Consider the following 46095-nt stretch of genomic DNA (forward strand, 5'->3'; position numbering starts at 1 on the left):
CTATTGCTGGACCGATGCCAACGCCGCGCAAACCTCGTTCGAACTGAGCAGCATCGCAAGCGCCGCCTGATCGTCCAAATTACAGCCCCGTTCTCAAGGCCACGTGGGGGATTTTTACCGCTTACGATCGAACTGGTGGCGATCGACCCGGCGCGCAACATCCGCCGGCGTTACAGCATCACCGCAAGCCTCGATCTTTTCGGCATGATCGTTGTAGAAACCCGCTGGGGCCGGATCGGCGCACACGGCCAAGCCCAGCGGCACGCCTTCGCCGATCGCGCGGCGGCCGACCGCCACATTGCCGCGACCCTGCGGCGGCGCGGCACGGCCGAAACCCGGATCGGGGTACCTTACGAGCCGGTGCCTACCGAGGTTTGAGCCGCCACCGTCAAGCCGGCTGCTTGAAGAAACCGGCCGGTGCTACGGCCAGCATGTTGCCGGCTCAAGCGGCGCATCCTCTCCTGGACGACAGCCCTGGCGACCATCGACCGACCGTAGCGCTCCGCATTCTAGCCGGAAATGGTTCAGCGGGACAGGATGTCGGCGGTCCCTTGCACGTCTGGCGTTCGCCTGTGAGCGCTACGGCGGCGATGGTCATGGCGCGCTCGCGTCGAAATGGACGCTCTGGAAAAGCCTCGCGCCAGATCTTCTCGGCCATCGATGCAAGCTCCTGCGACGTCGGCGGCCGAGCCTCACGAATGCACGCTATCAAGGCGCGCGGAAACAGGCGCTCCATCGTCTCTCTCCGATTGCGATATGGAAGCCCCATAGCACGCGCGCAGCCCCGATCGACCGATACGGGACGAAGCGGGCCTTGAAGCGGTCTGGCCGGCAACATCGGCGGCTCGCACCCCCTATATCGCTTGAGGGCAGGAGAGCCCTGCCCGGAGAATGAGATGCCGCCCGATGTGCCTGCCCGTGTTCCCTTGCCGATCGCCATGCCCGATGATGCGTTCGGAGCAGCGCTGATCGAGCAGGCGGCGGCGCTAAGCGCCTATGCGCGGCGACTGACTGGAGGGGGTGCCGATGCCGACGACCTTCTGCAGGACACCATGCTCAGGTGCTGGACCGCGCGCGCCAGCTTCGCGGCGGGAACAAGCCTCGCCGCCTGGGCGCGGACCGTGATGAAGAACAGCTTTCTCACCGGTCGCCGCCGCGCCCGCTTTCATGCCGACCTGCCCGAAGAGGCGCGCGACCGCATGCTACGGGTGGACGAGACCCAGAGCCTCGCCGTCTGGCTGCGGGATACGGATTGGGCGCTCAGCGAACTCCCGATCCACCAACGCGAGGCGGTGCTGCTGGCGAGCCAAGGCGTGTCCATCGAGGATGGCGCGGCGCAGCTCGGCATTGCCCCAGGCACATTCAAGAGCCGCATCGCACGCGGGCGGACTCGGCTGCGCGCCCTCATCGAGGAGCGATCGACGCCGCTGCTGGCCGACAGGACCGGCCGCGATACGCTCCCGTCAGCGGCCAAGCGGCCCATCCACCTGCGGAGACGCGGGTGGAGGCGTGGAAACCTCCTGAAACACGAGCCGGTCGAGCTTCATCGACCGGGTGGCGGGCGCGCATGTCCAAGCCACCCGGCCAAAGGCGTCCGCGCCTGACGTGTTTCAGGTTTCCAACACCCGGTTCAGTGGCCGGCACGTCTCCGAAATGGGGCGTGCCGCCGGCTGAACAGGAACACTTGGGGCGGGAATGAGCTTGGAGAACCTTTTGACCGAGTAGGACATGCGTGAATAGTCATCTGCCTGTCGGCCGCCTCGCCGATCGCCTTCATTCCCTGCCGCGTGAGCGCGCCTGGTTCGCGATCCTCCTCAGCGTCACGGCGCTGGCGCTGGCGGACGCACATTTTTCCCGGATGGGTCTCGCGCCGCTCTATATCCCGATCGTCTGCGCCGCCTGCTGGGCGTTGGGAAGCCGTGCTGGCTATCTGGTGGCGATCGTTGCGGCGGTCCTCGCCGTCGTGCCGCATCTCGCCGAACTTCCAGGGCTCTCCCCCGCCCTGCTCGGGGCAAGGATGGCCGTGCGCGCCGTCACCTATGTTTTCGTCGCCGCCATTGTTCTCAGCTTCCGCCGGTCCTTCGACCGAGAGCACCACCTGGCGGCACGCGACCGCATGACCGATGCGCTCAACAAGGAGACGTTCCGCGAGCGCGTGATCCATCGTCTCGATCTAGCGGTGCCTGCCCGACAATCCTTCCTGCTCGCGATCCTTGATCTCGACGACTTCAAGGGCCTCAATAACCGCCACGGCCATGTTGCGGGCGACGAGGTGCTGCGCACCTTCGCACAGGGCGCGCGGGGGATCATCCGGCGTGAGGATGATTTCGGCCGAATCGGCGGCGACGAGTTCGCCTTTCTGCTTCCCGTCCATTCGGCCGAGGAAGCGGTGTATTTCGCTCGCTCGCTTCACAAGCGCCTGTCATCGGTTCTGGCCGGCACGCCTCATCCGGTGACGTGCAGCATGGGCGCGCTGCTGATTCAGCCCGAGACCCCGCGTGACGAACCCTCGTTGATGCACGCGGTCGATCAGCTCATGTACGCGGTCAAGCGCGCTGGGAAGAACGCCGTGGAGATCGGTCGCGCGGCGACAGATCGAGCCCCGGACACCCCTGTTCCGTCAAGGCTCCGGGTTCCCATCGAGGCATGTCTATGACGAATGACGACACAGCCCTCTCGCTTATGAGGATGGCATTGGCCCAACTGGATCGGAGCGGCCGAGGCGCGACGGCCACCGCCGTCCATTTGCAAGCCGCGATCGACGCCGCGACCGGAGCCGGCCCGATGCAACCCGGCGAGCTGCTGGACGACGAGGGGGCGTTTCCTTTTGAGCCTCTTGCATCGCGTCAGTGAAGCAGCCCTGTTAGGCAGGGTTGAGCGCGCCAGAAAGCGCCCCGATCAGCAGCTCGCGCGAAGCGGGCTTGTGGAAGGTCGGGCGTGAGGCGTGGGCAGCCGGGATCATGCTGGCCGCACCCGTGGCGAAGATGAAGGGCACGCCGCGACGGTCCAGTTCGTCCGCGATCGGGAACGAGGTTTCGGAGCCAAGTTGCACATCGAGGCTGGCGACATGAGGCGACGAGTCCAGCGCCGCGAGGGCATCCCGCACGCAATCGACAGGGCCGACGATTTCCGCGCCGGCTTCAGATATTATCTCAACCAGCGTAGCCGCGACCCAATAATCATCTTCGACAACCAGCACGCGAAGGCCGCTGATCCCGTCTTGTTTAGTCATGCCGCACCAAGCATTTACGCAGCCGTTCCACCGATCAGCGCAGCAACGCGCCGTCTGGCTCTGTGCTCCACGCGAACGTGCAAAATGTTCGTCCTGGGCTCCCGATTGCTCTAAGTAGCCGGGTAGGGGGCACGTAGAGTTATGGTCGATACTGAAACCCGGATTCGTGAGCTTGAGCATCGGTTCAGGAACATTCTCACTGTCGTTCGTTCCCTTGTCAGCCAGAGCTTGCAGGCGGCCGATTCGATCGAAGACGCCCGATCGACCATTGACGAGCGATTGGAGGCGCTGGGCAACGCGACCGAGCAGCTTCTATCCCACAACTGGCAGGCGGCGCCCCTGCCCGCGCTGGCGGAAAATGCGCTGGGCCACTTCACCCTCTACGCGGAGCGGCTTCGCCTCGACGGCCCCACGGTCACGATCGGCCCCAGGGCGGCGATGACGTTGACCCTCGCCTTTCACGAGCTGGCGACGAACGCGATCAAATATGGGGCCCTGTCCAATGAGGCGGGCACGATCGAGCTGACATGGAAGGTGCTGGATTCGGGCACCGAAGCCGAGCTTTGGATGCAATGGGCCGAACGGGGTGGCCCGCCAGTCGTCAGGCCCGAGCGGCGGGGCTTTGGGTCGCGGCTGATATGCACGGCCGTGAGCCGCAGCTTGCGCGGCCGTGCCGAGATGGAGTTTCCCGCCTCGGGCGTCGTGTGGACCTTGCTCGCTCCTCTGGCTGCGGTCGAGCTATGATCGATCCGGATACAGGATACCCCGCCGCTAAGCCTTGGTTCATCGCGCATGCCTGTCTCTCCGGCCCACGCTCCTTGCTGGATCGGGTCCCTCTCGCCACTTTGATCGTCTCTTTTATCAGGGTCTGAAATCCGGAGCACGTCTGTATGTCCAAACCGCTCTCCCCCGAAACAATGGCTTTGGTGAAAGCTACGGCGCCTGCGCTCCAGCAGCACGGCGTGGAGATTACCACGCGCATGTATCAGCGCCTGTTCGTCGATCCGGAGATCAAGGCGCTGTTTGACATGGCCGCGCACGAATCCGGCGCGCAGCCTAAGCGGCTAGCGGCCGCGATCCTCGCCTTCGCGCAGAACGTCGACAAGCTCGACGTGCTGAAACCCGCGATCGAACGCATCGCCGCGCGCCATGTCGAGACCCATATCAAGCCCGAACATTATCCTGCGGTCGCCAATGCGCTGTTGCCGGCGATCCGCGACATATTGGGCGAGGCGGCAACCGATGAGGTTCTGAACGCCTGGGGCGAGGCCTACTGGTTCCTGGCCGATATCCTTATCAACCGTGAGGCGCAGCTCTACCAGACCGAGGCGGCATGATCGCCGCAGCGGACTGCTCCTCCCAAAAGGAGGTGAGAAGCCGATCCTAAAATTGGTGGCCGATGCGGCCAGCCAAGATGCTCATTGTTCAACGCCATTTGCGAGTTTCAGAAGCTTGGTCTCGATGCCTTTCAGGCCAGCAATGGCCTCATGGTCGGCGACTGACCAACCATCGCTTTTTGCGTCTTCTTGGTTCCGCTGCATCCTTGCGATGATCGAGGCTGCCTCATACACCTCTTTCGCCCCGCCGTGACCACCAACATCGAGTTGGTGCGCGAGCGTCGTGAGGCGATTCACAAAGTTCGTCCGGCCTGCGCACCAGTGCTGCGGGCGAGAGCCTTCGGCCCTGCTTTGAGGGCGTCTCCCAAGGTTTTCAGCGCTTCATGATGAGGGGAATCGGACACGGCAGCTCCGAGGGATCGTCATCATCGTTCATAATCACGAAAGCGGAGGACGACGGGGTTCCCCGCCGTCCCTCCGTCTCAGATGGGATAGGTCGAGCCGTAATGCCGCGGTCGATCACGGCTACGCCGCTACCTTCCACAAGGCGCAGGGCGTGACGGTCGATCGCGCCCACGTTCTCGCCACCCCCGGCATGGACCGGCACAGCGCCTATGTTGGCATGTCGCGACACCGCGACGGCGCGCAGCTCCATTACGGCCGCGACGACTTCGCCGACCAGCGCCAGCTTGTCCGCGCCCTGTCGCGCGACCGGGGCAAGGACATGGCCGGTGACTACGCCCGGCCCGAGCAGGATCAGGCGCGCGCGTTCGCCGATCGGCGCGAGATCCGGTTCCCGGAACTCGCGCGTCAGGTGGTCGAGAAGGTGCAGGCCAAGGCGCGGGGCATGTTCGCCGGGTTCCGGCCGAAACCAGCGGCGGAAAAAACGACGTCGCCGGAGCGCCTCGCGGCCGATCGGCCGCTGGCGCCCTCGCAGGCCCGCGCGATCGAACGCTATGGGCGCGCCGCAGCGGATATAAGCCGGATGCGGGACAAGGGATTGCCGGTGCTGGCGCACCAGGAACAGGCGCTGGCGAAGGCCGGCGACGCGCTCGACCAGGTGCGGCCGCATGGCGCGCGCGACCTCGCCAGCGCGATCGAGCGCGACCCCCGGCTCGCGCGCGACGCGGCCGAGGGCAACACTGGCGGGGCGGCGAAGGCGATGGAGACGGAGCGCCAGGTCCGCACCGACCCGGAGAAGCGCGCGGGCCGGTTCGTGGAGCAGTGGCAGGGCATGAAGGAAGCGCGGGCCAACATGGAGCGTGCCGGCGACCGCGCGGGCGCGGAGAAACTTGGCAAGCGGATGGAGGGCATCGCGGGCGGGTTGCACCGCGACCCACAGCTCGAATCCGTGTTGCGCCGTCGCGCCCCCGAGCTGGAGTTGAACATGGAGCGGGGCAAGTCGATCGGGCAGGAGCTGGCGCAGTCGGTCGGACAAGGCCGCGACCGTGATCGTGGCATGAGCCGGTAAGGGGGACGGGTGGCGGACGAGGACGACCAGGACGAGGCAGGCGCGGCCGAGGCGTTCGAGGCCATGCGTGGTGAGCTGGCGCTGTTGCGCCGCGCCGTGGAGGGTCTGGCGGCCGAGCGCGGCGCGATCGACGTGCCGGACTATACCGAGACGTTGGGGCGGATGCAGAAGGGCGTGGACGCCACGGCCGACCGTATCGCCGTCATCAATGACGTGATCGCGCGGAGTCCGGCGCTGGCGATGACGCCCGAGCAAATGGCACAGCGTATCGCCGCAGCCGGTAACGCCGCCCGGCGCGAGGACCAGGTGGCGCTCGCTACCGGGCGCAAGGGACTGGAGGACGTGACGCGCCAGCTTCACGGGCTTGTCGCATCGGCGCGGCATGCCGGCGAGCAGAACAGACGGCTAGCATGGTCAGCGATCGGCGGCGTCGCGATCGGCATGGTGTTATGGGCAGCCGGCGCGGGCGTCGTGGCGCGCGCCGTGCCGGAAAGCTGGCTATGGCCAGAGAAGATGGCATCGCGCAGCTTGCGCTTGGACACTTGGACCGCAAGCCGGCGACTGGCGGCTGTCAGCCAGCCCGACACTTGGAACACGATGGTTGCGGGTGCAGTGATCGCCCAAGCAAATCAGGAGACGCTTGAACAATGTCGGCGGGCAGCCAACAAGGCAGGCGAGCCAGTGCGATGCACTGTCAGGATTAAGCCGGAGGGGAGGAGGGGGGAATAATGAACCTGCGGCGTCACTCCGGACCCGAGCTGTTGCGGTTTATCGAGTGGTGGGATCAAGCACCGCGTACGATTGAGAAGCGCGGCGGAATCTCTTAGATTGATCGCTGGAGGCTTTGTTCGCGGAGACGCGCACATTGCCTTCTTTTCGTTTTAGGAAGCGCTGCCCTAAGCGACAGAAGCCAGAGCTTTGACAATGCGGCATTCCGCGATGGAGCCGACCATGTATCTTGATCCTATCGGTGCAGACACGCGATGATGGCGGTCACGACGGCGGTGGTTTCCGCGACGTCGCGCACCCTCACTGTGTCGAGGCCGATTTCAGCAGCGGGATAGTCATTCCCACCGGGGAATATCGCATCCCCGATGAACAGCATCCCGTCGAGCGGGACACCGCTCTCGGCACTCAGGCGCTTCAGGCCATAGCCCTTGTCGATCCCTGCTCTGGTCACGTCGATCGATGTCGTGCCACCGAGATTGATCGAGAGCTCCGGCAGCTTCGCGCGCAACGTGGCCTGCAACGCGGTCCTCTTCTTTCGGTCAGGATCCCACGCTTCCTTTTCCTTCAGCGGCGCTGCCTGCCCCAGGCCCGAAAAGGTGATCTGGCTGCCCCGGTCCTCGATCCGTTCGCCCCAGATACGTTCGTCGGCGAGACCGGCATCGGTCAGCGCCTGATCGAAGGCCGTGCGGATCTTCGCCTTCTCCGCGTCGTCGAACAGTTCGGCATAGACCGCGCGCCAAGCGCCATTGATGAACCGATAGAGTTTCGTGCCTGTGGTCGGCATCAACCAGAGACGGTCGAGCGCGACGCCGGCAGGAAGGCGCGAGGCGATCTGCTTTTCGAACTGCGGCCAGTCCCCGCCCGAGATCACCGCCACATCCGTGATGGCGAGCAATCGGGCGAGGATTGCGGCCATATCCTCCGATAACGGCCGCTTGCTCTCGGCAAGCGTGCCGTCGAGGTCGAAGGCGATCAGCCACTTCATGCCGCCTTCCCTGCCGGATCGCGGTAGGCGAGCAGCCTGAGCGCATTGATGACGACGAGCAGCGTCGATCCCTCATGAACCGCCACCGCTGGCCCAATGCCGAGGCCGAGGATGGTAGCAGGCACCAGGAAGGCGACGACACCCAGGCTGACGAAGACGTTCTGCCGGATGATTCCACGGGTATGGCGGCTAAGACCGACTGCGAATGGCAGGTGCGCCAGATCGTCGGCCATCAGCGCCACGTCGGCTGTCTCCAGCGCAACGTCCGACCCCGCCGCGCCCATCGCGATGCCGACCGTGGCGCTTGCCATCGCCGGCGCATCGTTCACGCCGTCGCCCACCATCGCGACCTTGTCTTCGCCGGCGAGCTTCTTGATCGCGGCAACCTTGTCTTCGGGCATGAGGTCGCCCCACGCTTCGTCGATCCCGACTTCGTCGGCGATCGCTTCGGCGACTTTCTGGTGATCGCCGGAGATCATTATCATCCGCGACACGCCCATCTCGTGCAGCCGACGCAACGCGGTCTTGGCAGCTTCGCGAGGCGTGTCCATCAGGCCGATCGCGCCCAGGTCGCGGTCCCCCTTGCGGACCACCATTGTCGTGCGGCCGTTCTCGCGCAGCTTCGCGATTGCGTCCTGCGCGCCCTGCCCCAGCGCCGGAATGCCCTCACTTCCGAACATCTCGGCCTTGCCGATCCACACCGTCTCGCCATCCACGCTCGCGGTGACGCCCCGACCGGTCAGGCTCTTGAGGTCGCCGGCAGTCGGCACGGCACGATCGTTCAGACGTTCGCGGCCGTCCTTGACGATCGCTTGGGCCAGGGGATGGTCGCTCAACGCTTCGACGGCGACAGCCAGCGCCAGCAACTCGCCTTCATCGGCGCCATCGACGGGCACGACATCAGTGATGCGCGGACGACCTTCGGTCAGCGTGCCCGTCTTGTCGAAAGCGATCGCTTTGAGCGACCCGAGGTTTTCGTGCGGTGCACCGCCCTTCACGAGCACGCCGCCCCGCGCTGCACGGGCAACGCCCGACAGGACCGCGCTCGGCGTTGCGATCGCGAGCGCGCACGGGCTTGCCGCCACCAGCACCGCCATCGCGCGATAGAAGCTGTCGCGGAACGGCTCGTCGACGACCACCCATGCGAACAGCAGGAGCACTGACAGGACCAGGACGGCGGGCACGAAGATCCGTTCGAACCGGTCGGTGAAGCGCTGCGTCGGCGACTTCTGCGTCTCCGCTTCGCTCACCATCTTCACGACCTTGGCAAGCGCGCTTTCATTGGAACGGCGTGTCACCTCGATCTCGATCGCGCCGCCGCCGTTGATCGTACCAGCAAAAACCCGGCTTTGCGCGTCGACTGCATCGGGCTTGGCGCGTGCCGCTGCGGCATCTGCGACCGGCACCTTGTCGACCGGGATGCTTTCACCCGTGACCGGGGCCTGGTTGATCGCGCTGGTGCCCTTGATGACGAAGCCGTCGGCAGGCAGGCGCTCGTTCGGGCGGACGATGGCAATGTCCCCGACGACCATCTGCTCGACCGGGATTTCGCTGGTCTGCCCGCCGCGTCGCACGGTCGCGGTTTCGGGCGCGAGCTTCGCCAGCGCCTCGATCGCCTTCTTGGCGCGGCCCATTGCATAATGCTCAAGCGCATGGCCGAGGCTGAACAGGAACAGCAGCAGCGCACCTTCGGCCCATGCGCCCAGCGCAGCGGCGCCGGCCGCAGCGACCAACATCAGCGTGTCGATCTCGAACTTCTTCATCCGGAGGTTGTCGATCGCCTCGCGCAGCGTGAAGAATCCGCCGAAGAAATAGGCTGCGATATAGCAGGCGGTCGGCAGCCATTCGGGCGCGCCAGCGACCAGCCTCTCGATCGCGTAGCCGATCCCCAGCAGCGCGCCACAGGCGAGCGCGAAGATCAGCTCGGTATTGGGGCCGAGAAATTCGGCGTGGCTATGGTCGTGGCCATCGCCGGGGCCGTGCTTCTCTTCGCCCGCGCCGTGGCCCCCGGGGCCGTGGTCGTGGCCGGCATGTTCATCGGCAGCGACCCGCTTGCCCACCCTCACCTTCAGCTTGCGAAGCGCAGCGCGCACCTCCTCTTCGGTGGTTTCGCGGCGATCATATTCGACCCGGACAGACCCGCTGGTGCTGGCGCTTGCCTGGACCACGCCGGGCAAGGCGCACAGCGCATCGCTGACCGTGCGCGCCCGACGTTCGTGGTTGATCCCCGTCACCTGCCAGATCGCATGGCCGTAGCGCTCGGTGATTTCGGCACCTGCGGCGCGCACCATTTCGCGCAACCGTGGCAGCGGCAGCTTGGCGGCATCGAAATGGATGCACAGCGCCGCTGGCGTGTTGCCGTCGAGACAGATCACATGCGCCCGCTCGACACCTTCGCGCTTTGACAGGGTTGATACGAGACGGTCCAGGCAGGCATCGGCCGCGTCAGGAAGGTCCGGCAACAACACTGGAATGTCGAGTTCGAGCTTGTCGTTCATGACGACCTCCTTTCGCTTTTCTTGGTTTCGGCGCGCGCGTCGCGCAGGATTTCGACACCGCCCTTGATGGCGATGATGGCGGTGGCGAAGCCGACCAGCAGGTCCGGCCAATTGGTACCCAACCACAGCACCAGCACGCCGGCGATCAGGATGCCGCCGTTGGAAATGAAGTCGTTGAAGCTGAAGGTGGTTGCGGCCCGGAGATTGACGTCCGGATCCTTGAGGCGCTGGAGCAGCCGCAGGCAGAGGTAATTCACGACGCCGGCGATCGCGGACATGACCATCATGGTAGGTCCGATGGGCTCGCTGCCCTGCACGTAGCGCCGTCCGACATCGATCAAGATGCCGCCCGCGAAGATCAGCAGCATGACGCCCGAAGCGACCGCGGCGCGTGTCTTCCATGTCTGGCCCCGGGTGAGCGCCACAAGGCTCAGCGCATACACAGCCGTATCGGACAGGTTGTCGACGCCGTTGGCGATCAGCGCGCTCGAGTCCGCGAAGAAGCCGGAAACGAAGAAGCCCGCAGCGATCGCCGCGTTCAGCAGCAGGACGATCCACAGTGTGCGGCGCTCCTGCCCGCCATTGTTGTCGTTGCCCGGGATCATCCCATCATCTCCTCAAGTGTCAGCAGGGCCAGGAAGCCGACGAAAAACATCGAGCTGATGAGCGGGGTGTCGGGTTTCTCGTGCGCCTCGACCAGCAACTCCTCCGTGACGAGGTAGAGCAGCGCCATCAGCCCGAAGCTGAGGAAGCCGGCGATCATCACCGGCGACAGCGCGGCGACCGGCACGGCAGCGAGCGCGCCGATCGGCAGCAGCAGGGCCAATGCCGAGACGATCACGATGATGCGCAAGCGCGAGCGATAGGTTTCCGCCAGCTCGTCGGTCAGCGTCAGTCCCAGAAATAACACTTCCAGAGTGAGCGCGATCGTCAGCAGGAGACCTGCCTTCTCGCCCGCCACGAAAGCGAGGCCGAGCACCAGGCCGTCGACCAGAATGTCGATGCCGATCGCGGCGAGTAGCGCCATCGGCCCCTTGAAGCGGGCCTCAAGAGCCTTGAGCCCCAGCATGGTCGCGACGCCCGCCGCCCCGCCGATCAACGTCGCGCTGGGCGATGCCTCATGCTTGACCTGCGGCAGGATTTCGGTCGCTGCCGCCGCGAACACGACGCCGGCAGCGAGATGCTGTAGGCCCGCCACGAGGCCAGGTTTCAACTTGGTGCGGCTCGCGACAATCGCGCCGAGCACGACCGCCAGCACAGGCGCAAGCGTATAGAGCAGTGCCTGCATTTCCTAGGACTCCTCCGGGGTTCGGTGGCAGACGCGGATCTTCCCGCGTCGCGTGAACGCGATCGATCCGCCCGCCACGACAGCCCGCGAATGGTCGCCGCGAAACTCGTCACCGGTTCGCTGCGCGCGCAGGATCTCGGTCCTGCCCTTCGGCAGCCAGGTGACGGCCATTTTCAAGCCGTCATCGATGAAGTCGACATCGGCGCGTGTGCCGTCGTCGCAGTACATGATGCGCTGCGCGATTAGTTTCGACGTCAGATGCTTTTCATGCGCCGGCTCGGTAGGCTGGGTCGGCGCTGGATTACACGCCCCTATAACCGCCCCGGAGACGAGAACGACGCCGAGGCGCGCGATCGCCAGACCGGCCCGATTCAGGCCGCACAAGGTTGTCACATTTGAAATCGACGTGTCAGACATCGGTCTCTTCCGACGAAGCGCCCTGTGGCGTTCGAAGGCAGGGCAGTTCATCGCGTGCCTTCCTGCTCGCAGATCCGGGTACGGCCATCGCCTTCCACGATGGTGAGCTGCGACCCCTTGAAGGTCGCGGTGGCTGTTTCGCCGACATATTGCAGGCCCTGCGCTGGCGCGGTCAGCATCATCGGCGGTCCCCCGTTGGAGCGCCGCAAATCGATCTGCAGGCCGTTGTCCTTGTAATCGACGAACAGCGGTTCCCCGTCGGAACAGCGATATCTATGCCGCCCCATTTCCCCGGTCGCCACGGCGCTGTCGGGCGAATGGATCTGCTGCTCCGTTGGCGGGGCTGGCGGCTTTCTTTCCGAGCACGCCGCGAGCCCGACAACGAGGATGACGGCGGGCAGCACCCGCTTACAGTGCATCATCATCGCGCCTTCCTCCTGTAGCGGAAGGGGACGCGCTGACGATTGATAGCCCGGGCAGGCTGACCTACCCGCCAGCGGAGATAGGTTGCGAGGCGATCGTCAGATTCGACCATCAGGGATCGCAGGCGGCGCAACATCATCGCCGCGAACGGCAGGGAGAGCGCCCCGCGCAGCGTGCAGCTATGCGTTAGCCTGGTGCCGCCATCGTCCCCCGCCAGCTCGTACCGCTCTTCGAGCGTGAACAGATAGGGGATGCCGCAGGACCAAGCGAAGGCGTGCGGTTTATCGAATCGATCAATCCGTGCTGGCGTCCGAATTGGCCGGGTGATGCCCTGGATCGCAAAGGTGCATTCTGTGTCGCCGAGCCGGGACGGATCATCGAGAAATACGAGCGGACTCCACGCCCGGCGATGATCCGGATCGGTGAGTGCCGACCAGATGCGCAGTGGCCCGCCGTGAAGCATCGAGCTGGTTATGGTGCGAGGCATATCCCCATCTCCCAGAGATGGGCGGGGCGATCGCGGATCGCCCCGCCCATCCATCAGGCCAAGTTGTTCACGAAGGTCTGACCGTGGTCGTCCCCTTCATGCTCCTCATTGTAGTGCTCGGGTTTCTCGATCACTTTCTGCCCGAACCGGGCATAGAGTGTCGGCAGCACGAACAGCGTAAGAAGCGTCGCCGAGATCAGACCGCCGATGACGACCGTCGCCAAAGGCTTTTGAACCTCTGCGCCGGCGCCTTCGCCCAGCGCCATCGGCACGAAGCCGAGGCTGGCGACTAGCGCGGTCATGATGACGGGTCGCAGACGCTGCATCGCGCCAACATGCGCGGCTTCCTCGCGGCTCATCCCTGATCGGATCAGATCTTGGATCGAGCTGACCATGACGAGGCCGTTGAGGACCGCGATGCCCGAGAGGGCGATGAAGCCCACTGCCGCCGAGATCGAGAAGTCCATGCCCCGCAGGAACAGCAACAGGACGCCGCCCACCAGCGCGAAAGGCACGCCGGTGAACACGATCGCGGCGTCGCGGACCGATCCCAACGCCCCGTAGAGGAGCAGCAGGATCAAGATGAAGCAAGCCGGAATGACCAGCTTCAGCCGTTCGCTTGCCGATTGGAGGTTCTCGAACTGGCCGCCCCATTCGAGATAGGTGCCGGCAGGCAGCCGGAGTTGGCTGCCGATCGCCGCCTGCGCATCCGCCACGACGGATCCGACGTCGCGGCCACGCACGTTGGCTTGCACCACCACGCGCCGCTTGCCGTTCTCGCGGCTGATCTGGTTCGGACCATCGACCACCTTGATCTCGGCGACGCTGGACAGCGGTACATAGCCGCCGCCTGCCACCGGCACCTGCACCTGTTGGAGCAGGCCGATGTCGGCACGCTGCGCCTCCGACAGGCGGATCACCACGGGGAAGCGACGGTCGCCCTCGAAGATCTGGCCCGATGTTCGCCCGCCGATCGTCGCAGTCACGGTGTCCTGCACATCCTGAGCCGTAACGCCCAACCGCGCCATCGCGTCGCGGTTGACGCGAATGTCGAGCATGGGAAGACCGGTCGTCTGCTCCACCTTCACGTCCGCTGCGCCTTGCGTTCTGCGCAGCACCGCCGCGATTTGCTCGGCCGTCCGGTTCATCTGGTTGAAGTCGTCCCCGAACACCTTCACCGCGATGTCGCCGCGCACGCCGGCGATCAGCTCGTTGAAGCGCATCTGGATGGGCTGGGTGATCTCGTAGGCATTTCCCGGAATCTTCGCGAGATTACCCTCGATCCGGCTGACCAGCTCCTCCTTGGGAAGCTCAGGATCCGGCCAATCCTTGCGCGGCTTCAGGATGACGAACATGTCGGTCGCGTTCGGCGGCATCGGGTCGGCCGCCAGCTCGGCGGTGCCCGTCTTGGAATAGACGAATTGCACCTCCGGCTGCTTCGACATCATCCGCTCGATCGGCACCTGCATCGCCTGGCTCTGCTGGACCGACGTTGCCGGAATGCGGAGCGACTGGATCAGCAAATCGCCTTCGTCGAGCTGCGGCAGGAACACCGAGCCGAGCGTAGTGAAAGCAAGCGCCGCCACCACAAGGCTTCCCACACCCGCACCGATCGTCAGCGTCGGGCGCTTCATGGCCCGGTCGAGACCGGGTTCGTAGCGCTTCTTCAGCCACGTGATGATGCGGCCGTCCTTCTCCTCGACCTTCTTCGACAGCCAGATCGCAATCATCGCCGGCACGAAGGTGAGAGAGAGGATGAAGGCGAAGGCGAGCGCGATGATGACGGTCAGCGCCATCGGTCCGAACGTTTTACCCTCCACGCCGGTCAGCGTGAGCAGCGGTACGTAGACGAGGATGATGATTGCCTGCCCGTACACAGAGGGACGGATCATCTCACGCGCAGCGGCTGCCACGGTCGCGAGCCGTTCCTTGACGCTGAGCAATCGGCCTTCATGATGCTGTTGCTCGGCAAGCCGGCGCAGCGCGTTTTCGACAATGATGACGGCGCCGTCGACGATCAGACCGAAGTCCAAAGCCCCAAGGCTCATCAGATTGGCCGAGACCCCAGCGCGCAGCATACCAAAGCCTGTCAGCATCATGGTGATCGGGATGACCAACGCCGCGATCAGGGCCGCACGGAAGTTGCCGAGCAGCAGGAAGAGCACGACGATGACCAGCACCGCGCCTTCGGACAGGTTTTTCGCGACCGTCTTGATCGTCGAATTGACCAGCTCGGTGCGGTTCAGCACCGGCTGAATTACGACGTCAGGAGGCAGCGAAGCGTTGATCGTCTTCAGTTTCTCAGCGACCGCGGTCGACACGATGCGGCTGTTCTCGCCGATCCGCATGATCGCCGTGCCGACGACGACTTCGGTACCGTTCTCCGATGCCGAACCCATGCGGATCGCCTGACCCGTCTTCACAGTCGCAACTTGTTCGACCGTGATCGGCACGCCGTTACGTGTCGCGATCACGGTCCTGGCCAACTCGCTGGCATTGCGAACGAGCGCATCCGAGCGAACAGCCAGACCTTCGCCATTGCGATTGACGAAGCCACCGCCGACGCTGGTGTTATTGCGCTCCAGCGCATTTCCCAGGTCCGTCAGCGTGATGCCGAGCGAGGCCAGCTTCTGCACGTCGGGCACGACGAGGAACTGCTTGGCGTAACCGCCAATCGAGTCGACACCGGCGAGGCCCGGTGTGGTCTTCAGAAGCGGCGTCACGATCCAGTCCTGCGCGGTGCGCAGGTAGGTCGCCTTGTCCTCTTCGGTCGTCAGTCGCTCGCCCTCTGGCGTGATGTAGCTGCCATCGGGCTGTTGGCCCGGTTCACCGGGCTTGTGCTTGTCGTCCTCGCGATGATCGAGACGAACGGTGTACATGTACACCTCGCCCAGGCCTGTCGCGATCGGACCCATTTCAGGGTTCACGCCGTCGGGCAGATTCTCTTGCACGCCCCGCAGACGCTCGCCCACCTGCTGGCGGGCGAAATAGATGTCCGTCGCGTCCGAAAAGACCGCCGTGATCTGCGCGAAGCCGTTGCGGCTCAACGAGCGCGTATATTCCAGGCCGGGGGTGCCGGCGAGCGCGGTTTCGATTGGAAACGACACCTGCTTCTCGACCAGCTCGGGCGAGAGGGCAGGCGCGCGGACGTTGATCTGGACCTGATTGTTGGTGATGTCCGGCACCGCGTCGATCGGTAGCCGGTAGAGGGAAAAGGCGCCGATGGCGGCGACGATGACGGTGAGGAGCAGGACTAGCCAGCGCTTCTCGACCGCCCAGGTTACGATACGGGCGATCATGGCTTAATCCTCGTGGCTCGCTTCGCCCTTGCCGATCTCGGCCTTGAGCGTGAAACTTCCGGTGGTGGCGATCTGTTCGTTGCCGGTCAGGCCCGACCGGACGATCACCGTGTCGCCCGACGCATCGCCGAGCTGGACCGGGGTCGCCTTGAAGCCGGTGGGCGTGCGCACGAACACGACCGACTTGCCCTCGAAACTCTGGACCGCCGTCGTCGGCACGCGGACCGCCCCGCTCCCGCCGCTGCCCGTGAGCTGCACGGCTGCCGTCACAGGCTCGCCGACCCGCCATTCGCCACCGCGATTGTCGAGGGTGGCGAGCGCAGGCACGAGCCGCGTCTGCGGATCAAGCGCCGGCGACACGAAGGTCACGCGGGCGGTCGCCTGACGGCCTGCCGCCTTCACCAGCACCGTATTGCCGGGACGCACCCGGCCCGCATCCTCGGGCTTGAGATTAAGCGCGATCGACACCTGGCTCAGGTTGGCGATGCGATAGAGTTCGGCATCCGCCGCGACCGTTTGTCCCAGCGTCACGGGGCGCGCAATGATCTGGCCCGAGATCGGCGCGGCAATGCCGAGCCGGTTGAGCCCGCCGCCGCCGACACCCGCCGCCGAAACCATGCTCTGCGCCTGCGTCAGGGCGATCCGCGCCTCCGTCGCCGCTGTGCGGGCGGCGATCAGATCCTGTTCAGGGGAGACTCTCTGCGCGAACAGCCGCTGTTCGCGCGCGAGGTTCGAATTAGCGAGCTGAAGCCGCGCCCGCGCCGCCTCGACCTCGCCCTTGATCTGCGCCGCCTCGCGGCTTTCGATGACCGCAATGGTCTGGCCGCGTCCGACCGATTGGCCGAGGTTACGGGTGAGCGCGACCACGCGTCCCGCAATTGCGGCCGAGACGACCTGCGTTCCCTGTGGGTCGCCCTCGATGATCGCGGGCAGCTCGATCGTCCCGGCCCCGCCGATGATCGGCCGTCCGACCTGGACGCCCGCTGTGGCGATCTGGTCGGCACCCAATGTGACGACGCCTTCACCGGCATGACCGCCTTCAGCACCGCCCTTTTCCGTGCCCGCTGCCGTCTCATTGGCAGCTGCGCCTTCGGCAGTTGCCTCGTTTCCGCCATCCTTGCCGCCGCAGGCAGCCAAGAGCAGGGCGAGCGACGCCGCGCCCGCGAGATAAAAGCTCTTCATCACTGATTCCCCCCATTGGGCGCACGAGCGGTCAGTCGCTCCACTTGCGCGCGGGCATTCTGGTAATTGGCAAGCGCGTCGATCGCGGCGACCCGCGTTTCGGCGAGCGTGCGTTCAGCATCGAGCAATTCGAGCTGGCCGAACTTGCCCTCGCGATAGCCGATCCGCGCGATGCGGGCGGCCTCCTGTGCAGCCGCCAGCGCCGGCCCCGACGCCGCACGAGCCGTCGTTGCGGCATTGGCCGCCTGCGCCTGCGCGTCCGTGATCGCCTGTTCGATGTCGAGCGCGGTCACGCGGCGCTGCGCATCCGCCTGGGTCCGCTGCGCGGTCGCCTGCGCAATCGCGGCGCGACCATTGTTGAACACCGGGATCGGGATCGACACGCTGAACACCGCCGCCATGTCGTTGGTCGCTTCCAGGCGGCGGATCGACGGCCCGACGTTCAGGTCAGGCACGCGATTGGCGCGCGCGAGCCGCACGCCGGCTTCGGCAATGGAGAAATCCGCGTTGGCTGCCGCCAGCGCGAGTGTGCCGGTCGTGTTGACCGGTGCCAACGGCCCATAGACGTTCACACCGGGAAGGCGATCGAGCAGCGTGTCATCGAGCAGGCCGTCGATCGGCCGTCCGATCCGACGCGCCAGATTGGCGCGGGCCGCCTCGGCCAAGCGAAGCTGCCGCTCCACATTGGCGTCGGCATTGATACGCGCGACATCCGCGCGCTGTTGCTCGAGTGGCGATGCCCGCCCTGCCTGCACGCGAACGCTCGCGGCCCGCAGCGCATCGCTGGCGATCCGGGCCTGATCGCGGGCTGTCATTACCCGGCGATCGGCCGCGACCGCTTCGACATAGAGCTGCGTTACCTGAAGCCGGACATCCGCCGCGATGATCGCGGCCTGGATCTCGGCCCGGGACAATTGCGCATTGGCGACCGCGACGCGGGCGCCGCGCTTGCCGCCTAGCTCGATCGGGATCGCAAAGCCGACCGTGGTTTCCGCGCTGCGGACCCCCCGATACGGCCCGGAGCCGATGACATTCTCGACTTGGCCTTGAACCACCGGATTGGGCCGCAAGCCGGCGACTGTGCGACCTGCACGGGCCGCGTCGATTCCAGCTGTCGCCGCTTCCGCAGCAGGGGCCGAACCGCCCGCTGCACTGACCGCTTGGTCAAGCGTGTAGACCGGCGCATCCTGCGCAACAGGCGCGGACGGTCCGACCTGCGCCTGCGCCATCGTGGCGCAAGACGCTGCGGCCAGCATGGCCGCGAGGATACGATTCATGAAAATAGGACTCCTGACGATGATCGACAGGGGCGCGCCAACGCACGCCCAAATCGGACGTCAGGCTTGGGGGGGCCTCAAATGGACCATGCCGGTGCGGCCGTCGAGCGACGCAGAGGCGGAGATTGTCGGCTTGGGCACTGTGAGGACGGGGGTATATTCCATCGTCGTGCGCGCAGGCGCGCCGACGTCGTGTCCGTGACAATAATTGTGATGATGCGGGACATTCTTGTCCGAGTCCGATGGCACCTGATCGATGTCACCGGCGGTATGGACCGTGAACTCAACGCCCGCGATGCTTCCCCCCGCCAGATCGGCGGCATGGGCCATGCCGGAGAAGCTGGTCAGGACCAGCATCAGGCATGTCAGGAAAGGCAAAAAGGCTCGCACTAGCTTGCCTCTATCACGGAAGGGTTTTCATGTCATTGCACTAATTCGAACCAAGGGTCACTGAGCCGGAACCCGAGCGGGATCGGTCGCGCCCGTTCCAGGCGAACCCGACCGCAATGGCGACCGCCATCAGGAGTTGCGCCAGCACCGATTGCCAAGTGGGAAACACGCCGAGCATCGACAGCCGTGGCACGTCCGCGAGCGGTGCGATGTTGATAAGGCCGGCTTCCTGGAGCGCGGCGACGCCTTTACCCGCCAGCACGACGGTCAGGACCGCCATGAGCCAGGAGCTATAGCGGAAGAACTGCGCGATCGGCAGCTTGCGACTGTAGCGAAGCATGGCCCAAGCGATCAGGCTGAGCAGTCCAATCGCCGACCCGGCCCCCGCGAGAAGCATCCCGTTGTCACCTTGCGCCGAAAGCGCGGCATAGAACAGGATCGTCTCGAAGACCTCGCGATAAACTACGACGAACGCCAGCCCGAACAGGAACCAGCCCGACCCGCCCGAGAGCGCCCGCGACATCTTCTCGCGAATATAGCGCTGCCACTGATCGGCCTGCGCCTTGCCGTGCATCCAAATCCCGACCGAGAGCAGCACGACCGCGGCGAACAGCGAGCCAAACCCTTCCGTCAGCTCCCGGCTCGCACCGCTGATCCCGATCGCATAGGTGGCGACCGCCCAGGTGATCCCGCCCGCGATGATCGCGCTGACCCAGCCGCCATGCACGTACCGCAGCGCCTCGCCGCGCTCGGCTTTACGCAGGAACGCGATCATGGCGACAACGATGAGCAGGGCTTCGAGCCCTTCACGCAGCAGGATCGTGAACGCGCCCAGGAACGTGGACGCTTCGGTGGCGGCATCAGGCGCGAGCGCCGCTTCCGCATCGTCGAAAAGGCCGCCCAGTACTGCGACCTTCTCCGCGAGATCATCGGGCGACGCGCCCCGGTCGATCGAGGCGCGGAACTCCCCCATCGCGCCCTCGATTCGACCCATCAGCGTCGCGTCGCGCGCGGTGAGTGTTGGCTCGATCGGCTCGAACCCATCGAGATAGGCCGACAGCGCCAGCTCTTTCGCCATGCGCGCATCGCCGCGCCGCGCAGCCGCCACGCTTTCGGCGAGTTTGGCGCGGGCGACCGCGAGCGAGCCGGGAGCCTGTTGTATCACCTGTTCGGGATGACGACGCAGGAACGCGAGCACTGGGTCAGCCTTGGCGTCGCCGATCGCCGCGCCGAGCGCGGCCGGGGTGAGCGCGACCAGGGTTTTCAGGTCCGGAATGCGCCGGCGAAGGGTCGGGTCGGATTTCCAAAGCCGCTCGCCTTCGCGCGCCTGCGCATCCGTGAAGGCGAAGCTCCCGGCTCGGAATGCTAACGCCCAGCGCTGATCGTTGGGCAGATCGGCGAAGCTCTGCATCGCGGTCCCGTCGATGCCTTGCGTCACCACCTGATAGAGCGCGAACACGCTGCGCTGGCGCGCGCGCTCGGCATCGGTGAAAGCAATCGGGGGCGTAGCGAGCTTGGCGGCGTCAGGGCCACGGCCGTTGCCCGTCATCCCGTGGCAGGACGCGCAGGATTGTCGGAACAGTGCATCGCTGGAGACGAGGTTCGGAGCCTTATCGGGCGCGAGCGGCACCGGGTAGGCGCGCAACAGATCGGCCGCGAGCCCGTGCGCCAATGTTGCCACCTGTTCAGTCGGTCCCTTTTCCGCGATCACCGCCTGGAGGTTGGCAGCCCGCTGGATGAGGGCTTGACGCTCCGGCTTCGCCGGCAGGCCCTGAAGCCGTGTCGAGACCGACGCGGCGAACTCCGTCATCTCGGCATATTCCGACGTGCTCTTGATCCGACCGTTGGCGACCGCGCCGCCATAATCGACGGCCATATAGTCGAGCAGCCGCCATGCGGTTTGCACGTCGCCGGGTTCGGCGATTGCCGCAGCAGGGATCAGCAGCGCCGCGAGCGCGGAGAGCAGCCGCAACGAGAGCATTGCCCGGATCAACGCGAGCAGACGCACTACCGCTCTCCCAATTCGCGCCGAGCGCCAGTGACGATTTCATAAGCGGAGTGGAGGAACAGGAGGGCGATGAGGCCGGCGACGGCGAGGTCCGGCCAGGCGCTTCCTGTCCACGCCACCAGACCGGCCGCGGCGATCACCGCCACGTTGGCGAGCGCGTCGTTGCGGCTGAACAGCCAGATCGCGCGAACATTGGCGTCCCCTTCCCGGAAACGCGCAAGCACCAAGGCGGACACGACATTGATCGCGAGCGCGACAACGCCGATTGTGCCCATCAGTTCGGCATCGGGCGCGGTTGCGTTCAGGGCGCGCCAAATCGCGAAACCGATTACGCCCACGCCAAGCGCACCGAGAAACAACCCCTGCGTCAGCGCGACCTTTGCCCTCGCCCGTGCGGACCAGGCAAGCGCGAGAAGACCGATAAGGCTGATCGACCCGTCCCCGAGAAAATCGAGGGAATCCGCTTTCAGCGCTTGGCTATCGGCGATGAACCCGCCGAACAGCTCGGCGACTCCGAAGCCGAGGTTGAGCACCACGACGGTCAGCAGCGCACGGCGATAGGCCGGATCGGTTTGCGCGCGCGCGGGCTCCCCGTGGCACCCGCAGCTTTCGGTAGAAGCATTCATGCGGCCTTCCTTACCACCTCCAGTCGCTGTAGAAGCAAGCGAAATGTGCGACACGTTCGCATAAGCAAGGATGGCATGATGAAGCCGGTGATGATTGGGCAGCTCGCCAGCGAGACCTCGACGAAGGTGACGACGATCCGCTTTTATGAGTCGATCGGGTTGCTCCGATCCGCCCCTCGCACGGCGTCGGGTCGCAGAACCTACGATGCCAGTGACATTGAGCGTTTGCACTTCATCCGCAACGGTCGCCGGCTTGGCTTCTCCGTCGACGAGATCCGTTCGTTGATGGGGCTGGCGCAGAACCCGGACCAGGATTGTGGTGCCGCCTCAGCTATCGCTGCTCAGCACCTCAAGGATGTGGAGGAGAGACTGGCGCAACTCGCGGTGTTGCGGGATGAGTTGGCAATGCTCAGCCAGAGCTGCACCAAGGCGCGCATGGCCGATTGTCGGATCATGAAGGCGATCGGCAAAGGCCACCCTCAAGCCGATCAATAATAATCGGCCAGCCTGAGCTCGCGCACATCACCCGAGGCCATCGTCAGCTTTACGAGGGTGCCAGCAGGCCGGGAGCGCACTTGCCAGAGCTCCCCACGCGTATAGTTCGCATCGATCGAATGGCCGTTCACCGCCACGATCCGGTCGCCGACCGCCCAGCCAGCCTTTTCCGCGGGACTGTTCGCCGCCACATGAACAACGGTGAGCGCCGTTGGTGAGGCTGCGAGGCCAAGGCCGCTACGGTCCTTCAGCATCGGCAGGCGACGACGAGGACCGAGTGGCCGGAGCCACACGAATCCGGCGGTCACGTCGAACACCACGTCGAATTGAGCGATCAGCGGTAGGCCGACATTGCCAACCGTGCTGGTGGAGAGCCAAGCTCTCATCCCGAGTGTGGGGACGTTCGAGACGCCAAGCCCTTCGATGTTGATGTTCTGGATCGTGAAAGCATCGTTGATACGCACACCATCGACGCCGCCGATCGCCGCGGTCGAGACGAGCTTCCCGTTCAACAGCCCTTGATCGCGGGCATAGGCCGACGAGAGCATCAGCGCGGCCGAGCTGCCAAGATCGATCATCAAGGGCACGGGAGGCAAACCCGAGACGGAAGCTCGAATGAACAGCTCCTGCTTGGCACCGCGCCCGAGCGCGACAGCGCGCCAGTCGGGACCGGCGAGAAACGTGCCTGACTTGACGACCGCCATACGCCTTTTCGCGAAATCGAGCGCGATGCAGCTACCCGTGAACATATCGGCACCGAGGAGGATATCGATCGGTCGTCCGAAGGCCGCCGACACTGAACTCAGATCACCAACGACGGCAAAGGGTAAGCGACGGGTTTCGCGGGCGAGCTGTACGTCGATGTCGCGGACCAGCAGCACCGGGGCCTTGGCGCTCAGCCCGCTAATCATGCGCCGCTCACCATCGTTCAAGCCGAGCTTCGCCGCGAGCGCCGTGCTCATGATCGACGCGCCGCTGCCACTGTCGAGCACCGCCCGCACCGGCACTCCGCGCACTTGTGCCGAAACAAGGAGGGTATCACCCGTGCCGACTTCCAGCGGCTCCCATTCGAGGTGAGCCGCACCGAAGTTCCACGAGCCCGCAGACCGGGAAGTCTGTCGCGCGAGCGTTGGAGAACCGAGCACCAAGCCGGTTCCACAGGCCACCAGCCGCGCCACTAATGAGCGTCGAGACATACCGATTGCTTCAACACGGGCCGTCAAAAAGCCACCTCCAGCCCCCCGTCCGCAGGAGAGCAAATTGCGGTTACATGCTCCAGCCACTGGAGGAGCAAGTGCTTTTGGTGCGCCCGAAAATCCTCAGAAGCGCTTGGAGAACTTTAGATGAAGGATGGTGCAGACCGCTTAGATGCCTTCCCGATAACGAACGGTTCCGGGGGACGCTGGGCCGATCGGGACCGCGAACGGTGTAAACGCTCGCGCTAAGTGGCGGCATTCTGATCGCGCTATTTGTCGGCGAGCGTCGCTACGCGGCTACCGGCTTGGTCTCGGCCGATCGCACATAGGCGTAGAGTGTTGGCTTGGAGATGCCGAGCATCGAGCAAATCTTGGCGATCGGCATCGTGTTCTCGTGGTAGAGCCTGACGGCCAGGTCGCGCTTGTCCTTGCCGAGTGCGGCCGGCCGGCCACCCTTCTTGCCGCGAGCGCGGGCTGCGGTGAGACCGGCCTGGGTCCGCTCGCGGATCAGGTTGCGCTCGAACTCCGCCAATGCCCCGAACAGGTGGAAGGTAAGCTTGCCCGACGTGGTGGTCGTGTCGATCGCCTCGTGCAGGCTCAGCAGCCCGACCTTTTCCTCGTCGAGGTAGGTCATCCATCCGATCAGATCACGGAGCGAGCGGCCGAGCCTGTCGAGGCGCCAGACCACCAGTGTGTCGCCGGCGCGAAGCAGCTCCTTCACCTTTTCCAATCCAGGGCGAGCGGCAGTCGCCCCGGAGGCCTTGTCGGTGATGACCTTCTCGCAGCCGGCAGCCTTCAGCGCATCACGCTGGAGGTCCAGGTTCTGCTCGGCGGTCGATACGCGGGCGTAACCGATTTTCATGCGTAGGGCCGGTGGCGCCCCGATCGGGCGCGGTTTGGGAAGAAAGTCGTCATCGGCAGGTCTATGTTGCCCTAGTTTTCTTTACCGGGTAGATTTACGTCGAACAGGCCGGTTTGGCAACGCGAGCGGACTCGCATGGCGATGGGCAGGCAAATCTCCGTTTTCCTTACCTGCGACACGGACCGTCGGCGGTGACGCATCCGGCGCTTGTCCCGCCGCTGGCGATCGAGCGCTACCGCGTCCTTGAACCGCACCTCGCCGATGGCATCCCGCTCGCGGACCTCGCCCGCACCGGCACGCTGAGCGAGCGGACGTTGCAGCGCTGGCTCGGGCGCTACCGTGCCGAAGGACTTGCCGGTCTCGCGCGTCTGCCGCGCAACGATCGGGGCAGGCTGCACCTGCCGGAACATCTGGTCGAACTGACCCGCACTCTCGCCACCAAGCGCCCGCGACCCCCGGTCGCCGCCATTCACCGAAAGGTGCAGGAACTCGCCATCGCGCATGGACACCGAACCCCCAGCTATGCGGCCGTCGCGCGTGTCGTCAGGGCGATACCGGCAAGCCAGATCGCCGCAGCCTCCGATCCGGCCGTCTACCGCGACCAGCACGAGCTAGTGCATCGGCGCGAAGCCGCGACCTCGAACGAGATGTGGCAGGCCGATCATACCGTTCTCGACATTCTCGTGCTCGATGATGCCGGAACCCCGGTGCGTCCTTGGCTGACCGTCATCGTTGACGATCACAGCCGAGCCATCGCCGGTTACTTCCTCAGCCTCGATGCCCCCAGTGCCCTCAACACGGCGCTCGCCTTGCGGCAGGCGATCTGGCGCAAGCCCAATCCCGAATGGATCGTCAGCGGCATTCCCGAACAGCTTTACGTCGACAACGGCTCGGATTTCATCTCCGAGCATATCGAGCAGGCGTGCATCGCCCTCAAAATCCGCCTCATCCATTCGCTGCCGGGGCGTCCTCGCGGGCGCGGCAAGATCGAGCGGCTGTTCCGCACCATCAACGACATGTTCCTGCCCGACCTGCCCGGCCACCTGATCGCGGGCAAGCCGCTGTCGGCGCCAGTGCTCACGCCCGACGAGCTGCGCGCCCGCTTCGAGGCGTTCGTGTGCGGCGTCTATCATCGTCGCCCGCATGGCAGCACCGGCGAACCGCCGATCACGCGCTGGCAGAAGGGCGGGTTCCTGCCCGCAATGCCCGACAGCCTTGAACAGCTCGACATGCTGCTCGTGCACGTGCCCAAGCCCCGTAAAGTGCTGCGCGACGGCATCCGTCTGATGGGCAGGCGCTATGTCGAACCCACGCTCGCGGCCTTCGTCGGCGAGCAGGTCGAGGCGGTCTATGACCCCCGCGACCTGACCGAGATCCACGTCTACCACCAGGGCCGGTTCGTCTGCCGTGCGCTCAGCTCCGAGCACGCTGGGCACCCGTCGTTGCGCGCGATCCAGCGCGCCCGGCGCGGCGCGAAGGAGCGCGACAAGCAGGTGCCTGCCCCCACGGAGACCTTCGATGGCGACCAAGAGGATACGGCTTCCCGGCCCACCACCTACCGAGGGCTCCGGCTCTACGCCGCTGACGATTGAGTTCCTGGTCGAGCAGCCGTTCCTGGCGACCCGCGAACATGCCCGGTTCGTCGAGTTTGCCGAAGCCTGCGCGCACTACCGCTATATCGGCGTGTGTCATGGCCGGCCGGGCGTCGGAAAGACGCGATCGGCGCGCGAGTTTTCCAGCTTCCCCGACCTGGGGGAATATGCCGCGCTCCGTCCCATTGCCGCGCTCCTTGGCGAAAAGGTCGCTCGCTGCCGCGCCGTCTTCTACACCGTGTCGGTCAGCAACACGCCCAAGACGATCGACGCGGTGTTGGGCCTCAACCTCATTAAGCTGGGCTATGCCCGGCTGACGGTCGCGGGCGGCTCGCAGGACGAAATCACCCATGACGCCGCCCGCATCGCCTGCCCCCTCGTCATCGTCGACGAGGCCGACCGCCTGACCATAAAGTCGCTCGAACATCTCCGCGACATGGCCGATCGCCACGGCTTCGGGCTGATCCTGATGGGTATGCCGGGCTTGGAGAAGCGCCTCGCCCGCTATGCCCAGCTCTACTCGCGGATCGGCTTCGTCCACGAGTTCAAACCGCTTACCGAGACCGAAATGCGGCTGCTGCTCGCGACCCACGCCGGCGATTTCGGGATCAGCTTCGACCCGGCCCAACTCGACGCGATCGAAGCGCAGGCAGCCGTGATCCGCATCACGCGCGGCAACTTCCGGCTCATGGAGCGCCTGTTCGCGCAGATGCGGCGGATCATGACCCTCAACCGCGTCGAGGAGGTCACCGCTGACATCGTTCAGGCCGCGCGCGATTGCCTCGTCATCGGACCCGGCAACTGACAAATAGCGCGATCAGAACGCCGCCATTTAGCGTCACGCTTTGGGAGCAACCCCTCCGACTTCAGTCGGATACTGGCTTCAGCCATAGACTCGCATAATAGCAGGTATCCTCGGGAAAGTGAGACCGCCTGAAAGGCGTGAAGTCTCACTTTCCCGAGGATACCTGCTATGGGCTATTCGAGTGGTTGCCACACGACCTTTCATCATCGCTATCATATCGTCTGGGCGCCCAAATACCGTTTCAAGGTGTTGCACGGCGAGGTCCGCCTCAGGGTGCGCGAGATCATCAAGCAGGTCTGTGTCGAAATGGGCGTGACGATCGTCAATGGCGCGCTTTCACGCGATCACGTCCATATGTTCGTTGAAATCCCACCGCATATCTCGGTCAGCGACTTCGTGCGCCGGGTCAAGGGGCGGTCCTCGCGCAAGATCCAGCAGGAGTTCGAGCATATCCGCAAGCGCTACTGGGGCCAGCGCTTCTGGCAGCGTGGCTACTTCTCAACCACGTCCGGAAACATCACCGACGATATCATCATGCGCTATCTCGACCGCCATACCCACAAGCAAGGCTTCAGCCCTTCGCCATGAACCTACCGGCGTCAGCCGGTCAGTCATTCAGCGCGAGCGTTTACATCCGCGCCCTTCCCTGATGCAAAAATCTGATGCAGAATCGCGGCATGATTTACGGCTATGCGCGCGTCTCGACCAACGGCCAGGACCTGGCCCAGCAGCTCGCCCAGCTTGAGGCGGCCGGCTGCACGAAGATCTACCGCGAGAAGATCAGCGGCGCGTCGGCCGAGCGGCCTCAGCTCAAGCGCGCGATCGGCGCGCTCGATCCCGGCGACGTGCTGATGGTGACGGCGACCGATCGCCTCGCCCGCAACACGCGTGACCTGCTCAACATCCTGCACGCGGTCAAGGAGACCGGCGCCGGCTTCCGCTCGATCGCCGAGCCGATGCTGGACACGACATCGCAGCTCGCCGAGGTCGTGATCGCGGTGCTGGGCGTCGCGGCGAGCTGGGAGCGCCAGCGGATCGTCGAGCGCACCAGCGCCGGCCGCGCCCAGGCCAAGGCGCGCGGGGTCAAGTTCGGCCGCAAAAGCGCCCTCACCCCCCACCAGCAGGCCGAGGCACGGCGCAAGCTCGACGCCGGCGACACTCAGCGTTCCGTCGCGGCGCTGTTCAACGTCAGCCAGGCGACGATTTCGCGGTTACAGGAACGGCCATGATGACGGGGCTGCAATGGCCTGGTGCCGCCATCGTCGTCAGTCTGGCCATCAGTCTCGCAGGATGTAGTCCGGCGAAAGAACCGGCGGTGGCGGAGGGACCACCCCAACGAGCAAGTTCGTCGGAATTGCCGCCGCCCCCTCCCCCGCCAGTGCCCGGCCCCAATTATCATGGTAACGGGAGTGCCATCGCGGTTCCTGGCGCTCCCGACATTAGCGGCCTCGATGATGCGCAGATCGACGTGATGTTCGACGAGGCGGTCGCGCGGGCGCGACCGGGGGAAGGCAAGCAAGCGATTTGTGTCGGGCTGCAGGGCCTCGCCGATGGCGCTGTTAAGGATGCCCCGGAAAGAACGATCAGGCGATTGGCCGAGCTACTGCGCTTGCCCGCCTTCCCCGCCTCCCAATGCAGGGCCGATGCCACTCCGTTCGTCACCGCGACCAAGGCCGAAGCGATCCTCTACACGGTGAGGGTCGAATCTCGCGATCGGAAAGGTGTGCTGACTTTTTGGGCGACAGCCGTATTCGGCAATCTCGGAGCGCATGGAATGCAATTCCGCCTTATCCGCCAAGCTGGACGCTGGGTGCCTGAGCCTACCGGATTATCGGTGTTGTCATGAGGCGATCAGTGCGCCGGTATAGCACGTTCTTGCCATCTTTGCTTTTAACCGCGATGGGACTTGAGGGCTGCGCTACGACGAGCGAGCCTCCCATGTCAGGAATCGCGCTACCAACACTATCGTTCGATCCCGAGATAGCATTGACGGCGCTAGCGTCCGGCCGGCTCGTTGCCCGTGATGGCTGTCTGCGGCTTGTCGGCAGAGCGGGCAAAACGAGGGCGCTTGTCATTTGGCCCAAGGGCTCCCGGATCGTGACCGAGGGACGCGGAGCTGCCGTTATATTGGGCAACAGCGGGCAGCGCGTGCCGATCGGCCCACGCATTCAACTTGGCGGGGGCGTCGGCGAGAGCATACCTCCCGAGGCCCTTTCCACTCCCCTGCCCTCGCAATGTGCCGGCCCCTATTTCAGCGCCAACTGACTATCGCGCCTTACCGGGCACGACGGGGTTATGAAATACCGAAGGCGTGATCCCGACCAGCAGGAACAGGGGCCGTCCGCAAAATTCGGCCAGTTCTTCGCTGAATCCACGTCGCACCTTGGAGAGAGGGCCGCCGAGCAATTGAAGCGGGGCGGAGGGCTTCGCGGTTGCAGATTGCAGGGTAGCGTCAAAGGTCGCTGGCGTGCGGAATACCGGCGAATATTCTTGGCCGCTGTAGTCCACGACAAGGCACGATCCTTGCCGCCGCACGAAGCCATGCCGTTCAATCGCGTCAGACACGACCAGGCCGTCTTCTGATTCCTGCACATCGTTTCGGACGAGCGCGGTGACGCCATCCTGGGTCTGTTCGACCACCGATGGCGAGGTCTCTCCCAGGCCGCACGCGCTCACCAGCAGGAACAGGCACAGTGCGGCCACCCTCACATCACTCTCCTGGCAAAATGCCGTTAACCGCGAAGGTCGGGAATGTGCGGCAGTCGGAGGGAATGGCATGTTGTCGTGCAAATGCAGGCGAGACGGTGTTTCCGCCGGTGCCTGTCAGCGCGACCGGCGCGCCGATCGCGGCGGACGCGCCCAACTGCTCGATGCGATATCCATCCTGCGTCTGCGTAATTTGCGCGGGCTGTCGCCAGACCAACAGGCGTGAACCATTGGCTTCGCGGAGCACGACACATCCCCTCTCCACCGCGAGCATTCCGCGCGCTTCCTGCATAGCCGATGGCGGGAAGGTCGCGGCATCGTAGGTCACGATAAATGGCCGTGCTTTGGAATATTTCGCCGGAATTGTCTGGCAATCCCGCTCATCGATCAGGGGAACAGTGGTCGCAAGATCGCGCGGGGGTAACGGTCGCAGCGCCGCGCACGAAAAATCCGGTGCTGCCGTGGTCAGTTCGTAAGCGGTGCTGATGACGATCGCGCCGCGCCTGGCATCGATGACTATTCCTAGTGGCCCGTAGAGATCGCGCGGCAAGGCGGATCGGCTATTCGTAAAAGCGCGCTCTAGCTCGGCGGCCGAGTATGGATGCGCCCCAACATGGCTGTTGGTAGGAGGCTCCGGCGTGTTGGCGCAGGAGGCCAGCAGGATCGCCGCCAAGAGAGGGGTTATGCGTCGAGTGCCAGTGAACATTCCCAGCGATCCTCAGTCCACCTGAACCCGATCCTTTCCGCGTTGCCGATCGCGGGCGGCTCGCCCTTGCGCCAGAACGCTCGCATCTTGGCGCGGTCATCCATATGGGCATCGGCGACGATCGCGCGCGCGGCCTGGATGAACTGCCCATGCCCGAACACATAGGCCAGCGAGTCCGTGGGCATGGCGGCGAGGCGGTCTAGCGCCGTCTCGCAGCGCCGGAGCAGCGTGGCGAAGCTCTCTGCCCCCTCCCCGTCGCAATAGTCCGGGTCCGCGTCCTGCCAATAGCGTTCGAGGTGCGGCATCCTCTCGGCGCTGCGCGTGCCGTTCCAGCGCGCCGGTTGCAGATAGGTGAACTCTTCGATCGGCCACACTTCGACCGGCACACCGGGAAAGCGCGCGATCGTCGGCGCGGCCGTCTGCTGCGTGCGGGTATAGGGGGACGTGACGATGAGCGCGGGCGCTTGCGTCCAGCTCGCCGCGACCGCCCTCGCCTGTTCGTGGCCGCGCTCCGTCAGCTCGATCGTCGCGAGATCGTGGCACGGCACGCCGGCATTGCCGGTGGATTCGCCGTGACGGATGAAGATTACGCGCATGGCTATTCAAACAGTTCCGCATGAGTGCCGGCGCGCACGAAGTTCACCAGATTCCCCTCAATCGTATAGATCAGCAGGAAATCGCCGCCGATATGGCACTCGCGATGATCGCTCCAATCGCCTTTCAGCGGATGATCCAGCCATTCCGGGCCTAACGGCGCGTCGTTGGCGATGAGCATCATCATCGCCTCCTTGAGCTGTTTCATGTTGTAGCGCCCGCTGCGCGACAGTCGCTCCCAATCCTTGACGAACCTTTTTTCGTAGGACGCCTCTCTTGGGAACGAAGCCCGCTTACTGCTGGTGGGCTTCTTGGTCGAGGGCATCGAACATTTCCTGGGCATCGGTGAAACGGGCGCGGTGGGCCTTCATCGTCGCGCGGGACGCCTCGATCGCGGCGCGCGTCTCGGCGTTCGGCACCTTCAGCTCGAACGGCAACGCATGATCCTTGGCAACCCGCGTGAGGGTCATGCGGACCACATCCGAGACGGTCAGCCCCAGCTCGGCCAGCACGGCGGCGGCTTCATCCTTCAATGTTTCGTCGATGCGCGCGCGCACGAAAGCGGTAGCGGCCATTGGAACCTCCTTGGTCAAGCCGACAATGTAGCTCATTTGAGCAACAATTTCAATCCAGGCAGGGGACATGCGCCTGCCGCTGGCGCGGCACCGTGGCCCTACTCGCTTCGCTCCCCAAGCCCGCAAGCGGTCTTGGCCCAAGGTGACGACCCACATGGCGGGGGCGAGATCGCAAGCGGATCTCGCTTCATGGTGCCGGCGTGCGCCGGCGTCGATGTTCGTTCAAGGGGGAAAGGCGGTCCCGGCCGTCTCTCCCCCGCAACGGGATTAGATGGGGCCGTGCCTCGCTGCGCTGCGGCCGCACCACCCCCATCGAATCCCGCTGCCCCCCTCTCTCGCCGGCGTTCTTGGGCGTCCGTGTTCCGGCCGATGGCATGGCCATCGCCGGACAGGCGATTTGAAGGGAGGAGTAAGGACGATGACCCACCAAACCCGCGAAAGCTGGCTCAATGCCGTGGCGCTGGGCATGGCTCCGCTGTTCGAGGCGCTGGACGCCCCCCTGCCCGACCGCGTGCGCGTGGCGATCGGCTTCACCAGCAGAGGCGCGAAGGGCAAGGCGATCGGCGAGTGCTGGGATAATCGGTTGAGCGCGGACGGGCATTTTGAAATCTTCATCCGGCCCGACCTGGCGCACGCGCCCGATGCGATGCCGGCGCAGATCGCGGCCATTCTCGCGCATGAACTGGTCCATGCCGCCGTTGGCATCCCGGCAGGGCATGGGAAGGCGTTTAAACGGGTCGCCCTTGGGCTGGGCCTAGTCGGGCCGATGCGCGCCACCACCCCCGGCGAGGCGTTCCTTGCGGCCATCGCGCCGATCTTGGAGAGCGTCGGCCCCCTCCCCCATGCCCGCCTTGATACGGACGGAGAGTCGACCGCGCCCAAGAAGCAGAAAGCCCGGATGCTCAAATGCGAGTGCGCGACGTGCGGCTATACCGTGAGGACCGCGCGCAAATGGCTTGAGCAGGCCGGAGCGCCGCTTTGCCCGATCGAGGATCACGGCCAGATGAGCCATGAGCCGCTGGACGATGACGATCCCGAACCGGAGGAATGAGGGCGTTATCGTCATTTCGGATTCAAGACCCGTCCTATCGCCATTTCAATGACGCTCCGATGGCTTAACACCAATAGGTAAGCATCATCTGTATATCATAGCGATAGACAGTTCATGGCAAATCGACTAACGATAGCTCGCAGAGTGAGGGCATTATGATATTGGCAGTCGGAAACACGAAAGGCGGCGTTGGCAAGACCACCCTCGCCGTCAATCTCGCGGTCGCGCTGGCGCTCGCCGGCCGCGACCTCTTGCTGGTGGACGGGGACGAGCAGGGCACCGCCCTCACCTTCACCCAGCTTCGCGCCGAGCGGCTTGGGGAGGCCGGCTATACCGCCGTCGCCCTCACCGGCGCGGCGCTGCGCAGCCAGGTCCGCCAGCTCGCCAGCAAATATGACGATATCATCATCGACGTGGGCGGACGCGATACCGGATCGCTGCGCGCCGCGCTCACCGTCGCCGACACGCTCCTGGTGCCGGTGCAGCCGCGCAGCTTCGACGTGTGGGCGCTCGATCAGGTTTCGGCGCTGGTCGCCGAGGCGCGCGAGATCAACGAGGGCTTGCGCGCCGTGGCCGTGCTGAACGGCGCGGACGCGCAGGGGGCCGACAATGAGGCCGCCTTGGAGATGATCGGCGATATCGACGGTATCGAAGTGCTGCCCACGTCGATCGTGCGGCGCAAGGCGTTCCCGAACGCGGCGGCCGAGGGCAGGGCGGTTATCGAGCAAAGCCCGCGCGACCCCAAGGCGATAGACGAATTGACGGCGCTGATCGGCGCGGTTTGTATATCAAGATAATATCGGAGTGCGTGTTAATGGCTATCGCTCGTAAACCGAACAGCAAGCCCAAGCCGGCGATTGACGAGGCGGCCGCCGATGCCTTCATTGCCGGCGCGGCGAAGCCGGATGCCGCGCCGATCGCGGTCGAGGCCGACGAGGCGGGGCAGGGGGCCGAGCCGCGCAAGTCGCCGGTGATGCTGCGTTTCGATCGCGCGCTTCTCGCCAAGGTCGATGCGGCAGCCAAGCGGCGCGGGATCAGCCGGAGCGCGTGGATTCAGTTCACGGTGAGCCGCGCGCTCGATGCCGGCGAGGGTTAGGGCGGCGCGGGCTGAGCTGGCGAAGGCTAGGCGGTCCTAGCGCGCGAAAGGTGAGTTTTGGGGTAGGCCCTCACCGTTCGGCCGCTGGCGCGCTGAAATCCACCAGCACCGGCATTTCGGGTATGTCGCCGCGCAGCTTGGCGCGCCGCACGATGCTATGCTGGTCGATCAGGTTTTGCGCGTCGCGCCGGCCGCTCATGGTTTTCGGGAGCCACATCATCGAAACCCGCTCGACCTTGCGGCCTTTCTTGATCGGGGTGAACTCGACCCAGAAGGGGCAGAGCTTGTTGATTTCGTCCTGCGCGACCTTGAGGCAGTATTTGTTGAAATCGGCGAAGCGTTCCAACTTACCTTCCGGCACGTTGAGCAGCCCGCGCAGCTCCGCAATCGTGAACTCTTCGCTTTGCTTGTATTCGAGGCCGATCCGCCGTTCGATCATTTCATAGAGGCACAGCGCGTATTTCGACTCGAAGCAATACATCACTTGCGTCTTGAGGCGGGCATAGACCTCGCTGTTACGCAATATCTCGATCAGCTCTTCGGGAATCCGGTAATGGAGGAAGCCGTCTTTTTCGAGGCTTTCGTCGCTGGGGCCGAGAAGCTGGACGCGGCGCTTGTAGCTCTTGCCGGCCTTGCGGATGGTGACGATCGCGATCGTGCCCATCAGACGCAGCAGCGAGCTTTCTATGCGCTCGTTGCCCTGGTGCGTGCCCTTGAGCGCGGATTTGGCGATGCGGTGAATGACCGGCTCGCCGATCCGGTCCCAGGCGTTCGCGATCAGCAGATTGTAGATTCGCCGATCGGCGAGGGTGAGGGGCGACAGCTCGACAATATCGACCAGCTCGCCGGGTTTGACGATTTCCCCGTAATTGGCGGGATCGAACGGGTTTCCGCGTCCCTTTTGGGCGAGGGTGAGGGCGGTTTCGTCGCCCGAGGCAGTCTTTGCCTTCGCGTCCTTCACTGGTGAGTTTGCTAAAGCCATGCCCTCACCTTAACAGCAGCGGTGAGCTAGGCAAATCCTAAAGCTCGCCGATCGCGATCAGGGGAGGATACCCCAAAACTCACCGTCGATTTGGCGGATACCCCAAAGCTCACCGGACTCGACCCCAATACTCACTTTTACCGACCCCAAAACTCACCGAAGGCTACCCCAAAGCTCACGCGACTCGACCCCAAAACTCACTTTTTGAGGTCATTTTTCCAAGTTTTCTGCGGGTTTGAGGCACCCTGAATCTTGAATCTAAGAAGAATCTTTGAATCAGAAGGCGAACGGTGAGTTTTAGGGTAGCCTTGCCTGTGGATAACTCTGCGCCGGCGGCACCGACATGCCCAAAGGAGAAGAAAAGCACCGCCTCTTGGGGCTTCGCCCCGCCGGCTCGCGGCCTTCGGCCGCCCCGGATCGCTACGCGATCCTCCCACCCGGCATCCCCACAATGAGCCGGCTTCGCCGGCACGCTTTTGTTGATTTGGAATATCGCCCAACCGTCACGCCCTATCGCCAGCACACTGCCTAGACCAGCCGTGGAAAATGGCTTTCCAGAAAAGCCAAGCGGATATGTGGGCGCTCCGATCGAGAGGGCAGGGAGGGTGGAAACGTCCCGGCAGGGGCGTTTTCCGGGCCACCCAGCGCGATTCCGTCTCCTGGACAGGGTTTCGGGCGTCGCAACTGCCCACGGTGCTCTAAGGGCTTCCCGGACGGCCGATTTTTCCGGCGCGAGATCCACGACCCTTAGGAGTATCACCTACCGCCGCGCGAAAGGCGAACGGTGAGCTGATACCCCAAAACTCACCTTTCGCACGCCAAAGCGCGATTTTCCGCGCTTTTGGGCGATTTCGACGCGGCATAATGTGCGGCGGAACGCCGTTACTTCGATATTGCCTGTATATCGGAACGATGGCGCTTTGACAGGCATGCCGTTTAAACGACCTCACGCTTTGTCGAAGCGGCCGGCGAACTCGCGATCTGCGTAATATTTGAGCTTGGCGGCGACGATCGGCCGTTGCCCCGCGAGGAACACGAGTTGCAAATCCTCGCGCAGCGTGCGGACCTCATCGGGGGTGAGCAGCGGGCGGCCGACATGCTGCGCGCCGAACGAGATGCCGGTTTCCTCCGCGTCGATTGCGCGGCTCATGGTCTCGAACACTACCGTCTCCTGGCCGAGCAGATCGGAGACGAGCTTGGCGCTGTCGTGATCGTTGACCCCGAACACCTGCAGGACGCCGGCGTTGGACAGGAAGGTGCCGGCGCGGCGCTCGTAGAGCGCGCGGAGCTGGTGAACGTCCTGCAGGATCGGCCAGAGCTGGATGCCGTAGCCGGCCATCAGGCCCATGGCGCGCTCGACGGGTTCGAGGCGGCCGAGGGCGGCGAACTCATCGAGCAGGAACAGGACAGAGCGGGTAGGGGAGGCCGGTGCGCGCGCCAGATCGGTCAGCCCTTGGGCAAGCATCAGGCGCAGCCAGCGGGCATAAGTGGCGAGCCTATCGGGCGGCAGCACCAGGTAGACGCTGGTAGGCTGCGCCTTCACATCGGCGAACGTAAAATCGGAATGCCCCAGCACCGCTGTCATGCGTGGGCTGTCGAGAAAATGGGTGTGGCGCTGGGCGGCCGACAGGACGCCGGCGCCTTCGCGATCGGACTTGCCGAGGTGCCGGTTGGCGGCGCGGGCAGCGAGGCCGCCTTGCGCCTGCATCGCTTCGAGCATGGCAGCGAAGGCTTGCGGCGCAAGGGTGAGGCGATCGCGTAGCGTGGCAAGGGTGCGGGTCGCCGGCGGCTCGCTGGTGACGATCGCGAGGATGATGCCGGCGATTAGCGCCTTGGCTTCCTCGTTCCAGTGCGCCTCGCCGGCTTCGCCGGGGGCGTCATAGACCAGCGCATCGGCCAGCGTCATGCAGTCGTCGGCGAGATCGAGGCCAGCAGGGTCGATGCGATCGAGCGGGTTGAAGGCCGCGCCGGGAAGGCCCGTCACCCCGAACGGATCGAGGACATGGACCGGGCCGAAGTTGCCGCGATGGCGGGCGGTGATGCGGGCATTTTCGCCCTTGGGGTCGATGCAGACGACCGGGCCGGCATAGTCGAGCAGATTGGGGATGATCGTGCCCACGCCCTTGCCGGTGCGCGTCGGCGCGATCGTCAGCAGATGGGCTGGACCGGCATAGCGCAGCGGCCTGCCCGTCTTGCGATCGCGGCCGATCAGCAGGCCGCTATCACCGGCATAGGCGCGGTTTTCGGCGTCGGTGGCGAAGCGGGCCGAGCCGTGGGTGTCGTCGGCGGCAGGGCCGCCATAAGCAAGGATCAGGGGCTGGAAGAGCGCGCGCAGGCCAATGAGGATGACGACGATCACCGTCAGCATCATGATGATTTGATAGAGGTTGGAATCATGCGGGAGGCCGAGCAGTTTGCCCAGGATGAGCGGCATCCCAAGGCCCAGCACGATGCCGGCGGCCAGAAACAGGATCAGGACGGCGAACAGATGGCGGATCAGCCGGATTGGGCTGACCACCAGCGCGGTGATCGCCCATATGGGATTCTGGCGCGCGATGCGGGACAGGTTGCGGATCGCGCGGCCGAGCTGGCGGAACCACTCCATCGTCAACTCGCCTGGAACATGGTCATGCGGATGATGCCGGGGGTGGATTGGATTTCGGCTTCGATCGCCGAGACCTCCTCCATCTTGTCGCTGGGCCAGTCCCGTGAGACGCTGACGCCGCCCTGATCGGTTTCGATTTCGATTAGCCGGGTTTGCGGCGAGAGATCGAGCAGGCGCACAAGCCGGTCGCAAAGATCGGGCGAGATCCGATGTACGCCTGACCCGACCATCAGGAGCTGCCATGAGCGGGGAACGCGGTCAGTCATCTACCCTCCACATCCGTGCGCGCACAAAGCGCACTCTTTCAGCAACCGGGGCGAGAGGCAGGGACACAAGCTCATAGCCGAGATCGGCATAGACCGTGACCATCGCCTCATAGGTCGCTTGCGCCTCTGCAAAATCCTGCTTCCTCTCCGTGTCCTGCCCGAAAATCTCGCGCCAGGGCGGGGCGATGAATACCCGGCGCTGGTAGCGGAACATCTCGGCCGCGCGCTCGACATGGGAAGGAACGGGCAAGCCGCACAGGCGCAGATAGCCCGACACATCAGGAACGCCGCGATCGAAGATCACCGGGCCTTTTCGGTCATGCGCTTCATGCCAGGATCGTAATTCCCAGCTCAGCATCAGTTCAGCGAAGGCCCCGCGATCGGCCCATGGCAGGGCGCCGCCGCCAATGGCGATCTGATCGCGAATGATGGCGCGACCGGCTTCGGGCATATGGTGGAAGCCTTGCGCCGCCAGGGCGTCGATCAATGTGGTTTTACCCGAACCGGGACCACCAGTGATGATATGAAAATCGGGCCGGTCAGCCATCGTCAGCTTCCGCGTCGAACGCGCGTTTGCCGCGCCGCTTCCAGAGCGAGAGCGCGTTGCCATCCTCACGCGCCTTCGCGGCAAGTTCGAGCAGCGCGCCGTAGAGGGTGGCGCGATCGTCGTCGGCCAGTTCGACCAGGCCGGCTTTCTGAACCAGGCCGCCCAGCTCTATGAGATGGCGGGTGCGCTCGCGTCGGGCCACGACCCATCCTCTCGTATCGATGCGGCGCGCGGCGGCATCAAGCCTGTGCCTCGCCTGCGCCAGCTTCGCTTCCGCCTTCCGCGCTGCCGCCAGCACGTCGGCCAGTCTTGCGCCCGCGCCCTTGAAAGAAAGCCGCGCCATCGGAGCGCCACGCCTCCCGGTTTCCTTCAGCCTGTGCTTCGGCGACGATATGGAGCAGCGCACCGGCCAACACGTCGGCATCAAGCGTATCGGCCCCGGTGGACGTGACCAGTTCGCCTAGCTGCTGGACCTTCTTCGCCTTGAGCGCGCGGGCCTTGTCGCCCAGCGCCTTCAACTCGGCGTCATAGTCGCGGACCTTGCGCATATTCTCTCCCTCGCGCCCATGATCGGGAGAGGCAGCGTAGCACGATCACGGATGCAGGACAGCGGTTGCGAACAAAAATGCGGCGAAGTCAATCATGCGAACGGCAGAGAGTGTGAGTGCGCGCTTATACGTCGTTGCCGACGTGCGCTAAGAAGGGCAGTATAGCGGTTGTCATGGCGATCTACCATTTCTCGGCCAAGGTTATCAGCCGTGCCAACGGATCGAGCGCCGTTGCCAGTGCGGCCTATCGTGCGGCGGAACGGCTGCACGATGACCGGCTGGGGCGCGACCATGACTTCTCGAACAAGGCCGGCGTCGTCCATTCGGAAATCTTGGCTCCCGAAGGTGCGCCGGAGCGTTTAAACGATCGCGCGACCCTGTGGAACGAGGTGGAGGCCGGGGAGAAACGCAAGGACGCGCAGCTCGCGCGCGAGGTGGAGTTCTCGATCCCGCGCGAGATGAGCGAGAAACAGGGCGTTAGCCTCGCCCGCGATTTTGTGGACAAGCAGTTCGTCGAACGCGGGATGGTCGCGGACCTTAATGTGCATTGGGACAAGGCAAAGGACGGCACCCCGAAGCCGCACGCGCATGTCATGTTGTCGATGCGTGAGGTTGGACCTGAGGGGTTCGGCAAGAAGGTCCGCGCCTGGAACTCAACCGAGCTGTTGAAGGAGTGGCGAGAGGCATGGGCCGCCCACGTCAACGAACGCATGGCGGAGCTGGGGCTGGAAGGGCGGATCGACCATCGCTCCTACGAGGCGCAGGGGATCGAGCTTGAGCCCCAGCACAAGATCGGGCCGATGGGGAAACGGCACGAGCTTGAGGGACAGCCGCACCGCAACGCCGACGATCATGTGCGGATCGCGCGCGAGAACGGCGAGAAGATTATCGCCAAGCCGGAAATCGCGTTGGATGCGATCACGCGGCAACAGGCGACGTTCACCACCCGCGACCTGGCGATGTTCGTCCACCGGCACAGCGACGGCAAGGAGCAGTTCGACCAGGCCATGAGCGCGGTGCGGTCCTCGCCCGAGCTGGTGGCGCTGGGGAAGGACGGACGCGACCAGGAGCGGTTCACGAGCCGCGAGATGATCGCGGTGGAGGAGCGGCTAGAGCGCGCTGCCGGTCGGCTTGCCGACAGGGTGGGGCATGGTCTCCCGGCGGCGTCGCTACAAGGGGGGCTGAACGCCGCCGGGAGTGGCGGGCTGACACTCGGTGAAGATCAGCGGGCCGCTTTGGAGCATATAGGGACGAGTGGCGATCTTGCCATCGTCGTCGGCTATGCGGGCACCGGCAAGTCGGCCATGCTGGGGGTCGCGCGCGAGGCGTGGGAGCGCGAAGGCTATCAGGTGCGCGGCGCGGCCCTGTCGGGCATTGCCGCCGAAAATCTTGAGGGTGGTTCCGGCATCGCCTCGAGGACGATCGCCAGTCTCGAGCACGCATGGGGGCAGGGGCGCGAGCAGCTAGGCCCGCGTGATGTGCTCGTTATCGACGAGGCGGGCATGATCGGCTCGCGCCAGATGGAGCGGGTGCTGTCGGAGGCCGAACGTGCCGGCGCGAAGGTCGTTCTTGTCGGCGATCCCGAGCAGTTGCAGGCGATCGAGGCCGGGGCGGCGTTCCGCAGCCTTGCCGAGCGTCATGGCGCGGCCGAGATCACCGAAATTCGCCGGCAGCATGAGGACTGGCAGAAGGACGCGACGCGCGCGCTCGCCACAGGCCGGACCGGAGAGGCGCTGCACGCCTATGAGAGGCAAGGCATGGTGCGCGCTGCCGACACGCGCGAGGCGGCGCGGGTCGAACTGATGAACGGATGGGAGAGCGACCGGCAGGCCGATCCGGACAAGAGCCGCATCATCCTCACCCATACCAATGCCGAGGTGCAGGAGCTGAACAGCGAAGCCCGCAGCCGTATGCGCGCCGCCGGCGAGCTGGGTGAGGAGGTGGGGCTATCGGTGGAGCGCGGCAGGCGCGATTTCGCGACCGGTGATCGGATCATGTTCTTCCGCAACGATCGCGGCCTTGGCGTGAAGAACGGATCGCTGGGCACGCTGGAGCGCGTCAGCGCCGAGGGCATGGCGGTGAAGATGGACGATGGCCGGAAGGTCGCGTTCGACCTCAAGGACTATGCCCATGTCGATCACGGCTATGCCGCCACCTTCCACAAGTCGCAGGGCGTGACGGTCGATCAGGCGCATGTGCTGGCGACACCGGGCATGGATCGGCACTCGGCCTATGTCGGCCTGTCGCGGCACCGCGACAGCGTGCAGCTCCACTATGGTCGCGACGATTTCACAGATCAGCGCCAGCTCACCCGCACCCTGTCGCGCGACCGGGGCAAGGACATGGCGGGCGATTATGCCGCCGCCCGTGACGGGCAGGCCCAGGCCCGCGCGTTCGCCGAGCGGCGCGAGATCCGCTTCCCGGAACTCGCGCGCGAGATCGCCGGGAAGGTGCGTGACAAGGCGAGGGGTATGTTCGCCGGGTTCAAGCCGAAATCGTCCTCGCCCGAGCTGGCGCGCGACGGCAAAGGGGGTCCGATTAACACCACCCCCGAGCGGGCACCGGCAGCGCCGAGCCAGGCCAGGGCGATCGAGCGCTATGCGCGCGCGCAGGCCGATATGGACCGAATGCGGGAGAAGGGCTTGCCCGTGCTCCCGCATCAGAAGCAGGCGCTGGCGAAGGCGGGCGACGCGCTCGACCAGGTGCGGCCCCATGCCGCCCGCGATTTGGCGTCCGCGTTCGAGCGCAACCCGGTGCTGGTGCGCGAAGCGGCCGAGGGCAAGGCCGGCGGCGCGGCGCGGGCGATGGCGCACGAGGCCCAGGTCCGCACCAATCCCGAGCTTCGCGCCGATCGGTTCGTGGAGCGCTGGCAGGGCATGGCGCGCGAGCGGGCCGAGCTTACGCGCAGCGGCGATCGTGAGGCCGCGCAGCGCACCGGCAAGAAGATGGAGAGCCTGGCCGGAACGCTGCACCGCGATCCCCAACTCGAATCCGTGCTGCGGCGGCGCGCGCCCGAGCTGGGGCTGGAGATGCGTCGGGATCGTCCGATCAGCCAGGAATTGACCCGTTCGCTGGAAATTGGCCGCGACCGAGGATTGAGCCGATAAGGAGAGACAATGGCGGACGAGGAATGGGAGGAAGGCGGCGACGCGGCAACGGAGGCGTTCGAGCAGGTGCGCGTTGCGGTCGAGCAGCAGCGCGGCGAACTAGCGTTGATGCGCCGCGCCATCGAGGGACTGGCGGCCGAGCGCACCAGCATCGACGTGCCGGATTATTCCGAGACGCTGGGGCATGTCGTCCAAGGGCTGGACGGCATCAACGGACGCCTGGACCAGGTTACGACGGCCATCGTGAAGTCGCCGGCGCTGGCGATGACGCCTGCGCAGGTTTCGACGCAGATCAATCGAGCGGCGGCCGACCTTCGCAGCGCCGATCATGCCGCCCTCGCCACCGCCACCAACGAGATGAAACAGCAGGGGCGCGAGCTGCGCACCGTCGTTCAATCGGCGCTGACGGCGCGGGATCAAAAGAACCGTCAACTATGGTTCGGGTTGAGCGGGTTGCTTATCGGCATCCTCCTCTGGTCCTTCCTTCCCGGTATGGTCGCGCGCGAGATCGCGCCGGCGAGCTGGCAATGGCCCGAACGCATGGCGACGCGGGCTCTTGCCGAGGCGACACCGTGGGATGCCGGGCAGCATTTGATGGCGAGCGCGTCACCGGCGAGCTGGGAGGCGATCGTCGCGGCCGACAGGTTGCTGCGCGACAATCGTGAAAAGATCGAAGGATGCCGGCAAGCGGCAAGGAAGGCGGATCAGCCGGTGCGATGCACGATCCAGGTGGGAGTGAAGAGATAATGGTGATTCCCTACCGCTCGACGCCCATATTCGATGAGGCGACATTGCCCGCTGCCCTGCGCTCCGAACATCGCACCAAGGCCGGTGTGTGGGGCGTGATCCGGGTCATCGAAGGGAGATTGAAGCTCACCTATCTCGACCCGGCCTCGGAGGTGGTCCTTACACCTGACCGGCCAGGGCTGATCTTGCCCGAACAGCCGCATTTCGTGGAACCGCTCGGAGCCATGCGGATGCAGGTCGATTTCTACGATCAGCAGCCAAGCCTTTAGGGAGAGCCATGCCTAAAACAGCCTTGTCATACCCGCTTCTTGCCATCCTCGCGCTTGGTGGCTGTGCGACGCGCGACCCGGCACCGAGTCCCGGCTCGCTTCCTACAAGCCTGTCCCGGCCCGACGCCGAGGCTTTGCCGCATGACCTGACCTATGGCGCGGCGTTAATGACCGTCAAGGTCTACCCGCACCTGGCAGCGAAGGCCGATGCAAACGCCAATCTGTTCATCTCCCCGGTCAGCTTGTCGCAGGGCCTGGGGCTCGCCTACCTTGGCGCGCGGGGCGCCACGCGCGAGGAGATTGGCCGCGTGCTTGGTTGGGATTCGTCCCGCAACGTCCCTGCGCTCATCAAATCCTACAATGCCCAGCTTAACGACACCGGCGATGCCGATACCGCGCTCGGCATCGCGAACGCGCTGTGGCTGGCGAAGGGATTGCCGGTCCGGGACGAGTATGTCGCCGAGGCGCATGCCGGCTTCGGAGCGGCTCCGGAAACCGTCGATTATGCTGGTGATCCCACCGGAGCGGCCGAGCGGATCAATGGCTGGGTTTCGCGCGAGACGAAGGGCAGGATTTCGGAGATCGTCTCTCCGAGCGGCTTCGGGGATGACACCGCCGCTGTGCTGACCAACGCGCTTTACTTCAAGGCGAAGTGGCAGGTGCCGTTCGAGGAGACGGAAACGCGGTCCTTCACGCGTGGCGACGGCACGCGCATCCCGATCACGATGATGAAGCGGATTGGCTGGTTCGACTATCGCGAGACCCGGGAAGGGCAGGCGATCGCGCTGCCTTATCGCGGCGATGGCAGCTTCGTGATGGAAATCTTCCTGCCGCGTGACGCGGCGACCCTGCGCCGCTGGGAGCGCGAGCTGAAGGGTGTCGATTTCTTCGCCGGCGAGCAGGGCGGCAATGATCGTTTCGACCTGTCAGCGGAGCAGGAACGCGCGGTGCGGATCGTTCTGCCCCGCTTTGAAGCCAGGTTCGATGAGAGCGTGAAGGCAGCGCTCATCGCAGCGGGTATGCCGAGCGCCTTCGACCACCAGCGCGCGGACCTGTCGGGGATTGCCCGTGGTGCGCGCTTGGCGATCGATGATGTGGCGCACGCGACCTTCCTGCGCGTCGATGAGGAGGGCACCGAGGCAGCGGCGGCAACTGCGATCAAGGTCGTCGTCACCAGTGCGCGGATAGCGCCTCAGGTACCGGAGATGGTGGTCGATCGTCCTTTCCTTGCCACCCTGCGAGACCGAAAGAGCGGCGCGGTGCTGTTTTTCGGGCGCATCGCCGATCCAACCTCGATCAGCAACTAGGTAGCATGAAGTGCGTGGCGAGGGGCAACCGCCAGATCAGCCCTTCGACAACCCGATTGGGTTCGGTCTAAGCGAGTTGCTCGCGATGAGGTGGCTTCGCGGGAGCTGTCCAGCACCGGCCGATCTCAATCTTGTTCGGGGGTGCCGGCGGGGGAACCGATGGCTCGCGGAGATGCGGATACTGGGTCAAGAAGCGCTCGCTCGCTTCGGGCGAACCGACGACATATAGCTCGCCGGGTCCGCATGCATCTTGCAAGGCTTGTGCGGTTTCCTTGTCGATGTCCGCAGTCGCGGGGCCGCCCCAGTTCATATCCTCGCCCAAGCGGGCGAGCGTTTTTCCGCCGACCCTTTCGCGCAGAATGAAGTAGCCGGACTGGTCAATGTCGAGCCCCATTTCCGAGTGGAACCATGCCAACTTGTCGACAGGCTGGCCCGAGAGGCCGACGAAAAAGCAGCCGTCACGTAGTTCGACCCGGCCGTGGTAAAGTGCCTGATGTTGAAGGCCCGTCCGCGCCTTGGAAGCGGGCCAGACGCGGATCGCGCCTTTCGCGGCCTCACTCACCGGAGGAATGCTCATCTTAGGTACAAAGCTCCAGCTGATGTGGCCAGGCACGCGCCAACCGTTCTCCTTTGCCCAATTGTCGAATTCCTGCTGGGTCAACCCCGTGTCGATCATCTCGACCGGGCCGGCGGAACCCTTTCCCGCGAGGCCGTAGCCGAGTAACGCTCCCCGCTTTTTGAGACGGGCGATCCAGGCATCGCCGATGGCCTTGGCATCGCGCGGGAGAGGCGACGTCGCTTCCTGTCGCAACGCCCCGTGTCCGCCCGCTGCCGGCTGATTGAGTAGTATACGATAGTTAGGGGAGGGCGCTTTCGTCTGGGTTCTGAAGGTGCTTGTTGATTGCGGGCCACCCTCGTCCCCATGCTCAACTGCGGGCGAACATGCCATGCAAAGGGCAAATAGGGATAGAATCATCCTCACAATGAATTTAGTCTCTTCCGGATATCCTTGCATTGGGATGAACGGCCATATGCGGACCAGCTTGCGAACATCGCTGCTACTGCGAGTGATCGTCTGCACGGCGGCGTGCGAGCTATTGTTGGGCTGTTCAACACCCCAACCCGGTTCGGCGCTTCCCGCGCCGCCCACGCCTGAGGCCCAATCGGCGCAATCGACACCGCTCGCAATTCTTGTTTCGGCGATCAACGGGCTTGCAGCGGGCGACCCTTCCTATGCTGGAAGCTTCGTCGACGGCGGCGCGGTGATCGTGCAGTTCACTGACAACGCTGAGGCCCGCCTGCGCCGCCTGTCCGGCGACCCGCGCTATGTCGCTCGACAGGTCCGCTACTCCTTGAGGGAATTACAGGCCACGGAGCAGGCGGTTGCGGAATTGTTGTCGAGCCGGAAGTGGCGCTTCAACATTCTGACGATCGACATTCCACGCAATCGCGTGACCTTGAGCGGGGTTGATCGGCGGCAGTTTGGTGAGACAGCCCAGACCCTGATCGCTCATGATCCTCGGGTAATGATCCAATGACTGTATAGGCGCGCAGGCCATGTTTCGTTCAGCCGTGCGGCCATAGTCTCTTGGGATGACGATGCTGTCATCATCGCGGACGACCGCCGCCGCCCTCGCTGGTGCGGCATTTAGCGCGTCCACGCCCGCCCTGGCGTGCTCATGCATCCTGCCCGACAATATCGAGGCAGCGGCGCGCGCGGCGTTCGCGAAAGCCGACCTTGTTGGTGAGTTGGAGATAGGGCGCGCGCCGGTGGCAGCGGCGCGCAGTTTCTGGTGCGGGTCGGACGGACGAGCGCGACTATGGTTCAGGCCTGGGCAGAAGATCGAGCAGAGCCGCCCCGCGCGCGTTATCAGCGCTACGAAGGGCCGCGTCTCGGGACCAATCAGCATCCGCACCAGTCCGGTGATGAACATAGGTGGCCGGTGCGGGATGACCGGGAATAGCTGCCAGGTTTCTCTCAGCCGAAGCGCCGTTCGGACCGGCCCCATGCTGTTTCGGCGTGTTGCGCCGGGCACCTATGAACCCTTGGACGTTTGCACCCAGTCGGCGTTCACCCCCTGGCTCGAACAGCGCCAGAAGCATCGCGCAAGCCCGCAGACGCGGTAACGCTTCGAGGAACCATCGATTTCCTGAATCACCGGCTTGCCATTGATTCAGGAAAGTCGCCTGACTTGGAGAGGCTTATTTCGTAGGCTCCGCGCCATGAATGGCGCGAACCTGTCCCTGCCCGAGCCGATCGAACGTAAGCGGTCAAAATCCCCCACATTCTCATGATTTCGCGATTTGGTAGGTGTTGAGCCTTGCATTTGCGAGGTGGTGATGAGTGGTGATTTCGAAACCAGTTTCGAAACTGAAAGGGGTGGGAGGGC

51 protein-coding genes are annotated in these 46095 nt (G+C 64.8%); 22 read left to right on the forward strand and 29 right to left on the reverse strand.

The window, feature by feature from the left end; translation table 11 throughout:
* Window positions 1-135: 135 nt before the first annotated feature.
* The 4 genes from GR702_RS18765 (at window position 136) to GR702_RS18780 (ending at window position 2853) form a co-directional block, all read left to right on the forward strand.
* Entirely contained in the window at window positions 136-378 is a 243-nt protein-coding gene (locus GR702_RS18765; RefSeq protein ID WP_160987243.1) for a WGR domain-containing protein, read from the forward strand.
* 518 nt (window positions 379-896) lie between these two features.
* Window positions 897-1604: an RNA polymerase sigma factor gene (locus tag GR702_RS18770; RefSeq protein WP_160987244.1), complete on the forward strand. Its 708-nt coding sequence runs from the start codon at window positions 897-899 to the stop codon at window positions 1602-1604.
* 128 nt (window positions 1605-1732) lie between these two features.
* On the forward strand, window positions 1733-2656 hold the full coding sequence (locus GR702_RS18775; RefSeq protein ID WP_042490938.1) for a GGDEF domain-containing protein: 924 nt from the start codon (window positions 1733-1735) through the stop codon (window positions 2654-2656).
* A complete protein-coding gene (locus GR702_RS18780; protein ID WP_042490936.1) occupies window positions 2653-2853 on the forward strand; it encodes a hypothetical protein in 201 nt (66 codons plus the stop codon). The genes GR702_RS18775 and GR702_RS18780 overlap by 4 nt, the downstream gene beginning before the upstream one ends.
* Before the next feature lie 10 nt (window positions 2854-2863).
* Here the strand turns inward: GR702_RS18780 and GR702_RS18785 are convergent, their stop codons facing one another.
* Window positions 2864-3232, reverse strand: a complete 369-nt coding sequence (locus GR702_RS18785) for a response regulator (RefSeq protein ID WP_042490934.1) — start codon at window positions 3230-3232, stop codon at window positions 2864-2866.
* Window positions 3233-3373: 141 nt separating this feature from the next.
* Between GR702_RS18785 and GR702_RS18790 the strand changes: the two genes are divergently transcribed.
* Together GR702_RS18790 and GR702_RS18795 are read left to right on the forward strand one after the other, a co-directional pair.
* Entirely contained in the window at window positions 3374-3976 is a 603-nt protein-coding gene (locus GR702_RS18790) for a sensor histidine kinase (protein WP_052811617.1), read from the forward strand.
* 146 nt (window positions 3977-4122) lie between these two features.
* On the forward strand, window positions 4123-4569 hold the full coding sequence (locus GR702_RS18795; protein WP_042490932.1) for a globin domain-containing protein: 447 nt from the start codon (window positions 4123-4125) through the stop codon (window positions 4567-4569).
* Window positions 4570-4650: 81 nt separating this feature from the next.
* Here the strand turns inward: GR702_RS18795 and GR702_RS18800 are convergent, their stop codons facing one another.
* Window positions 4651-4866: a hypothetical protein gene (locus GR702_RS18800; RefSeq protein WP_125458961.1), complete on the reverse strand. Its 216-nt coding sequence runs from the start codon at window positions 4864-4866 to the stop codon at window positions 4651-4653.
* A 259-nt stretch (window positions 4867-5125) separates the two neighbouring features.
* On the opposite strand from GR702_RS18800, the gene GR702_RS18805 reads away from it, so the two are divergent.
* Together GR702_RS18805 and GR702_RS18810 are read left to right on the forward strand one after the other, a co-directional pair.
* Window positions 5126-6040 (forward strand): hypothetical protein, encoded by a 915-nt coding sequence (locus tag GR702_RS18805; RefSeq protein ID WP_010337031.1) that lies wholly within the window; start codon window positions 5126-5128, stop codon window positions 6038-6040.
* A gap of 9 nt (window positions 6041-6049) precedes the next feature.
* On the forward strand, window positions 6050-6769 hold the full coding sequence (locus GR702_RS18810) for a DUF6118 family protein (protein ID WP_029547630.1): 720 nt from the start codon (window positions 6050-6052) through the stop codon (window positions 6767-6769).
* Window positions 6770-7004: 235 nt separating this feature from the next.
* Here GR702_RS18810 and GR702_RS18815 read toward each other — a convergent pair whose 3' ends face one another.
* The 13 genes from GR702_RS18815 to GR702_RS18875 all read right to left on the reverse strand — a co-directional run bounded on the left by GR702_RS18815 (window position 7005) and on the right by GR702_RS18875 (window position 21649).
* Window positions 7005-7754, reverse strand: coding sequence for an HAD-IIB family hydrolase (locus tag GR702_RS18815; protein ID WP_004212890.1), 750 nt, complete (start codon window positions 7752-7754; stop codon window positions 7005-7007).
* The gene (locus GR702_RS18820) at window positions 7751-10252 is read right to left on the reverse strand and encodes a heavy metal translocating P-type ATPase (RefSeq protein WP_160987245.1); all 2502 of its coding nucleotides are present in this window, start codon (window positions 10250-10252) and stop codon (window positions 7751-7753) included. The genes GR702_RS18815 and GR702_RS18820 overlap by 4 nt, the downstream gene beginning before the upstream one ends.
* Window positions 10249-10857 carry a cation efflux transmembrane domain-containing protein gene (locus GR702_RS18825; protein WP_004212885.1) on the reverse strand — a complete coding sequence of 203 codons (609 nt, stop codon included), beginning with the start codon at window positions 10855-10857 and terminating at the stop codon, window positions 10249-10251. The genes GR702_RS18820 and GR702_RS18825 overlap by 4 nt, the downstream gene beginning before the upstream one ends.
* Window positions 10854-11540, reverse strand: coding sequence for a ZIP family metal transporter (locus GR702_RS18830; protein WP_004212882.1), 687 nt, complete (start codon window positions 11538-11540; stop codon window positions 10854-10856). Before GR702_RS18830 ends, GR702_RS18825 begins: the two co-directional genes overlap by 4 nt.
* Window positions 11541-11543: 3 nt before the next feature.
* Window positions 11544-11957 carry a hypothetical protein gene (locus GR702_RS18835; RefSeq protein ID WP_004212881.1) on the reverse strand — a complete coding sequence of 138 codons (414 nt, stop codon included), beginning with the start codon at window positions 11955-11957 and terminating at the stop codon, window positions 11544-11546.
* A gap of 47 nt (window positions 11958-12004) precedes the next feature.
* On the reverse strand, window positions 12005-12382 hold the full coding sequence (locus GR702_RS18840; RefSeq protein ID WP_103095546.1) for a hypothetical protein: 378 nt from the start codon (window positions 12380-12382) through the stop codon (window positions 12005-12007).
* The gene (locus GR702_RS18845) at window positions 12379-12867 is read right to left on the reverse strand and encodes an SRPBCC domain-containing protein (protein ID WP_004212879.1); all 489 of its coding nucleotides are present in this window, start codon (window positions 12865-12867) and stop codon (window positions 12379-12381) included. Before GR702_RS18845 ends, GR702_RS18840 begins: the two co-directional genes overlap by 4 nt.
* A 53-nt stretch (window positions 12868-12920) precedes the next feature.
* A complete protein-coding gene (locus GR702_RS18850) occupies window positions 12921-16166 on the reverse strand; it encodes an efflux RND transporter permease subunit (protein WP_004212878.1) in 3246 nt (1081 codons plus the stop codon).
* Between the two features lie 3 nt (window positions 16167-16169).
* Window positions 16170-17348 (reverse strand): efflux RND transporter periplasmic adaptor subunit, encoded by a 1179-nt coding sequence (locus GR702_RS18855; protein ID WP_004212877.1) that lies wholly within the window; start codon window positions 17346-17348, stop codon window positions 16170-16172.
* Window positions 17348-18625, reverse strand: coding sequence for a TolC family protein (locus GR702_RS18860; RefSeq protein ID WP_004212875.1), 1278 nt, complete (start codon window positions 18623-18625; stop codon window positions 17348-17350). The genes GR702_RS18855 and GR702_RS18860 overlap by 1 nt, the downstream gene beginning before the upstream one ends.
* A gap of 60 nt (window positions 18626-18685) precedes the next feature.
* Window positions 18686-18982 carry a hypothetical protein gene (locus GR702_RS18865; protein WP_007406840.1) on the reverse strand — a complete coding sequence of 99 codons (297 nt, stop codon included), beginning with the start codon at window positions 18980-18982 and terminating at the stop codon, window positions 18686-18688.
* Window positions 18983-19055: 73 nt separating this feature from the next.
* Complete coding sequence (locus GR702_RS18870; protein WP_004212871.1) at window positions 19056-21023, reverse strand: cytochrome c/FTR1 family iron permease; 1968 nt, start codon at window positions 21021-21023, stop codon at window positions 19056-19058.
* Complete coding sequence (locus tag GR702_RS18875; protein WP_004212870.1) at window positions 21023-21649, reverse strand: cation efflux transmembrane domain-containing protein; 627 nt, start codon at window positions 21647-21649, stop codon at window positions 21023-21025. The genes GR702_RS18870 and GR702_RS18875 overlap by 1 nt, the downstream gene beginning before the upstream one ends.
* Window positions 21650-21727: 78 nt before the next feature.
* On the opposite strand from GR702_RS18875, the gene GR702_RS18880 reads away from it, so the two are divergent.
* Entirely contained in the window at window positions 21728-22144 is a 417-nt protein-coding gene (locus GR702_RS18880) for a MerR family transcriptional regulator (protein ID WP_004212867.1), read from the forward strand.
* Here the strand turns inward: GR702_RS18880 and GR702_RS18885 are convergent.
* Both GR702_RS18885 and GR702_RS18890 read right to left on the reverse strand, forming a co-directional pair.
* Window positions 22138-23340, reverse strand: a complete 1203-nt coding sequence (locus GR702_RS18885; protein WP_013039112.1) for an aspartyl protease family protein — start codon at window positions 23338-23340, stop codon at window positions 22138-22140. The genes GR702_RS18880 and GR702_RS18885 overlap by 7 nt on opposite strands.
* A 289-nt stretch (window positions 23341-23629) precedes the next feature.
* A complete protein-coding gene (locus tag GR702_RS18890) occupies window positions 23630-24202 on the reverse strand; it encodes a recombinase family protein (RefSeq protein WP_007407197.1) in 573 nt (190 codons plus the stop codon).
* A gap of 191 nt (window positions 24203-24393) precedes the next feature.
* Between GR702_RS18890 and GR702_RS18895 the strand changes: the two genes are divergently transcribed.
* The 5 genes from GR702_RS18895 to GR702_RS18915 all read left to right on the forward strand — a co-directional run bounded on the left by GR702_RS18895 (window position 24394) and on the right by GR702_RS18915 (window position 28445).
* The gene (locus tag GR702_RS18895; RefSeq protein ID WP_010339228.1) at window positions 24394-25794 is read left to right on the forward strand and encodes a Mu transposase C-terminal domain-containing protein; all 1401 of its coding nucleotides are present in this window, start codon (window positions 24394-24396) and stop codon (window positions 25792-25794) included.
* Complete coding sequence (locus GR702_RS18900; protein WP_009824028.1) at window positions 25721-26599, forward strand: AAA family ATPase; 879 nt, start codon at window positions 25721-25723, stop codon at window positions 26597-26599. Before GR702_RS18895 ends, GR702_RS18900 begins: the two co-directional genes overlap by 74 nt.
* 168 nt (window positions 26600-26767) lie before the next feature.
* Window positions 26768-27187: an IS200/IS605 family transposase gene (gene tnpA / locus GR702_RS18905; protein WP_010339227.1), complete on the forward strand. Its 420-nt coding sequence runs from the start codon at window positions 26768-26770 to the stop codon at window positions 27185-27187.
* A gap of 89 nt (window positions 27188-27276) precedes the next feature.
* Window positions 27277-27828, forward strand: a complete 552-nt coding sequence (locus GR702_RS18910; protein WP_037525727.1) for a recombinase family protein — start codon at window positions 27277-27279, stop codon at window positions 27826-27828.
* Window positions 27825-28445 (forward strand): hypothetical protein, encoded by a 621-nt coding sequence (locus GR702_RS18915; RefSeq protein WP_126053496.1) that lies wholly within the window; start codon window positions 27825-27827, stop codon window positions 28443-28445. The genes GR702_RS18910 and GR702_RS18915 overlap by 4 nt, the downstream gene beginning before the upstream one ends.
* A gap of 419 nt (window positions 28446-28864) precedes the next feature.
* On the opposite strand, the gene GR702_RS18920 is transcribed toward GR702_RS18915, so the two are convergent.
* The 5 genes from GR702_RS18920 to GR702_RS18940 are packed head-to-tail and all read right to left on the reverse strand — an operon-like array spanning window position 28865 to window position 31180.
* Complete coding sequence (locus tag GR702_RS18920) at window positions 28865-29308, reverse strand: hypothetical protein (protein WP_042490982.1); 444 nt, start codon at window positions 29306-29308, stop codon at window positions 28865-28867.
* 1 nt (window position 29309) lies between these two features.
* Window positions 29310-30011, reverse strand: a complete 702-nt coding sequence (locus GR702_RS18925) for a hypothetical protein (RefSeq protein WP_010339223.1) — start codon at window positions 30009-30011, stop codon at window positions 29310-29312.
* On the reverse strand, window positions 29987-30607 hold the full coding sequence (locus GR702_RS18930) for a histidine phosphatase family protein (protein WP_010339222.1): 621 nt from the start codon (window positions 30605-30607) through the stop codon (window positions 29987-29989). Before GR702_RS18930 ends, GR702_RS18925 begins: the two co-directional genes overlap by 25 nt.
* 2 nt (window positions 30608-30609) lie before the next feature.
* Window positions 30610-30930 (reverse strand): type II toxin-antitoxin system YafQ family toxin, encoded by a 321-nt coding sequence (locus GR702_RS18935; RefSeq protein WP_029547945.1) that lies wholly within the window; start codon window positions 30928-30930, stop codon window positions 30610-30612.
* On the reverse strand, window positions 30899-31180 hold the full coding sequence (locus GR702_RS18940) for a type II toxin-antitoxin system RelB/DinJ family antitoxin (RefSeq protein ID WP_010339220.1): 282 nt from the start codon (window positions 31178-31180) through the stop codon (window positions 30899-30901). Before GR702_RS18940 ends, GR702_RS18935 begins: the two co-directional genes overlap by 32 nt.
* Before the next feature lie 418 nt (window positions 31181-31598).
* Here GR702_RS18940 and GR702_RS18945 point away from each other — a divergent pair, with 418 nt between their 5' ends.
* From GR702_RS18945 to GR702_RS18955, 3 genes are all read left to right on the forward strand, one after another.
* Window positions 31599-32231, forward strand: a complete 633-nt coding sequence (locus GR702_RS18945) for a transcription elongation protein SprT (protein WP_010339219.1) — start codon at window positions 31599-31601, stop codon at window positions 32229-32231.
* A gap of 155 nt (window positions 32232-32386) precedes the next feature.
* Window positions 32387-33028 carry an AAA family ATPase gene (locus tag GR702_RS18950; protein WP_010339218.1) on the forward strand — a complete coding sequence of 214 codons (642 nt, stop codon included), beginning with the start codon at window positions 32387-32389 and terminating at the stop codon, window positions 33026-33028.
* Window positions 33029-33045: 17 nt separating this feature from the next.
* On the forward strand, window positions 33046-33327 hold the full coding sequence (locus GR702_RS18955) for a hypothetical protein (RefSeq protein WP_010339217.1): 282 nt from the start codon (window positions 33046-33048) through the stop codon (window positions 33325-33327).
* 70 nt (window positions 33328-33397) lie between these two features.
* On the opposite strand, the gene GR702_RS18960 is transcribed toward GR702_RS18955, so the two are convergent.
* The 6 genes from GR702_RS18960 to GR702_RS18985 all read right to left on the reverse strand — a co-directional run bounded on the left by GR702_RS18960 (window position 33398) and on the right by GR702_RS18985 (window position 38275).
* Window positions 33398-34309: a replication initiation protein gene (locus tag GR702_RS18960; protein WP_029547944.1), complete on the reverse strand. Its 912-nt coding sequence runs from the start codon at window positions 34307-34309 to the stop codon at window positions 33398-33400.
* Between the two features lie 946 nt (window positions 34310-35255).
* Window positions 35256-36914 (reverse strand): type IV secretory system conjugative DNA transfer family protein, encoded by a 1659-nt coding sequence (locus GR702_RS18965; protein WP_010339215.1) that lies wholly within the window; start codon window positions 36912-36914, stop codon window positions 35256-35258.
* Window positions 36915-36916: 2 nt separating this feature from the next.
* Entirely contained in the window at window positions 36917-37180 is a 264-nt protein-coding gene (locus tag GR702_RS18970; protein ID WP_010339214.1) for a hypothetical protein, read from the reverse strand.
* Window positions 37173-37727 carry an AAA family ATPase gene (locus GR702_RS18975; protein ID WP_010339213.1) on the reverse strand — a complete coding sequence of 185 codons (555 nt, stop codon included), beginning with the start codon at window positions 37725-37727 and terminating at the stop codon, window positions 37173-37175. Before GR702_RS18975 ends, GR702_RS18970 begins: the two co-directional genes overlap by 8 nt.
* The gene (locus GR702_RS22440; protein WP_010339212.1) at window positions 37720-37929 is read right to left on the reverse strand and encodes a conjugal transfer protein TraD; all 210 of its coding nucleotides are present in this window, start codon (window positions 37927-37929) and stop codon (window positions 37720-37722) included. The genes GR702_RS18975 and GR702_RS22440 overlap by 8 nt, the downstream gene beginning before the upstream one ends.
* Window positions 37930-37966: 37 nt before the next feature.
* Window positions 37967-38275 (reverse strand): conjugal transfer protein TraD, encoded by a 309-nt coding sequence (locus GR702_RS18985; protein ID WP_010339211.1) that lies wholly within the window; start codon window positions 38273-38275, stop codon window positions 37967-37969.
* Between the two features lie 173 nt (window positions 38276-38448).
* On the opposite strand from GR702_RS18985, the gene traA reads away from it, so the two are divergent.
* Genes traA through GR702_RS19005 form a run of 4 tightly spaced genes read left to right on the forward strand, consistent with a single transcriptional unit; the run spans window position 38449 to window position 43705 of the window.
* The gene (traA, locus tag GR702_RS18990; RefSeq protein WP_160987246.1) at window positions 38449-41382 is read left to right on the forward strand and encodes a Ti-type conjugative transfer relaxase TraA; all 2934 of its coding nucleotides are present in this window, start codon (window positions 38449-38451) and stop codon (window positions 41380-41382) included.
* 9 nt (window positions 41383-41391) lie between these two features.
* Window positions 41392-42129, forward strand: a complete 738-nt coding sequence (locus tag GR702_RS18995) for a DUF6118 family protein (protein WP_160987247.1) — start codon at window positions 41392-41394, stop codon at window positions 42127-42129.
* Window positions 42129-42398: a TehB family protein gene (locus GR702_RS19000; RefSeq protein ID WP_010339208.1), complete on the forward strand. Its 270-nt coding sequence runs from the start codon at window positions 42129-42131 to the stop codon at window positions 42396-42398. The genes GR702_RS18995 and GR702_RS19000 overlap by 1 nt, the downstream gene beginning before the upstream one ends.
* A gap of 8 nt (window positions 42399-42406) precedes the next feature.
* A complete protein-coding gene (locus GR702_RS19005; protein WP_228168121.1) occupies window positions 42407-43705 on the forward strand; it encodes a serpin family protein in 1299 nt (432 codons plus the stop codon).
* A 67-nt stretch (window positions 43706-43772) separates the two neighbouring features.
* Here the strand turns inward: GR702_RS19005 and GR702_RS19010 are convergent, their stop codons facing one another.
* Window positions 43773-44516, reverse strand: a complete 744-nt coding sequence (locus tag GR702_RS19010) for a hypothetical protein (RefSeq protein ID WP_042490951.1) — start codon at window positions 44514-44516, stop codon at window positions 43773-43775.
* Window positions 44517-44724: 208 nt separating this feature from the next.
* Here GR702_RS19010 and GR702_RS19015 point away from each other — a divergent pair, with 208 nt between their 5' ends.
* Window positions 44725-45243, forward strand: a complete 519-nt coding sequence (locus tag GR702_RS19015; protein ID WP_042490949.1) for a hypothetical protein — start codon at window positions 44725-44727, stop codon at window positions 45241-45243.
* The last annotated feature ends 852 nt before the right edge of the window (window positions 45244-46095 follow it).

This window comes from Novosphingobium silvae, assembly GCF_009856825.1.
Classification (GTDB): Bacteria; Pseudomonadota; Alphaproteobacteria; order Sphingomonadales; family Sphingomonadaceae; genus Novosphingobium; species Novosphingobium silvae.

Excerpts from the sequence above, each read along its gene's own strand:
- GR702_RS18845 (WP_004212879.1), bottom strand. The coding sequence starts at position 12,867 with ATGCCTCGCACCATAACCAGCTCGATGCTTCACGGCGGGCCACTGCGC.
- GR702_RS18985 (WP_010339211.1), bottom strand. The coding sequence starts at position 38,275 with ATGCGCAAGGTCCGCGACTATGACGCCGAGTTGAAGGCGCTGGGCGAC.
- GR702_RS18855 (WP_004212877.1), bottom strand. The coding sequence starts at position 17,348 with ATGAAGAGCTTTTATCTCGCGGGCGCGGCGTCGCTCGCCCTGCTCTTG.
- GR702_RS18910 (WP_037525727.1), top strand. The coding sequence starts at position 27,277 with ATGATTTACGGCTATGCGCGCGTCTCGACCAACGGCCAGGACCTGGCC.
- GR702_RS18835 (WP_004212881.1), bottom strand. The coding sequence starts at position 11,957 with ATGTCTGACACGTCGATTTCAAATGTGACAACCTTGTGCGGCCTGAAT.
- tnpA (WP_010339227.1), top strand. The coding sequence starts at position 26,768 with ATGGGCTATTCGAGTGGTTGCCACACGACCTTTCATCATCGCTATCAT.
- GR702_RS18785 (WP_042490934.1), bottom strand. The coding sequence starts at position 3,232 with ATGACTAAACAAGACGGGATCAGCGGCCTTCGCGTGCTGGTTGTCGAA.
- GR702_RS18930 (WP_010339222.1), bottom strand. The coding sequence starts at position 30,607 with ATGCGCGTAATCTTCATCCGTCACGGCGAATCCACCGGCAATGCCGGC.
- GR702_RS18880 (WP_004212867.1), top strand. The coding sequence starts at position 21,728 with ATGAAGCCGGTGATGATTGGGCAGCTCGCCAGCGAGACCTCGACGAAG.
- GR702_RS18950 (WP_010339218.1), top strand. The coding sequence starts at position 32,387 with ATGATATTGGCAGTCGGAAACACGAAAGGCGGCGTTGGCAAGACCACC.
- GR702_RS18965 (WP_010339215.1), bottom strand. The coding sequence starts at position 36,914 with ATGGAGTGGTTCCGCCAGCTCGGCCGCGCGATCCGCAACCTGTCCCGC.
- GR702_RS18840 (WP_103095546.1), bottom strand. The coding sequence starts at position 12,382 with ATGATGATGCACTGTAAGCGGGTGCTGCCCGCCGTCATCCTCGTTGTC.
- GR702_RS18915 (WP_126053496.1), top strand. The coding sequence starts at position 27,825 with ATGATGACGGGGCTGCAATGGCCTGGTGCCGCCATCGTCGTCAGTCTG.
- GR702_RS18860 (WP_004212875.1), bottom strand. The coding sequence starts at position 18,625 with ATGAATCGTATCCTCGCGGCCATGCTGGCCGCAGCGTCTTGCGCCACG.
- GR702_RS19015 (WP_042490949.1), top strand. The coding sequence starts at position 44,725 with ATGAACGGCCATATGCGGACCAGCTTGCGAACATCGCTGCTACTGCGA.
- GR702_RS18850 (WP_004212878.1), bottom strand. The coding sequence starts at position 16,166 with ATGATCGCCCGTATCGTAACCTGGGCGGTCGAGAAGCGCTGGCTAGTC.
- GR702_RS18975 (WP_010339213.1), bottom strand. The coding sequence starts at position 37,727 with ATGGCTGACCGGCCCGATTTTCATATCATCACTGGTGGTCCCGGTTCG.
- GR702_RS18820 (WP_160987245.1), bottom strand. The coding sequence starts at position 10,252 with ATGAACGACAAGCTCGAACTCGACATTCCAGTGTTGTTGCCGGACCTT.
- GR702_RS18790 (WP_052811617.1), top strand. The coding sequence starts at position 3,374 with ATGGTCGATACTGAAACCCGGATTCGTGAGCTTGAGCATCGGTTCAGG.
- GR702_RS18935 (WP_029547945.1), bottom strand. The coding sequence starts at position 30,930 with ATGCCCTCGACCAAGAAGCCCACCAGCAGTAAGCGGGCTTCGTTCCCA.
- GR702_RS18960 (WP_029547944.1), bottom strand. The coding sequence starts at position 34,309 with ATGGCTTTAGCAAACTCACCAGTGAAGGACGCGAAGGCAAAGACTGCC.
- GR702_RS18945 (WP_010339219.1), top strand. The coding sequence starts at position 31,599 with ATGACCCACCAAACCCGCGAAAGCTGGCTCAATGCCGTGGCGCTGGGC.
- GR702_RS19005 (WP_228168121.1), top strand. The coding sequence starts at position 42,407 with ATGCCTAAAACAGCCTTGTCATACCCGCTTCTTGCCATCCTCGCGCTT.
- GR702_RS18865 (WP_007406840.1), bottom strand. The coding sequence starts at position 18,982 with ATGCTGGTCCTGACCAGCTTCTCCGGCATGGCCCATGCCGCCGATCTG.
- GR702_RS18830 (WP_004212882.1), bottom strand. The coding sequence starts at position 11,540 with ATGCAGGCACTGCTCTATACGCTTGCGCCTGTGCTGGCGGTCGTGCTC.
- GR702_RS18900 (WP_009824028.1), top strand. The coding sequence starts at position 25,721 with ATGGCGACCAAGAGGATACGGCTTCCCGGCCCACCACCTACCGAGGGC.
- GR702_RS18795 (WP_042490932.1), top strand. The coding sequence starts at position 4,123 with ATGTCCAAACCGCTCTCCCCCGAAACAATGGCTTTGGTGAAAGCTACG.
- GR702_RS18995 (WP_160987247.1), top strand. The coding sequence starts at position 41,392 with ATGGCGGACGAGGAATGGGAGGAAGGCGGCGACGCGGCAACGGAGGCG.
- GR702_RS18955 (WP_010339217.1), top strand. The coding sequence starts at position 33,046 with ATGGCTATCGCTCGTAAACCGAACAGCAAGCCCAAGCCGGCGATTGAC.
- GR702_RS18875 (WP_004212870.1), bottom strand. The coding sequence starts at position 21,649 with ATGAATGCTTCTACCGAAAGCTGCGGGTGCCACGGGGAGCCCGCGCGC.
- GR702_RS19000 (WP_010339208.1), top strand. The coding sequence starts at position 42,129 with ATGGTGATTCCCTACCGCTCGACGCCCATATTCGATGAGGCGACATTG.
- GR702_RS18890 (WP_007407197.1), bottom strand. The coding sequence starts at position 24,202 with ATGAAAATCGGTTACGCCCGCGTATCGACCGCCGAGCAGAACCTGGAC.
- GR702_RS18940 (WP_010339220.1), bottom strand. The coding sequence starts at position 31,180 with ATGGCCGCTACCGCTTTCGTGCGCGCGCGCATCGACGAAACATTGAAG.
- traA (WP_160987246.1), top strand. The coding sequence starts at position 38,449 with ATGGCGATCTACCATTTCTCGGCCAAGGTTATCAGCCGTGCCAACGGA.
- GR702_RS18815 (WP_004212890.1), bottom strand. The coding sequence starts at position 7,754 with ATGAAGTGGCTGATCGCCTTCGACCTCGACGGCACGCTTGCCGAGAGC.
- GR702_RS18885 (WP_013039112.1), bottom strand. The coding sequence starts at position 23,340 with ATGTCTCGACGCTCATTAGTGGCGCGGCTGGTGGCCTGTGGAACCGGC.
- GR702_RS18970 (WP_010339214.1), bottom strand. The coding sequence starts at position 37,180 with ATGACTGACCGCGTTCCCCGCTCATGGCAGCTCCTGATGGTCGGGTCA.
- GR702_RS18780 (WP_042490936.1), top strand. The coding sequence starts at position 2,653 with ATGACGAATGACGACACAGCCCTCTCGCTTATGAGGATGGCATTGGCC.
- GR702_RS18825 (WP_004212885.1), bottom strand. The coding sequence starts at position 10,857 with ATGATCCCGGGCAACGACAACAATGGCGGGCAGGAGCGCCGCACACTG.
- GR702_RS18770 (WP_160987244.1), top strand. The coding sequence starts at position 897 with ATGCCGCCCGATGTGCCTGCCCGTGTTCCCTTGCCGATCGCCATGCCC.
- GR702_RS18925 (WP_010339223.1), bottom strand. The coding sequence starts at position 30,011 with ATGTTCACTGGCACTCGACGCATAACCCCTCTCTTGGCGGCGATCCTG.